Raw genomic sequence first — 57,671 nt, 5'->3', positions numbered from 1 at the left:
GCCTGGTCGATGGCAACGCCACCGACGATGGCGCGCGTGGTGACACTCTCGACCCGACCGCACCGCGTGGGCTGGAATATGCCGATGTGCTGAAGGTCGACCCGATCACCGAGAAGCAGAAGGCCTACGCCACCGTGATCGGCACCGATGCGGTGCGCGAGACCTCCACCACCCAGACCCCGCATGAAGTCTGCCAGGACGTGACGGTGCAGGAGCGACTGCCGGAACGTGACGGCAACGTCGGCGGTACCGTGGTCGGTGCTGTGGTGGGTGGCCTGCTGGGCAACCAGGTCGGCGGCGGCAATGGCAAGAAGGCCGCCACTGCGGCCGGCGCGGTGGCCGGTGGCTTCATCGGCAACCAGATCGACAAGCGCCATGTGGGGGGCCGCGTGGTCAACCGCACCGAGCGCCAGTGCCACACCGAGACCGCGACCTCCGAGTCGAGCCGCGTCACCGGCTACAACGTGACCTACCGCAACGAGGACGGCACCACCGGCACCATGCGCATGGCCAGCAAGCCGGGCAACCGCATTGCCATGGGTACCAACGACGTGGTGAAGGGGTACAACGTGACCTACCGCTATGACGGCGCCGAGAAGACGGTGCGCATGGACAACAAGCCGGCCAGCGATCGCCTGCCGGTGGTCGATGGCCAGCTGGTCACGCAGACCGCTGCTGCCGGTGCCACGGCGGCCAGCACGCGCCAGTAATCCAGACGCAGCATGCAGTACCTGACGGGCCGGCTTATGCCGGCCCGTTTCGTTGCAGCCGGCGAAATTCATCCGCGCGGGGCGTGAATCCACCATCATGGACGCTTCCTTCGACATGGAGCCGGCATGAGCATCTTCGACCTGCGCATCGAAACCGAGCGCCTGATCCTGCGGCCGCTGCTGCGCGAGGACTACGAACCGTATCTGGCGTTCTGCGCCGATGAGGCAACGATGCGCACCCTCGGTGGCGTGCAGCCGCCTTCGGTGGCCTGGCGTGGCTTCTGCAGCCTGGCTGGCGCTTGGCAGCTGTTTGGCTTCTCGATGTTCAGCGTGATCGAGAAATCCAGCGGTGACTGGATCGGGCGGATGGGGCCCTGGCAACCGCAGGACTGGCCCGGTACCGAGGTCGGCTGGGGCATCCGTCATGCCAGCTGGGGCCGGGGCTATGCGCCGGAAGCGGCGGTCGCAGCAATCGATTGGGCGTTCGACACGCTGGGTTGGGACGAAGTGATCCACACCATTGCCGAGAACAACGACAACTCGCGGGCGGTCGCGCGCAAGCTCGGCAGCACCCTGCTGCGCATGGGGGAGTTGCCAGCGCCGTACAACGACAAGCCGATGCAGATCTGGGGCCAGTCGCGCGAGCAGTGGCGTCAGCGCGCGCGCTGAGCCTTGCCCGGTAGTGCCGGCCGCTGGCCGGCAACCGCGTTGCGGCAGATTCATGCGATTGCCGGCCAGCGGCCGGCACTACCGGGTTGCCATGCTGCACCCGCGCTTGGCATTCATCGGCGCGCTTGCCAGACTGCACGCAGCTGGCCGCCGGCCGGATCCGATGGAGCAGGCGATGGTGGAAGAGCGCGTCCCGTTGACGGTGCATGGCATGTCGGTCTCGGGTAATTGCCACAAGGTGCGCCTGCTGCTGGAGCAGCTCGGCAGCCGCTACCGCTGGGTGGAAGTGGACAGTGCCCATGGCCAGACCCACACCCCCGAATTCCTGGCGTTGAATCCGAATGCCAAGGTGCCGCTGATCGTCCGCGACGATGGCCGCGTGCTGACCGAATCCAACGCGATCCTGTTCTGGCTGGCCGAGGGCACGCCGTACCTGCCCAGCGATGGCTGGGAGCGCGCGCAGGCGTTGAGCTGGATGTTCTTCGAGCAGTACACGCACGAGCCGTGCGTGGCGGTGGCGCGCTTCATCCGTGGCTGGACCCCCGCTGATTCACCGCGCCGCGCCGAACTGCCGCGCCTGCACGAGCGCGCCGCCACCGCGCTGGCGGTGATGGAGCAGCATCTGCGCCAGGCGCAATGGTTCACCGGCAACGGATATGGCATCGCCGATATCGCGCTGTTTGCCTATACCGACGTGGCGGGAGAGGGCGGTATCAGCCTGGAGCCATTCCCGGAAGTGCGTGGCTGGCTGCAGCGCGTGCGTGAAAAACCGCGCTTCCTGCCGATGCCGGCCGTGACCGCCGAGGTGCGCGCTCGCTTCGAAGCTGCGTGACTCTCACCAGGGTGACCCCCACAGGGTAGCGTCTGGCCAGCGCCGGGCGGAATGCAACAACGACACGGAGGGTGTTCGATGTTCGCTGTGGTTCCAGATCCGATTCCCGCACGCATGCGCGTGCTCAACCGCGCCGAAGTGTGCGACGTCAACTTTCTCGATGCGGTGCGTGGCTGGCGTGGAACCCCGCGTCCGCGCCCGGCGCCGGATGCGCCGATCCTGCCGGGCAGCACGCTCACTGCCGCAGCGTTTGGCGAACTGTTCGATTCGCAGCTGGCCAGCCGCCAGCTGGACCTGATGGCACGCGTGCTGCGCGTGCAGAACAAGGTCTTCTACACCATCGGTTCCTCCGGCCACGAGGGCAACGCGCTGCTGGCGCGGGCCTGCCGGCATACCGATCCAGCCTTTCTGCACTATCGCTCCGGTGCCTTCATGGCCGAGCGTTCGCGCCAGGTGCCGGGCATCGATCCGCTACGCGATGCCGCGCTGTCTTTCGCCGCCAGCGCCGATGACCCGGCCAGCGGGGGCCGCCACAAGGTGTGGGGCAGCAAACCGTTGTGGGTGCTGCCGCAGACCTCGACCATCGCGTCGCACCTGCCGAAAGCGCTGGGCACCGCGCTGGCCATCGAGAGCGGCAAGCGCCTGGGGCAGCCGTTGCCGATCCCGGCCGACAGCATCGTGCTGTGCTCGTTCGGCGACGCCTCGGCCAACCATGCCACCGCGCAGACCGCGTTCAACACCGCGATGTGGTCGGCCTACCAGAAGCTGCCGGCGCCGATCCTGTTCGTCTGCGAGGACAACGGGCTGGGCATTTCAGTGAAGACGCCGGAAGGCTGGATTGCCGAGCGCTTCAGCCGCCAGCCGGGGCTCGACTATTTCTTCGCTGATGGTCTCGACCTGGCCACCGGGCACGCCCAGGTGCAGGCGGCGGTGGAGCACTGCCGGCGCACGCGGCGGCCCACCTTCCTGCATCTGCGCACCACCCGCCTGATGGGCCACGCCGGCACCGATTTCGAGGTGGAATGGCGCGCGCTGCCGGAGCTGTGCGCGGCCGAGGCGCAGGATCCGCTGCTGCGCTCGGCGCAGATCGCGATGGAGTCGGGCTGGATGGATGCGGCCACCATCGAGGTCGCCTACGAAACGATGCGCGCGCGCTGCATGGCCGCGGCGGCGGATGCCGAAGGCCGCCCGACGCTGCAGTCGCTACAGGAGGTGATGGCGCCGCTGGCACCGTACACGCCGGCGGCGGTGCAGGCCGAGGCGCGGCGCGAGGTGCCCGCCGATGCGCGCGAAGCGCTGTATGGCGGTGTGGAGGCCCTGCCCGAGCGGCAGGCACCTCGGCACCTCGCCATCCAGATCAACCATGGGCTGCAGGAACTGCTGGCGAAGTATCCGCAGAGCCTGCTGTTCGGCGAGGACGTCGCGCAGAAGGGCGGTGTCTATACCGTCACCAAGGATCTGCTGCGCCGCTTCGGCCCACGCCGGGTGTTCAACACCCTGCTGGACGAGACCATGATCCTGGGCATGGCGCAGGGCCTGGCCAACATGGGCATGCTGCCGATCCCGGAGATCCAGTACCTGGCCTACCTGCACAACGCCATCGACCAGGTGCGCGGCGAAGCGTGCTCGCTGCAGTTCTTCTCCAATGACCAGTACCGCAACCCGATGCTGGTTCGGGTGGCCGGGCTGGGCTACCAGAAAGGCTTCGGTGGCCACTTCCACAACGACAATTCGATCACCGCGCTGCGCGACATTCCCGGCCTGGTGGTCGGTTGCCCGTCGCGCGGCGACGATGCGGTGATGATGCTGCGCTCGTTGGCCGCGCTGGCGCGGGTGGACGGGCGGGTGGCGGTGTTCCTGGAGCCGATCGCGCTGTACATGAGCAAGGACCTGCATGCGCCGGGCGATGGCCAGTGGCTGTTCGACTACCCCGCCCAGGGCCAGGCGCTGGTGCCGGGCGAAGGGCGGGTCTATGCGCCGGAGGCAGGCGACCTGGTGGTCTACACCTATGGCAACGGCGTGCCGATGGCGCTGCGCGCGGCGCGGGCAATCGAGCAGCAGCTGGGCTGGCAGGTGCGGGTGGTCGACCTGCGCTGGCTGGTGCCGCTGGATGCCGGCTTCATCGCCAGTCAGGCGGCCAGTGCGCGGCGGGTGCTGGTGCTGGACGAGGGCCGCCATAGTGGCGGGGTGGGCGAGGGCGTGGTCACCGCCCTGGTCGAGGCCGGTTTCGGCCACCTGCCATTGCGCCGGGTCTGCGGTGCCGATACCTATACGCCGCTGGCGGGGGCAGCAATGTTCGGGCTTCCAAGCGACAATGCGGTGATTGGCGCCGCCCTTGAACTGGCGCAGGAACCCTGATGTATGTGTGGATTGGCGGGAATGTTGTTGCCGGCGCCGGTGGCGTCGGCCGAGGTGCTGCAGGCGCAGGTCCTGGCCATGGGCGAGGCGCTGCACCACCGCGGGCCGGATGATGGCGGCAGCTGGGTGGATGCCGGGGCCGGCATCGCGCTGGCGCACCGTCGGCTGAGCATTCTCGACCTGTCGCCGCTGGGCCACCAGCCGATGGCCTCGTCCGATGGCCGCTACGTGATGGCCTACAACGGCGAGGTCTACAACTTCGCCGCCCTGCGTGCCGAACTGGAGCCGCTGGGGCATGTTTTCCGTGGCCACTCGGACACCGAGGTGCTGCTGGCAGCGATCCTGCAGTGGGGCATGGAAGACACCCTGCAGCGCTGCAACGGCATGTTCGCCATTGCGCTGTGGGACCGCCAGGAGCAGTGCCTGTGGCTGGCCCGCGACCGTGTCGGCAAGAAGCCGCTGTACTACGGCTGGGCCGGTGACACCCTGGTGTTCGGTTCGGAACTGAAGGCGCTGTGGCAGCACCCGGCCTTCGACAACGACATCGACCGTGACGCCCTGACCCTGCTGCTGCGGCTGGATTACATTCCGGCGCCGCACAGCATCCACCAGCGCTGCTACAAATTGATGCCGGGCCGCGTGCTGCGCCTGGATGCGGAAGCCGTGGCGGCGGGTGCGGCAGCGCACCGGCCGGAACAGGCGCAGCGCCCATACTGGGATGCCCGTGCACGCATGCAGGCGGCGCTGGCTGCGCCGTTCCAGGGCCGCATCGAGGAAGCCGAGGAGCAGCTGGACGGGCTGCTGCGTGACGCGGTCGCGCTGCGCATGGTGGCCGACGTGCCGGTGGGCGTGTTCCTGTCCGGCGGCACCGATTCGTCGCTGGTGGCCGCGCTGATGCAGGCACAAAGTGGCCAGCCGGTGCACAGCTTCAGTATCGGGTTCACCGGTTCGGGCCACGACGAGGCGCCGCTGGCCAAGGAACTGGCCGCGCATCTGGGCTGCGACCACACTGAACTCTACGTCAGCGGTGCCGATGCGTTGGCGGTGGTGCCGCAGTTGCCGGCGATGTTCGACGAACCCTTCGCCGATGCCTCGCAGGTGCCGACCGCGCTGGTCGCCCGCCTGGCGCGGCAGGGCGTGACCGTGGCGCTGTCCGGCGATGGTGGCGACGAGCTGTTCTTCGGCTATACCCGCTATGTACGCGCGCTGCGCAACTGGCAGATGCTGGGCCGTGTGCCGGGGCCGCTGCGGCGCTGGATGGGCGCGCGCTCCCGGCAGCAGGGCGAGGCCTCGCGTACCGGCGGCCTGGCCGCGCTGTTGGCAGAATCCGGCGCGCGTGGCATCGGTGACGTGTACCGCAACCGCATCTCGCGCTGGCGCGACCCGGCGGCGGCAGTGCCCGGGGCGCAGGCCGCGGGCAGCTTCTACGACCTGGCCGACCCGTTGCACGGTGCCGGCACACCGGCCGATGCGATGATGCTGGCCGATTACGTGACCTACCTGCCGGATGACCTGCTGTGCAAGGTCGACCGTACCTCGATGGCGGTCAGCCTGGAAGCCCGCGCACCGCTGTTGGATTCTCGCGTGGCCGAGTTCGCCTGGTCGCTGCCGCTGGGCTTCAAGCGCAGTGAAACCACCAGCAAGGTGCTGCTCAAGCGCGTGCTGGGCCGCTATGTACCGCAGTCGATGGTGCACCGGCCCAAGCGTGGTTTCGGCGCGCCGGTCAGTGACTGGCTGAAGGGCGACCTGCGGCCGTGGGCCGAAGATCTGCTGCAGCCCGCGCGGCTGGAGCAGGAGGGCGTGCTGTCGGCGGCCGCGGTACAGCCGCTCTGGCAGCAGTTCCTCGGCGGCCAGCGCAAGTGGCATACCCATCTGTGGAACGTGCTGATGTTCCAGGCCTGGCAGGCGCATTGGCGGCAGGTGCGCGCGGGCGTGACCGGCGGCTGATCTTCACCGGCATGCAAGGGCCCGGCGACTAGGCTGGGCCTCCCGCACCGTGAGGAGTATGTCCCGATGTCCGTCCACACCATCGCCGTGTTCGTCGGCAGCCTGCGCAAGGATTCCTGCAACCGCAAACTGGCCCATGCGCTGGAGAAGATTGCCGGCGACCGTGCGCGCTTCCAGTACGTGCAGATCGGTGATCTGCCGCTGTACGACCAGGACTTCGATGGCCACTATCCGGCGCAGGGTACCCGGCTGAAGGACCAGGTCCGTGCCGCCGATGCGGTGCTGTTCGTGACCCCGGAATACAACCGGTCGGTGCCGGGCGTGCTGAAGAACGCCATCGATATCGGCTCGCGCCCCTACGGTGACAGCGCGTTTGCCGGCAAACCGGCGGCGGTGATCGGCGCCTCCATCGGCCAGATCGGCACCGCCGTGGCCCAGCAGCACCTGCGCAACAGCCTGGCCTTCCTGGACATGCACGTGCTCGGCCAGCCCGAGGCGTTCATTCATTTCAAGGACGGCCTGATCGATGCCGATGGCACGGTCCACAATGAAGGCACGCAGAAATTCCTGCAGGGCTACGTGGACCGGTTCCTGGCGCTGATCGCGGTTCACGTCAAGGGCGATTGACGCCAGCGGTTGCCAGCCCCATCTGCGATAATGTCCGCTCGGGTGCCGCAATGGCGCCCGTCGCAGGCAGTGCGACGCCCCCACGCCAGTCTGGCCAGGCACCGGCGGATATCCCCCGTTTCTCCACGGCTTATCCACAGGCTTGTCCATGGCCGCCGGGGTCGGCGCATGCCTACACTCGTCCGGCCCACTTTCGCAGGAAACACCGCAGCATGTCCGCTCGCCCCGGCTTCCGTTCCAACCGCAGAGAGCGCGGTGAAGGCTTCGATCGCGATCGCGACGAGTCGCGCATCGACCAGTTGCGGGTACCGCCCCATTCGGTGGAAGCCGAGCAGGCGGTGCTGGGTGGCCTGATGCTGGCCCCGGAGGCCTATGACCGGGTCAATGACCAGCTGACCGAAGGCGATTTCTACCGCCGCGACCACCAGATGATCTATCGCGCGATCCGTGAGCTGTCCGAGCGCGAGCGGCCGTTCGATGCGGTGACCCTGGGCGAGTGGTTCGAATCGCAGGGCAAGATGGAACTGGTGGGCGATGGTGCCTACCTGATCGAACTGGCCAGTACCACGCCGTCGGCGGCCAACATCGTGGCCTACGCCGAGATCGTGCGTGACAAGGCGGTGCTGCGGCAGCTGATCCAGGTGGGTACCGACATCGTCAACGACGGTTTCCAGCCCGAGGGACGAGAGAGCAGCGAGCTGCTGGCCTCGGCGGAAAAGAGCGTGTTCGCCATCGCCGAACAGGGCGCACGCGGCCGTACCGATTTCGTGGCGATGCCCGGTGCATTGAAGGATGCCTTCGAAGAGCTGCGCAGCCGCTTCGAGAACGGCGGCAACATCACCGGCCTGCCGACCGGCTACAACGATTTCGATGCGATGACCTCCGGCCTGCAGCCGACCGACCTGATCATCCTTGCCGCGCGCCCGGCCATGGGCAAGACCACCTTCGCACTGAACATCGCCGAGTACGCGGCGATCAAGTCGAAGAAGGGCGTGGCGGTGTTCTCGATGGAAATGTCGGCATCGCAGCTGGCGATGCGCCTGATTTCCTCCAACGGCCGCATCAACGCACAGCGCCTGCGTACCGGCCAGCTGGAAGACGAGGACTGGAGCCGCGTCACCAGCGCGATCAAGATGCTGAAGGAAACCAAGATCTTCATCGACGACACGCCTGGCGTGTCGCCGGAAGTGCTGCGTTCCAAGTGCCGCCGCCTCAAGCGCGAGCATGATCTGGGCCTGGTGGTGATCGACTACCTGCAGCTGATGAGCGTGCCGGGCAACAGCGAAAACCGCGCGACCGAAATCTCGGAGATCTCGCGTTCGCTGAAGGGCCTGGCCAAGGAACTGCACGTGCCGGTGATCGCGCTGTCGCAGCTCAACCGCTCGCTGGAAACGCGTACCGACAAGCGCCCGGTGATGGCCGATCTTCGCGAATCGGGCGCAATCGAGCAGGATGCGGACATGATCGTCTTCATCTACCGCGATGATTACTACAACAAGGAAAATTCGCCGGACAAGGGCCTGGCCGAGATCATCATCGGCAAGCACCGTGGCGGCCCGACCGGGTCGTGCAAGCTGAAGTTCTTCGGCGAGTACACCCGCTTCGACAACCTGGCCCACGACTCGGTCGGTTCATTCGAATAACCGTAGTGCCGGCCGCTGGCCGGCAACCACCCCACGGCCGGCAAACCATTCGAAACGCCAAACGTCCGTATGTGGCGTGTAAATGACATGTAACGCGACGCTTTTACGATTCCGCCGCTGCTGCCCTTCGACGCCGCCCTTCGGCGTCCAGCGTGCCCAAGGAATCCGCCCCCATGCCGTCCCACGCTCCGCTTCGCCGCAATCTGCTGGCCCTGCTGGTCTGTGCTTCGCTGCCGTCGCTGGCTGCCGCTGAAACCGCCCCCGCCACCGACGCACAGTCGGCCACCACCCTCGATTCGGTCTCGGTGATCGGCCGCGGTGAAGCGCGCCAGGTGCAGCGCGTGACCGCCGAGGACATGAAGGTGCTGCCGCCGGGTGCCAATCCGCTGAAGCTGCTTGCAACCAAGCCGGGCGTGCATTTCGAATCGGCCGATGCCACCGGCGCCTACGAATGGTCCACCACCATCAGCCTGCGTGGCTTCAACCAGAACCGCCTGGGCTACACCCTTGATGGCATCCCGCTGGGCAACATGGCCTATGGCAACAGCAACGGCCTGCACATCAGCCGCGCGGTGATCAGCGAGAACCTGGGCGGTGCGGAGGTCTCCACCGGCATTGGCGCACTGGGTACGCCGTCCACCAGCAACCTTGGTGGCGTGTTCCAGTTCTACTCGATCGATCCGTCCACCGAGTATGGGGTCGTGCTGGCACAGAGCTTTGGTAGTGACAGCGCACGTCGCAGCTATGCACGCCTCGATACCGGCGAGCACCAGGGCTTTGCCGCCTACCTGTCCGGCGTGTATTCGGAAGGTGACAAGTGGAAGGGCAAGGGCTCGCAGGAGCTGAAGCAGTTCAACGGCAAGGCCACCTACAACTTCGGAACGGACAGCAGGATCACCGCGCTGTTCAACGCCTCGCGCCGCGTCGAGGCCGATTACCAGGATCTGTCGCTGGAAATGATCGATCGCCTCGGCTGGGACTGGGACAACTACGCGCCGGACTGGGATCGCGCCGTCGCCGCCGCACGCGGCAAGTTCAGCGGCGGCGTCAACAGCCCGTGGGATGCGTACTACTCCGGCCACGGCCTGCGCAACGATGACCTGTCCAGCATTGCCGGCGATTTCGGCCTGAACGAGTCGATGCGCTTGAAGGTCAATGTCTACAACCACAGCAACCGTGGCCAGGGCCACTGGTTCAGCCCGTCCAATCCGTCGAACCCGGGCACCAGCCGCGAGATTCCGATCTCGATCCGCACCACCGAGTACGCGATCGACCGTACCGGCGTGACCTCGGCGTTCACCTGGAACGTCGGTGGCCACGAACTGGAAGCCGGCCTCTGGTACGAGGACAACGGCCACAGCGTGCAGCGCAACTTCTACTACATCGACGGCCCGATCACCGACGACTTCTTCCTGCGCAACCCGGACCAGCGCGTGTGGCACCAGCGCTACACCACCATCACCCGCCAGTTCTACGTGCAGGATCGCTTCCGCCTGTTCGATGACCGCCTGACCATCGACATCGGCGCGAAGTCGCCGCATACCCGCACCAGCGTGCGCACGCCGCTGGGCAGCTATGCCGACAACAGCAGCCTGACCTCGAAGAAGGGCCTGCTGCCGCAGGCCGGCTTCAACTTCAAGCTCAACGAAGTCAACGAGATCTTCGGTTCGTTCGCCAAAAACGTCGCCGCCTATGCGCTGGGCGTGGGCAGCCCGTTCAATGTGCCGCAGGCCGCCTTCGATGCCAGCGCGAAGAACCTGAAGCCGGAACAGTCGCGCACCATCGAGCTGGGTTGGCGTGGCTACGGCCGCGGCTATGAAGCCTCGGTGGCGGTGTACGACGTCAAGTTCGACAACCGCCTGCTGGCCATCGCGCAGTGCGTGGGCATCCTCGGTTGCCCGGCACTGTTCTCCAACGTCGGTTCGGTGACCAGCCGCGGCGCCGAGGCGACCCTGCAGCTGAAGCCGATGCAGGACCTGACCTGGTCCAATGCGCTGTCCTGGAATGACAGCACCTACGACAACGACTACGTGAACAACGGCGTGGTGCCGACCCGCGGCAAGACGACCGTCGACACCCCGGAATGGATGTTCGCCAGCACCCTGGCGTGGACCCCGGGCCCGTGGGACCTGCGCCTGGCCGCCAACCATGTCGGCAAGCGCTACGTGACCTATACCAACGATGTGTCGGTGCCGAGCTACTGGCTGGTCAACGCCTCGGCGGCCTATGACTTCGGCAAGCTCGGCCCGGCGCAGAACCTGACCGTAGCGCTGAACCTGACCAACCTGACCGACAAGCGCTACCTGTCCTCGATCAACACCAATGGCACCTACGCCGCTGACCCGACCCGCAGCCTGGCGACCATGCAGGTCGGCGCGCCGCGCCAGGTGATGGCCACCGCTACCGTGCGCTTCTGATGCGCGGGCCTGTCGATCCGGAAAGCCGTCGTCGCCTGCTGCGCATGGCGTGGCAGGGCACGGGGGCGGCGATCGCGCTGGCGGCGATGCCGGGGTTGGCCACGGCCGGCCCACGGCCGCGGCTGGGGCGCGATCCGTTCACCCTCGGTGTCGCCGCCGGTGATCCGGATCCACAGGGGGCCGTATTGTGGACGCGGCTGGCACCGGACCCGCTCAATGGCGGCGGCATGCCGTCGCGGGCGGTGCCGGTGCGCTGGTTCGTGGCCGAGGACCCGGGCATGCGCCGGCTGGTGCAGCGGGGGACTGCGGCCGCGGTGCCCGAGCTGGCGCATTCGGTGCACGTGGAGGTCAACGGCCTGCGCCCAGGCCGCGACTACTACTACCGTTTCGCCTGCGACGGCGATGAGGAAAGCGCGGTCGGCCACTTCCGCACCGCGCCGCCGCTGGACACGCAACTGCAGCAGCTTCGGTTGGCCCTGTGCACCTGCCAGGCCTGGAACAGCGGCTACTACCCGGTCCTGCGCGATATCGCGCAGAGCGATGTCGACCTGGTGCTGCATGCCGGGGACTACCTGTACGAATACAGCCCGCTGCAGAACGCGCGTGGTCGTGCGCTGGATGCGCAACGCTTCAGTGGCGAGACCGTCAGCCTGGAGCGCTACCGTGACCAGTACGCGCTGTACAAGCTCGATCCGGATCTGCAGGCCGCGCACGCCGCACATGCGTTCGCGGTGATCTGGGACGACCATGAAGTGCAGAACGATTACTCCGGCATCCACCCGGAAAAACCCGGCGTATCAACGGAGGACTTCATCATCCGCCGCGCCGCCGCCTACCGCGCGTTCTACGAGCATCTGCCGATGCGCAGCACACCTGCGGGCAACGGCGGCCTGCGCGTGCATCGGCGCCTGCGTTACGGCGATCTGGCACAGCTGACCCTGCTCGATTGCCGCCAGTTCCGCCCGGCCAATCCCTGTGGCGTGGGCGAGTCGCCACGCTGTGATGCTGCACTGGACCCGCGCATGAGCATGCTCGGCACGGGCCAGGAGGTGTGGTTCGCGCAGTCGATGGCGGCCGCGCAGGGCACGCGCTGGAACGTGGTGGTGCAGCAGTTGCTGATGGCGCAGCTGCGGCTGGACGGTGGCACGCCACGCGAGCGCTTCTGGAATGACGCCTGGGATGGCTATCCCGCCGCACGTAACCGGCTGCTGCAGGCGATGCAGGCAGGCGGGCAGGGCAATGCCATCGTGCTGGGCGGCGACTGGCATTCCACCTTCGTCAACGACCTGAAGCTGGATTTCGACGCGGCCAGTGCGCCGGTCGTAGCCACCGAATTCATCGCCCCGGCGATCAGCAGTGGCGGCGACGACACGCCGTACGGGCCGTACTACGGGCCGTCGATACCGCAGAACCCGCATATCCGTTACTTCGACGGTGACCGCCGTGGCTGGTGGAAGCTGCAGCTGAACCGGCAGACCGTGGACGCGGAACTGCGCTTCGCCGACAGCGTGCTGCGTGCGGACGCTGCGGTGCGCACCGCGGCGCGTTTCCAGGTGACCCACGGCCGCCCGGGCGCGGTCCCGGTGTAAATCCCTGTGGTAGTGCCGGCCGCTGGCCGGCAATCTCCTGAATCTCCGGTTTCCCCGCAATCGGTTTCATCGCCCCCAGCCCGGGTTTCGTCGCAAACCGTTTGCGGGCGGCCAGAGCGGGGCGCCAAGGTGTCCGCAGGCGGCAAGGTGCCGCCACAAGGAGACCGTGATGAAGACCCTGTTCGCGCTCGGCGTGTGGTGCCTGCTGTTCGTGCTGTGCTGGCCGCTGGCGATCCTCGCCCTGATCGCCTGGCCGTTCGTGTGGCTGCTGAGCCTGCCGTTCCGCCTGGTCGGCATCACCTTCTCGGCGCTGTTTGCGTTCCTGCGCGCGCTGTTCATGCTGCCCGCGCGCCTGCTCGGCGGCTGCCCGGTGGCGGCATGAGGGCTGTGTTGCTGGTCGCGCTGGCATTGCTCGCGGGGCCGGCACTGGCCACACCGGTGCCGCCGTCCGCATGGCTGGAACGCCAGCAGACCGCCGCTGCCGATGAGGCGGATGCTGCAGCGGCCAGGGCGGTCAAACCCAAGGAGCGCTGCCGGGTGGTGAAGGAGTGGAAGGCCGGTGAAACCGTGGTCCAGCACCGGATCTGTGATGATCCGCCGAAGAAGCCGGCTGGAAAGGTGTAGCGCCGAGCCGATGCTCGGCTCTTTTCCCGGGATAGCCGAGCGTGGGCTCGGCTCTACATCATCAGCGCAATCAAAAAACCCCGCCGAGGCGGGGTTTTTTGTTTGCTGGAGTGTGCCGGCCAGCGGCCGGCACTACCGGCGAACGATCAGTTCGCCTTGTGGATAGCGCGCTTGCTGACCGCCATCGCGGCGTCGTGGATCACTTCCGACAGCGACGGGTGAGCGTGGCAGATGCGGGCCAGGTCATCGGCCGAGCCGCTGAACTCCATGGTCAGCACGCCTTCGTGCACCAGCTCGGAGACGTTGGCGCCGACCAGGTGCATGCCGAGGATGCGATCGGTTTCAGCATGGGCCAGGATCTTCACGAATCCTGCCGGCTCGATCATCGCCACGGCACGGCCGTTGGCGGCGAACGGGAAGCTGCCGGCCTTGTACGGAATGCCTTCGGCCTTCAGCTGTGCTTCGGTCTTGCCGACCCATGCCAGCTCCGGCTCGGTGTAGATGACCCACGGGATGGTGTCGAAGTTGACGTGGCCCGGCAGGCCGGCGATCAGCTCAGCCACCGCGATGCCTTCCTCGAAGCCCTTGTGCGCCAGCATCGGGCCGCGCACGCAGTCGCCGACCGCCCACACGCCGTTGACGCCGGTGTGGCAGTGCGCGTCGACTTCGATCTGGCCGCGCTCGTTGATCTTGACGCCGGTGCCTTCGGCCAGCAGGCCCTTGGTGGCGGCGCGACGGCCAACGGCCACCAGCAGCTTGTCCACGGTCAGGGTCTTTTCGCCTTCGCTGTCGGTGTAGGTGACAACGACTTCCTTCTTCTTGCCCTTGCCGGTGATCTCGGTCTTGGAGACCTTGGCGCCGAGGCGGATGTCCAGGCCCTGCTTCTTGAATTCCTTGGCAGCGGTCTTGGCCACTTCGGCGTCGGCCACGGCCAGGAAGTCCGGCAGTGCTTCCAGGATGGTGACTTCAGCGCCCAGGCGCTTCCACACGCTGCCCAGTTCCAGGCCGATCACGCCGGCGCCGATCACGGCCAGGCGGTTCGGCACTTCGGTGAAGTCCAGGCCGCCGACGTTGTCGACGATGGTCTCGCCGTCGAACTTGGCGAACGGCAGTTCGATCGAATCCGAACCGGCCGCGATGATGACGTTGGTGCCCTTCAGCTCGACGATGGAACCGTCATGCTGGGTGACCTTGACCACGTTGCCCGGCTGCAGTTCGCCGAAGCCGTAGTAGGCGGCGACCTTGTTGGCCTTGAACAGCATGCCGATGCCGCCGGTGAACTGCTTGACGATCTTGTCCTTGCGGCCAACCATCGCCTCGACGTCGATCTTGGCATCCTTGAAGCTGATGCCGTGGTCGCCAAAGATGTGGCCCATGTTCCAGAACTGGCGCGAGGAATCCAGCAGCGCCTTGGACGGGATGCAGCCCACGCGCAGGCAGGTGCCGCCCAGCGCCGGCTTGCCGTCCTTGCCCAGCGCTGCGTCGATGCAGGCGGTCTTCAGGCCCAGCTGGGCCGCGCGGATGGCAGCGTGGTAACCGGCCGGGCCGGCACCGATGACGACGACGTCGAATTGTTCAGCCATTGAATTATTCCTTGATGCATTACCAGAACCCCTCCGCGCAGGCGCGGAGGGGCGGGAGGTGTCTTACAGGCCGAACAGCATGCGGCCCGGGTTTTCCAGCTGGTTCTTGATGTCCACCAGGAACTGCACCGAGTCCTTGCCGTCGATGATGCGGTGGTCGTACGACAGCGCCAGGTACATCATCGGCGCGATCACGACCTGGCCGTTCTGGGCGATCGGACGCTCCTTGATGGCATGCATGCCCAGGATGGCGCTCTGCGGCGGGTTGATGATCGGGGTCGACAGCAGCGAACCGAAGGTGCCGCCGTTGGTCACGGTGAAGGTGCCGCCCTGCAGTTCTTCCAGGCTCAGCTTGCCATCACGGGCCTTCTTGGCGTAGTCGGCGATGGTCTTCTCGATGTCGGCGAACGACATGCGCTCGACGTTGCGCAGGACCGGCGTGACCAGGCCCTTCTCGGTCGACACGGCGATCGAGATGTCCGAGTAGCCGTGGTAGATGATGTCGTCGCCGTCGATCGAGGCGTTGACCAGCGGGAAGCGCTGCAGGGCATTGGCAGCGGCCTTCACGAAGAAGCTCATGAAGCCCAGCTTGATGCCGTGTGCCTTGACGAACTCGTCCTGCAGTTCCTTGCGCGCAGCCGAGACCTTGGACAGGTCGACTTCGTTGAAGGTGGTCAGCATGGCGGTGGAGTTCTTCGACTCCATCAGGCGCTCGGCGATGCGCTTGCGGATGCGGGTCATCGGCACGCGCTCTTCCGGACGTGCGCCACCGGCCTTGCCGGCGCCGCCGTTGCGGGCGAAGTTGACGATGTCTTCCTTGGTCACTGCGCCGCGACGGCCGGTGCCGTCGACGTCGGCCGGGTTCACGCCTTCGGTGATGGCGGTGAAGCGGGCGCCCGGCGGCAGGGTGTCGGCGGCCGACTTGGCAGCCGGGGCCGGAGCAGCAGCGGCGGCCGGTGCGGCAGCGGCCGGAGCGGCCTCGGCCTTCTTCTCTTCAGCGGCCGGAGCCGGGGCAGCAGCGACGGCGCCTTCCTCGATGATCGCCACGACCTGGCTGGAGGTCACGGTCGAGCCTTCGGCGAACTTGATTTCCTTGAGCACGCCGTCGACCGGCGACGGCACTTCCAGGACGACCTTGTCGGTTTCCAGGTCAAGCAGGTTTTCGTCGCGCTTGACGGCGTCGCCCACCTTCTTGTGCCAGGTGGCGATGGTGCCGTCGGCGACGGATTCGGGCAGTACCGGGGCTTTGACTTCGGTGGCCATTGCGGGAGCTTCCTGGTTTGTCTTCTAAATAGGGGGAGGATTATTCAGCGAACGTGTCGTTGAACGGGTTGACCAGTGCATCGGCGACCAGCTGCTGCTGTTCGCGGACGTGGTCAGCCATGTGACCGGCAGCCGGCGAAGCCGAACGTGCGCGACCGGCGTAGTGCAGGTTCTGGCCATCGGCCAGGCAGAACTGCAGGTGGTGGCGGATCTGGTACCACGCACCCTGGTTCTGCGGTTCTTCCTGCGTCCACACCACGTCGGTGGCCTTGCCGTACTTCTTCAGTTCGGCAGCCAGCAGCGCACGCGGGAACGGGTACAGCTGCTCCACGCGGATGATCGCCACGTCGTCCTGGCCACGCTTGGTCTGGTCTTCCAGCAGGTCGTAGTAGACCTTGCCCGAGCACAGCACCACGCGCTTGACCTTCTTGGCGTCCGCATTGGCGTCGCCGATCAGGTGCTGGAACTCGCCGTTGGCCAGTTCGTCCAGGGTCGACACGGCCAGCTTGTGGCGCAGCAGCGACTTCGGCGACATCACCACCAGCGGCTTGCGGGTGGTCAGGTGCTGCTGGCGACGCAGCATGTGGAAGGCCTGCGCCGGGGTCGACGGCACCACCACCAGCATGTTCTCCAGTGCGCACAGCTGCAGGAAGCGCTCCAGGCGCGCCGAGCTGTGTTCCGGACCTTGCCCTTCATAACCATGCGGCAGCAGCAGGGTCAGGCCGGAGATGCGGCCCCACTTTGCTTCACCGGCGGCGATGAACTGGTCGATGACGACCTGGGCACCGTTGGCGAAGTCGCCGAACTGGCCTTCCCAGATGCACAGCGTGTTCGGATCGGTGGTGGAGAAGCCGTACTCGTAGGCCATCACCGCTTCTTCGCTCAGCAGCGAATCGATGACGGTGGCCTTCTCCGGCGAATCCACCAGCTGCCGCAGCGGCATGTAGTAGTTGTCGGTCTTCTGGTCGTGCAGGATCGCGTGGCGGTGCGTGAACGTACCGCGACCCACGTCCTGGCCGACCAGGCGCAGGGCACTGCCTTCGTCGAGCAGGGTGGCGTAGGCCAGGTTCTCGGCAAAGCCCCAGTCGCCCGGGATCTCGCCAGCGGCCATCTTGCGGCGGTCGTCGTAGACCTTGGCCACGCGCGAGTGCAGCTGCACTTCGTCCGGAATGGTGTTGATCAGCTTGGCCAGCTCGACCAGCTTGTTCTTCTCGACCTTGGTCGAGATCGGGTCGGACAGCTTGCCTTCCAGCAGCTTCGGCCAATCGACGAACAGCGGGCTGGTCGGCGGGGTCTTCTCGACCTTGGCCAGCTCGGTGGTCACTTCACCGGCATCCAGCTTCTCGCGGTAAGCATCGACCATCGCCTTGCCGGCACCGGCGGCGATCACGCCCGCCTTTTCCAGCTGCTCGGCGTACATCTCGCGGGTGGTGGCGTGCTTGCGGATCACCTGGTACATCAGCGGCTGGGTGATCGCCGGTTCGTCGGCCTCGTTGTGGCCCCAGCGGCGGTAGCACATCAGGTCGATGACCACGTCCTTGGCGAACTTCTGGCGGAACTCGAAGGCCAGCTGCGCGGCGAACACAACGGCTTCCGGATCATCGCCGTTCACGTGCAGCACCGGGGCGGCGATCATCTTCGCCACGTCGGTGGCATAGCGCGTGGAACGCGTGTCCAGCGGGTTGGAGGTGGTGAAGCCGACCTGGTTGTTGACCACGATGTGCACGGTGCCGCCGACGGCGAAGCCGCGGGCCTGCGACATCTGGAACAGTTCCATGACCACGCCCTGGCCGGAGAAGGCCGCGTCGCCGTGGATCAGGATGGGCATGACCTGCTTGCGCGCGGTGTCCTTGCGGCGCTCCTGGCGCGAACGCACGGAACCGGCCACGACCGGGTCGGCGATTTCCAGGTGCGACGGGTTGAACGCCAGCGCCAGGTGCACCGGGCCGCCATCGGTGGCGACGTCGGCGGAGAAGCCCATGTGGTACTTCACGTCACCGGCCGAGGCGTGCTCGTCGTGCTCGAACTTGCCTTCGAATTCGTCGAACAGCTTGCGCGGGTTCTTGCCCAGGGTGTTGACCAGCACGTTCAGGCGGCCGCGGTGGGCCATGCCGATCACCACGTCCTTGACGCCATCCTTGCCGGCGCTGCGGATGATGGTGTCCATCATCGGGATCAGCGAGTCGCCGCCTTCCAGCGAGAAGCGCTTCTGGCCGACGTACTTGGTGTGCAGGTAGCGCTCCAGGCCTTCAGCCGCGGTCAGGCGCTCCAGTGTGCGGCGCTGGGTATCAGCGTCCAGCTGGTAGTTGCCACCGGCCAGTTCCAGCTTCTTGTAGATCCACTGGCGCTGCTCGACCTCGGAGATGTGCATGAACTCCGCACCGATCGAGCCGGTGTAGGTCGCCTTCAGGCGTGCCAGCAGGTCGCGCAGCTTCATGCGCGGCTGGCCACCGACGCCGCCGGTGCTGAACTCGCTGTTGAGGTCACCATCGGACAGGCTGTGGAACGGCAGGCCCAGGTCCGGGGTGTTGACCGGTGCGGCCAGGCCCAGCGGATCGAGGCGGGCGTCCAGGTGGCCGCGCGAACGGTAGGCAGTGATCAGACGACCGACATTGCGCTCGCGCTCGTCGCCTGCACCGTTGCCGGTACCGGCCTTCAGCGCATCCTTGGCCGCGTCCGCAATGTGGGAGATGACGGCCGAGTGCGGAATGTCACCTGCTTCACGGCCCTTGAAGCCGTCGAAGTAGGTTTTCCATTTGGGATCGACACTATCCGGGGAGACCAGGTACTGCTCGTACAGGTCCTCGACATAGGAGGCGTTGCCGCCGGCGAGTTGCGAAGATTGCGCAAACTGCTTCAGTTGATTGTCCACGATGGAGGGTGTTGATTCGCTTTGTGGGGTATGGCTTCAGAAGGACCCGGCAGGAAGATGAATAGCCCTGCGCGGGCGCGTTCAAACAGCCAAATTGTACCCCCAACCGGACACGAAGGGGCACCACCAGAGGTATCGCGCGTCCCCCGGTGCCGGTTCCAGACAGGTTGAGTCAGCCCGCTCCGCTCAGATGCCGAGCGCGCGCAGTTCGCTGCAATCACGCGAACGGTCCCAGACGCGCTGCAATTGCTGCTCGAACGGCTGCGAACGTGCCGGCAGCGCGATGCCGGCTTCGCCGTCGAGGCGATGGCCGATCAGACGAAAGTAGAAGTCGCCCGCATCGTTGAGCAGACAGGCCGAGGCCAGAGCACGGTCGACCGGGTCGGTGACCTCGCGGAACTGGATCACGCTGGGCAGGCGCTGGGCCAGCGCCAGCAGCGGTGCCCCGGCAGAGGCGATCGCGGCGGCGTCGTGCACGATCACCCGCAGCTGCTTGTCGTGGCGGGCGGTGACGAAGCGGCGCAGGGCGGCCTGTATCGGGGGCGCATCGAGCAGCCCGGGGTCCAGCTGGCGGCTATGCAGCCACAGCTGGCGACGGGCGCGGTGGATGATGGCCGTGGTGATGGCCACCGCCTCGGCGCGGCTGTCGATGGCGCTGGCCGCGCCCAGCCGGCGGCGCATCTGCTGGTGGCCGATGCCGGCCTCCTCGAACACCTCGCCTTCGGGCAGGAAACCCTGGCGGGCATAGAAGTCACGGGCGGGCAGCTGGGCGTGCAGATGCAGCTCGGGCAGGCCGAGCCGGCGCCCGGCCTCCACCAGTGCTTCCAGCAGGGCCCCGCCGACCCCGCGGCTGCGATGGCTGGCCAGCACCGCCATGCGGCCGATGCGGCCATCCGGGGCCAGCCGGCCCGTGCCGACCGGCTGGTTGTCACTGTCCAGCGCCAGCACATGGGCACTGACCGGGTCCAGCGCATCGCGTTCCAGCTCGGCGGCGATGCCCTGTTCCTGCACGAACACGCGTTGGCGCACCTCGTGGATGGCAACGTGGGCATCGGCGTGGCTGACCTGCTGGACCCGGATCATGGCGATGGCTCAGGCCCGACCGGCGCTGTCGTCTTCTTCGTCGTCCTCGAAGTTGACGATGACCTCGATGCCGTCGTCGTGCACGGTCACGGAGTGGACATCGTCGGACACCGCGTCGGCGTCGATCGCATCCACGCGGTCGCGGCCTTCGACGACCTCGCCGAGCGCCACGGCATCCTCGCCGTCTTCCTCGTCTTCGGCCTCGTATACCTCATTCGGGTCGATCAGCTGGAACACCCCGCCGACCAGCAGCTGCTGGACCACGGCACGGCCCTTGTCGGACAGGCCGCGATAAGCGGCGGCGTCCAGCTGTTCGGTGCCCGCCAGGCGCTGCGCGTCCTTCACCGGCAGCGCGAAGTCCTGGCCGCTGACATACAGGCTGGCGCCACGCTTGGCCCGGCGCCAGGCCAGGCGGGCCCACGGGTGGCGCTGCAGCAGCAGGCCCGAGGCCAGGGCCTGGACCACTTCTTCCTGTGCCGGTGCGGCCTGGTGGGCCATCACTTCGCCGGCCGCGCGGTAGGTGGTGATGAAGCGGCCGAACCAGTCGCCCAGCTTGTCCGGGTCGTTCATGCGGATGGCGTTGAGCGCGGTGATCACCCGCGCCATCGCCACCGTGTCGATTTCGTTCGGGTCGGCCGGCACCTTCAGGTCGGCATCCTGGTAGCGGATGTTCTCGTCGGCATCGGCGATCAGGGTGTCCAGGTAGTCGCTGATCAGCTCGGCCGAAGACGGCGCGCGCATGCCGAACGAGAATGTCAGGCAGGGATCTTCGGCGACGCCGTGGTGCGGCACGTTCGGCGGCAGGTACAGCATGTCGCCCGGCGCCAGCACCCAGTCGTGGGTCGGCTTGAACACCTTCAGCAGTTTCAGTTCCACGTCCGGGCGGAAGCCCAGCGGCGGCTGCTTGCCCTTGATCGATTCGCTGGCGTCGATCTGCCACCGGCGATGGCCATGGGCCTGCAGCAGGAACACGTCGTACTGGTCGACATGGGCGCCGACCGAGCCGCCGGTGGCGGCGAAGCTGATCATCACGTCATCCATGCGCCAACGCGGCAGGAAGCTGAAGTGCTCGATCAGGGCGCGCACGTCCGGGTCCCACTTGTCCACGTCCTGCACCAGCAGGGTCCAGTCGTGGTCGGGGAGGGCGGGGAACACGTCTTCCTGGAATGGACCGGTGCGCACGCGCCAGCCGTCCTGGGTCTTGTCGTGCTCGATCAGGCGTGCCAGCACGCCTTCCTCGCAGGCCAGCCCGGCCAGGTCTTCCGGCTGCACCGGGGTCTGGAAGTTGGGGAAGGCGTTGCGGATCAGCAGCGGGCGTTTCTGCCAGAAGTCGCGCAGGAAGGTGGCCGGCGCCATGCCCAGCGGCTGGCCGGGGCGGGCGGTGACTTCGATGAGGGGGGCGGAGGACTTGCGGGCGGCCATGGGGGAATCCTTGCAGCGGAAAGCGGGAGGGGCGGCGCGGCGGGCCGCCTGAGATCTCCATTGTCCGCCGTTCGTGGGGATTGCGCACGTGCGCGGGTTTGTCGCGGGGTGTCCGGCCAACGGCGGAGCCCCTCGTGGCGGGGTGGTTGGTCGCGCAAAGCGCCGGCTTCCTGGGCTGGGCCGGGCGGGGTGGGGTCGCGGGACACGCCGTGAACCCATCCATGGGGGCTCGATGGCGCCATCCATGGCGCCAACGGTCCCGCGAACCCACCCCGCCCGGCCCCTGACAGTTTCCTGCGCGGCCCGCCACGGAATGGAAGAAGAAAAAGCAAGGCAAAAGCGGGTCGCGCGCTGCGCTTGCTCATCCCAAAACAAAAGAGGGACGCGGCGAAGCCGCGTCCCTCTTTCAAATTCCGTCCCGACAACCCCACGCTCTTCGATCCGTCACCGGAAATCTGTCAGAGGCGGGGCGGGAGGGGCCAGCGGGACCGTTGGCGCCATGGATGGCGCCATCGAGCCCCCATGGACGGGTTTACGGCGTGTCCCGCTGGCCCATCCCGACCCGCCCAGCTAGCAGCAATCCAGAGCCGCTCTTGACGTTGCTGTTGCCGTTGCCGTTGCCGTAGAGCCTGCCGCAGGCAGCGCCCGCGGCCGCGGCCGCAAAGGAAACTCCTTAAATCTTCTTCGCCAGCGACTCGGCCAGGCCGGTGTAGCTGCCCGGGGTCATCTCCAGCAGGCGCTGCTTCGCATCCGCCGGCAGCTCCAGCCCCTGCACGAACGCACGCATCGACTCGGCGGTGATGCCCTGGCCGCGGGTCAGCGCCTTCAGCTGCTCGTACGGGTTCGGCAGGCCGTGGCGGCGCATCACCGTCTGCACGGCCTCGGCCAGCACTTCCCAGGCCGCGTCCAGATCGGCATCCAGGCGCTGCGGGTTCACTTCCAGCTTGCCCAGGCCCTTGGCCAGCGAATCCAGCGCCACCTGGCTGTGGCCGAACGCGGTGCCCAGCGCACGCAGCACGGTGGAGTCAGTCAGGTCACGCTGCCAGCGGCTGATCGGCAGCTTCGCGCTGAAGTGCTCGAACAGCGCGTTGGCAATGCCGAAGTTGCCTTCCGCATTCTCGAAGTCGATCGGGTTGACCTTGTGCGGCATCGTCGACGAGCCGACTTCGCCTTCCTTCAGGCGCTGCTTGAAGTAGCCCAGCGAAACGTAGCCCCAGATGTCACGGGCCAGGTCGATCAGGATGATGTTGGCGCGGCGTGCGGCATCACCGATCTCGGCGATGTTGTCGTGCGGTTCGATCTGCGTGGTGTACGGGTTGAACACCAGGCCCAGGCCGGTCACGAAGCGCTCGGCGAAGGCCGGCCAGTCCACGTCCGGGTAGCTGGCGATGTGGGCGTTGTAGTTGCCCACCGCGCCATTGATCTTGCCGGTCAGTTCGACCGCGGCAATCTGCCTGCGCTGGCGTTCCAGGCGGGCGACCACGTTGGCCAGTTCCTTGCCCAGGGTGGTCGGCGAGGCGGTCTGGCCGTGGGTGCGCGACAGCATCGACTGACCGGCCTGGGCGTGCGCCAGGCTGCGCAGGCTGTTGGCGATGCCGTCCAGGGTCGGCAGCAGCACCTCGCGGCGGGCCTGTTCCAGCATCAGGCCGTAGCTGAGGTTGTTGATGTCTTCGCTGGTGCAGGCGAAATGCACGAATTCCAGCGCCGGGGCCAGCTCGGCGTCGTCCTTCAGCTGTTCCTTGATGAAGTACTCCACCGCCTTGACGTCATGGTTGGTGGTGCGTTCGATCTCCTTCACGCGCGCGGCCTGGACCGGGCTGAAGCTGGCGGCCAGGGCGCGCAGGCGGGCGACGGCGGCGTCGGAGAACGGGGCCAGTTCGACGATGCCCGGCTCGGCGGCCAGGGCCAGCAGCCACTCCACTTCGACCGTGATGCGGGCCTTGATCAGGCCGTACTCGGAGAAGATCGGGCGCAGGGCGTCGACCTTGCCGGCATAGCGGCCATCGAGCGGGGACAGGGCGAGCAGGGCGGAATCGGACATGTCGGCAGGGCTGGGGCGAGCGGCGGGGGCCATATTCTACGACGTGCCGGTGAGGTAGTGCCGGCCGCTGGCCGGCAACCACGCCCGGCCCACGCTTCCATGGATTGCCGGCCAGCGGCCGGCACTACCCCTTGCGCGTGCAGATCGGCCCTGCGGATGAAACGATCTGGCCCGCCCTCGTCATCCCACGCTGCGGGCAAGGGAGTATCGTTGGCGCAGCCGCCAGCCCGGGAAGCGACACCCTGCCAGCCGCCGCTTCCCTTTCCCCAACTGAAGTAGTGCGGAGTTGATGCAATGAGCAAAGCTGCAAGCAAGGGTTTCAGAATCGAACACGACAGCATGGGCGAGCTGCAGGTGCCTGCGGACGCCCTGTGGGGCGCCCAGACCCAGCGTGCCGTGCAGAACTTCCCGGTGTCGGGCCAGCGCATGCCGCGCGGTTTCATCCGTGCCCTGGGCCTGGTCAAGGGCGCCGCCGCGGGCGTCAACGCAGAACTGGGCCACCTGCCGAAGAACGTGGCCAAGGCCATCCAGACCGCTGCCGCCGAAGTGGCCGCCGGCAACTGGGACGCGCAGTTCCCGATCGATGTCTATCAGACGGGTTCTGGCACGTCCTCGAACATGAATGCCAACGAGGTCATCGCCACCCTGGCCAACCGTGCCGGCAAGGCGGGCAAGACCAGTGTGCACCCCAATGACCACGTCAACCAGGGGCAGAGCTCCAACGACGTGATTCCGACCGCGTTGCGGGTGTCGGCGGTGTTGGCGACGCATGAGCAGCTGCTGCCGGCGCTGGTGCACCTGCGCAAGACCCTGGACAAGAAGGGCCGCAGCCTGCGCAAGGTGGTCAAGACCGGCCGCACCCACCTGATGGATGCGATGCCGCTGACCTTCGAGCAGGAATTCGGCGCGTGGTCGGCGCAGCTGGCGTCGGCGCAGGAGCGTATCGAAGACAGCCTCAAGCGCGTGCGCCGGCTGCCGCTGGGTGGCACCGCCATCGGCACCGGCATCAATGCCGATCCGCGCTTCGGTGCACAGGTGGCCAAGGCACTGAAGCAGCAGACCGGTTTCAAGTTCGACAGTGCCGAGAACAAGTTCGAAGGCCTGGCCGCACAGGACGACGCGGTGGAGCTTTCCGGTCAGCTCAATGCGCTGGCGGTGGCGCTGATCAAGATCGCCAACGACCTGCGTTGGATGAACGCCGGTCCGCTGGCCGGGCTGGGCGAGATCGAACTGCCGGCGCTGCAGCCGGGCAGCTCGATCATGCCGGGCAAGGTCAACCCTGTGATTCCGGAAGCGACGGTGATGGCCTGTGCACAGGTGATCGGTCACCACACTGCGATCACCGTGGCCGGGCAGACCGGCAACTTCCAGCTCAACGTCACCCTGCCGCTGATCGCAGTGAACCTGCTCGATGGCATCGGCCTGCTGGCCAACGTGTCCACCCTGCTGGCCGACAGTGCGATTGCCGGGCTGAAGGTGCGCGAGGACCGCGTTGCCGAGGCGCTGGCGCGCAACCCGATCCTGGTTACCGCCCTCAACCCGATCATCGGCTACGAGAAGGCTGCGGCGATTGCCAAGCGCGCGTACAAGGAACAGCGCCCGGTGCTGGATGTGGCGCTGGAGGACAGTGGGCTGGAGGAGGCCGAGCTGCGTCGCCTGCTGGACCCGACCGCGCTGACCGCCGGTGGCATCCAGGCCGGTGGGGGCGGCGCCGGCGGTTGATCGGCCGGTTGTAGAGTCGAGCCACGCTCGACGGTTGTTCCGGAGTCGAGCATGGCTCGACTCTACAGAAAGCAGAAACGCCGCCCTTTGGGCGGCGTTTTTTTTCAGCGACGGTCGGCGACGATGTTGCCGAAGGTGTCGGTGTAATCCTTGAACTCCGGGATGCGCTGGATCAGGTCCGCCGGAATCACGACCATGCCCTCCGGCGGTTGGATCTTCACCGGCTGCATGTTCGGATCGGCCGGTGCGGCCACCAGGGTGTTCTGGCGCAGCACCTGCAGCTTGCCGAACATGGTCTGCAGCATCTGTTTCTGCCCGTCGTCCAGCGGAATCTGGATCTCGTCCATCTTCATCGTGCCGTCGGCGAGGATGATGATGTTCGGCGCGGGCGGGCGACGCACGGTGACCATGCCTTCGCTGACGGAAATCTTGGGCTTGCCACGCTCGGCGCGGTGGTTGCGGTACTCCTGGTCACAGCCGGCCAGGCCAAGGCAGAGCAGGGCGGTCAACAGCAGAAACAGCTTCTTCATGACATTCGGTTCGGGGGCGTCCGGGGCCGCCATTGTAAGCCGGGCGGCGCACTACGGCCGGCAGCCGGACGCCGCTGCCGGCCGGGTGCGCTGATCTGTCACAGGCCTAGCGCTGGACCACGGTGTCCTTGCCGCAGTCGTCCACGTCGCTCTGGTCCATGGTCGCGTAGGGCTTGAATGCCGGCAGTTCACGTGCGAGCGCCTGCTGGCTGGCCAGCATCGCCGGAAGGCGGTCGCAGATGCGCTTGGCCTGGGCTTCGATCTTCTCGGCTTCGGCATTGATGCGCTTTTCGACACCTTCGCTGTCGCCACTGAAAATGCCCTTCAGCGCTTCGCCGGCAGCACTGGCACCCAGTTTGGCGCCGGCCAGGCCGACATCCATGCCGTCCATCGCGATGGCGACCACGTGGCCGCGGTAGTCCTGCAGATGACGGCGCTGGATATCGTTGGCGGCGATCTCCTTGCCCGCGATCAGCAGGCGGCCATCCGGCGTGATCTCCGCACGCGGCTGCTTGTCCGCCGAGATCTTGATGTTGCCCTGGGCGATATCCTTGCGGGCATCGTCCATGGCGTTCCTGACGGTCTCGCCGACGCCGCCTGTGGCTTCGGCCACACTCTTGCCAACGGTCTTGTCGGGTGCTGACGACGTGCCGCCGCAGGCGATCAGCGGCAGGGACAGCAGCACAGTGGGCAACAGGCGCAACAGGTTCATGGTGTTCCCCTGGTAGTGTCTGGAAGAGGGTTTACTTGCTGCGCGGCAGAGTGACCCGGCCGCTGACGTTGCGATGATCGACGTCACCGCTGCCGCTGTGGTCGACGGTCAGGGTGCCGCGCACGCCGTCGACGTTGATGTCGCCCGAGCCGTGGCTGCGGACATGCACATTGCCGCCGATGTCGGCCAGATCGACCCCGCCGGAGCCGACCACGCCCACTTCAACGCTGCCCTGCACGCGCTTGAACTCGATATCACCCGAGCCCACGGTATCCAGCCGCGCGTTGCCACGCACATCGCTGATCTTCAGGTCACCGGAGCCGACGGTACCGGTGCTGGCATCGCCGCTGATGTTGCGTACGGTGACGTCGCCGGAACCCAGCGACAGCAGATTCAGGGAGCTGCCGCCATCGATGTTGAGGTCGCCCGAACCCACTGCAGCGTGGATGCTGCCGCGGGTACCGCGGACCACGGCATCACCGGAACCCACGTCCACGCTCAGCGACTGTGCGTTCTCCACGCTGGCCTCGCCCGAGCCGATCTTGAACTGCAGCGGCATGTTGTCCGGCACGCTGCCACGGATATCCAGCCAGGCGTAGCTGTTGCCCAGGCTGATGCCGCTTTGGCGGCCGTCGCGGCGCAGGCTCACCACCAGCTTGTCGCCGACCTTGCGCTGCTCCAGCACCAGCTGGTCCAGCCATTCCTGGCTGGACGCGCAGGCGCGGCCGTCCAGCTGGCCGCCGCCAGCGCTGGCGACCACCTTCAGGTCATGCTGATTGACCTCGAACACCACCGTCCTGGCACCAGCCACGTCCAGCTTCAGTGCGCGGGCGGCAGTGAACTTGCAGTTCGGAGCATCGGCGGCCAGCGCCGACAACGGCAACAGCAACAACGCAGAACAGGCGAGCAAAGAACGCATGGGTGGTGCCTCCGGATGGATGGGATCAGATCTCGCCGGCGCGCTTGCGCAGGCGGATGGCAAGGAAGATGAACACTGCACCGACGACGGCGCCGATCCACAGCTCCGGCATCGCCAGCGACTTCAGCTGCGAGGCGGGGGACATCAGGCTGACGACCGAGTCCAGATCGCGGCGCGATGCTTCGTCGGCGCCGAGGCGATACAGCAGGTCCATGCCGGGCACGCCGCCCAGCAGCAGGCGGCCGACGATGTTCTGCCAGAACCAGCCGGTGGTCAGGCCGAACAGCGGCATCATCTTGGTGGAGCTGACAATGATGCCGGCAAACAGCGGCAACATTACCGCCCACAGGAACGGCTTGCTCCTGGCCCATGCCGAGCACAGCAGCAGCCAGCCGGCGGTGGGCAGGGTCCACAGGGCATAGACCGGAATCCAGGCCAGGTGTCCAGCGGCCAGGGTCAGCGGGCTGGCCGGGCCCCAGATCAGGGTCATCGGGCTGCCACCGTGCAGCAGCGCGACGGCACTGATGATCAGCATGAAGCCGAACATGGTGAGGATGCCGGCGATGACCGCGATCAATGGTGCCACGATCAGTGCGCTGATCACCTTGGACAGCACGGTCTGCGTGTCCGACAGCGGCAACGACTTCCAGAACAGGATGCTGCGGTCACGACGATCGTCGTAGAGGGCGCCCAGGCAGTAGAAGAACACGACGAAGGCCAGCACCACGAACGGCCAGCTTGAACTGAGTACCAGAGTCAGATCCAGGCCGTTGCCAAGATCAGCAAGGTCCTTGGCACTGATGTCACGGGTGAGCAGGGCCAGGTTCAGGCCGTTGATGTTCACGTTCTCGCCATCGATGTGCAGGCCGCCGTCGCGTGCTGCACGGTTCAGCGCGAACAGGCCGAAGGCAATGCCGGCGATGCTCATCACCAGTGAGATCAGGCCCGCGATCAACGGGGCATACAGGAAGCCGCCGCGGTTCTCCCAGTACTCGCGCTTGAGCAGCCAGCGCAGGGTGCCGATCGGGCTGATGGGGTGGTTGACGGCATTCATGCGTAGGTCCCCTTCATGATGGCGACGAACAGGTCGGCCAGGCCCGGGATGCGGGTCTCGCCGAGAGAGGAAAGCTGGGTGCGCGGCACGCCATCGAACAGCATCACCGTCTTGCCGAACGCCAGGCTGCGCTCGTCGATCGGCTTCAGGGCGCGCGCGGTGTCCAGCTGGTCGGCATTGACCAGCAGCTCGGTATAGCGCTGGCCGACGTCGTCCATTTCCGCGTCGAGCACGATGCGGCCATCGCGGATGAACATCACGTCGCTGAGGATGTGCTCGATCTCCTCCACCTGGTGGGTGGTGACGATGATGGTTTTCTGTTCGTCGAAGTAGTCTTCCAGCAGGCGCTGGTAGAACTCCTTGCGGTACAGGATGTCCAGGCCCAGGGTCGGCTCGTCCAGCACCAGGATGCGGGCATCGATGGCCATCACCAGCGCCAGGTGCAGCTGCACGATCATGCCCTTGGACAGCTCGCGCACGCGCTGCTTCGGCTGCAGCTTGGTGTTGGCCAGGAAGCGCTCGCAGCGGGCGCGGTCGAAGCGCGGGTGGACGCCGGCCACGAAATCGATCGCCTCGCGCACCTTCAGCCAGCGCGGCAGCACGGCGACGTCGGCGATGAAGCAGATGTCGTTCATCAGTTCGTCGCGGTGCAGTCGCGGGTCGCGGCCGAGCACGCTCAGTTCACCCTCCACCGAGGTCAGCCCAAGAATGGCCTTCAGCGCGGTGGTCTTGCCGGCGCCATTGGGCCCGATCAGGCCGACGATGCGCCCGCTTGGAATGCTGAAACTGGCGTTGTCGAGGGCGACCGTGGTCTTGTAGGCCTTGCGCAGGCCTCGGGCGGTGATGACCGACTCACTTGCAGTGCTATTCATCAGACTTTCCCCTGGGGCAGCAATTCGTCGAGGCTCAGGCCCAGGCGCTGGATGCGCTCCAGAACCGCCGGCCATTCTTCGTTGAGGAAACGGTCGCGTTCGCTGCTGCGCAGCTGCGTGGCCGCCTGCTCGGTCATGAACATGCCCAGGCCGCGGCGCTTCTCGACCAGGCCTTCGTCGGCCAGCTCCTGGTAAGCGCGCGAAACGGTGATGGGGTTGAGTTGATAGTCGGCGGCCACCTGGCGCACCGAAGGCAGGGCATCGCCCGGCTTGAGGATTCCGTCGAGCATCATGGCGATCACGCGCTCCTTCAACTGACGGTAGATGGGAGCGCCGTCGCTCCACTGGATGTCGCTCATATTCAGCTCCGTGGGGTCAGCGGCTGGGCGAACGAGAAATACGGCATGGACAGCGCGCTGTGCAGCCGACGCGGGGGAGGGGGGGAGGAGGAGGGGGCGTTCCCTGCGGGGGAGAGAGTCGCGTCCTGCGCACTTTCAGCAGCGGCGGAAACAGGGGCGGTGGGCGTGGCCCACCAGGCCAGCACGAGCAGGGTCGAAACAGCGACGGCCGCGGGTGCGGTGAGGTTGCGACGGATCCGGACGTTCATGGCTTCCCCCTGTCTCAGATGACTGGTGTTGTATGCAACTATAACACCGGCACGCCTACGTGCAACCCCTTGCCGTCCCCAACTGATGGCAGGGGTGGTCAGATTGCTGAAACATCCCTCTAGTCGATTGATTTAAAAGGGAAATGAATCTTCTGCAGGGGGCTTTTCGGGGCGGCCTTCCATTCAGTGATGTCCATGCTATGTCATCACTGCGCCTTCGATGGCGCCCGGGCAGCACATTCGCCACGCCGCGCAAAGCCCGGGATGGACCTGTGCCATCAGGGGCTCCAGAGCCCGGTGCTATAGTTCGGCCGATTCCCGGCCAGCACTGGCCGGGCCTTGTGAATGGCTACCGCGGACCGCCTCTGATGCCCCTGCCGACCGTTTCCCCGTGCCGCCTGCGCGGCCTGTCCCTGCTGGCCCTGATGGTGGCCGGCGCCGCCGGTTCCGCCAGTGCGCTGGCGGCCGACCTGCTCGATCTGGAATACCGGCCGTTGGCCAGCAAGCAGCAGGTGAATCTGCAGCAGCGCTATCACGGGCAGGTGCTGCTGGTGGTCAACACCGCCAGCAAGTGTGGCTACACGCCGCAGTACGAAGGGCTGGAGGCGCTGCAGAAGCGCTATGCAGGCCGCGGTTTTGCGGTGCTGGGCTTTCCTTCCAATGACTTCAAGGGCCAGGAACCGGGTGACGAGAAGCAGATCCAGGACTTCTGCACCCTGACCTACGGCGTCAAGTTCCCGATGTTCGAGAAGGTGCATGTGGTCGGCACGCAGGCCACGCCGCTGTACCAGCGGTTGACCGTAGCGACCGGCGTTGCGCCGGCCTGGAACTTCCACAAGTACCTCGTGGGCCGCGATGGCAAGGTCATTGCCCAGTTCGCCAGCAAGGTGACGCCGGACGATCCGCAGCTGACCGCGGCCATCGACAAGGCGCTGGCGGCAGCCGCCACGCATTGATATCCAGCACGCATGCCTCGACATCGACGGCATGCGTGCGACAATGTTTCTTTTCGCGCCGACGTCGGCGCCCAGACACTTCCAGGAATGCAGCGAATGAAGATGGGAATGCGCGGCGCCGCGGCGTCGGTTCTGATTCTGGCGATGGGCACTTCGGGTGTCGCTCTGTCGCAACAACCGGCTGCCCCCGCAGCCGCCAAGGAGACCGCAACCTTGAATTCCCCCAAGCAGAAGCTCGGCTACGCCATCGGCCTTGATGTCGCCAAGTCGTTCACCCCGATCGCCGATGAGATCGATGTGGCCGCCCTGCGCACCGCCGTTGAGCGTTCGTTCGAGGGCCTGCAGCCGCAGATCACCCAGGAACAGGCCAAGGCCACCGATGCCGCCCTGCGCCAGGTCGTGATGGCCCGCAGCGGCCAGCAGGTGCCGGGCGTGGCACCGGGCTCGCAGCCGCCGAAGGTCGACCGCGTCAAGGTGTCGCAGATGATCGGCTCCTACTCGGTGGGTCCGTCGCTGGCGCAGCTGAAGGACGATATCGATGTCGCCTCGTTGTTTGACGCAATCAGCACCGGCCTGACCAAGGGCCAGCCGAAGATGACGGAAGCTGACGCGACCGCCACCATCCAGGCCTTCATGGGTGCCAAGCAGGCTGAAATGCAGGCCAAGGCCGCCCAGGCTGCGCAGACCAACCGCACGGAAGGCAACGCATTCCTGGCCAAGAACAAGACCCAGCCGGGCGTGGTGACCACCTCGTCGGGCCTGCAGTACCAGGTGATCCGCCCGGGTAGCGGCGAGCGCCCGCTGCCGAGCAGCAAGGTGCGCGTGAACTACGAAGGCAAGCTGCTCAACGGCACCGTGTTCGACAGTTCCTACGGCCGCCAGCCGGCCGAGTTCGGTCTGGACCAGGTGATCAAGGGCTGGACCGAAGGCGTCGCGCTGATGCCGGTCGGTTCGAAGTACCGCTTCTGGATCCCGGGCGAACTCGCCTACGGTGAGAACGGCACCCCGGGCGGCCCGATCGGCCCGAACGCGACTCTGACGTTCGACGTCGAGCTGCTGGGCGTTCTGCCGTAAGTCATTCAGGAGCGAATACGGATATGCGCGTTGCGATTTTTGGTACCGGCTACGTTGGACTGGTGACCGGTACCTGCCTGGCCGATGTTGGTCATCAGGTGGTCTGTGTCGATATCGACCAGGCCAAGGTGGATGGCCTCAACCAGGGCATCATCCCGATCTATGAACCCGGCCTGGAGCCGATGGTGAAGGCCAACCATGCCGCAGCGCGGCTGGCGTTCACCACGGATGCCGCGGCCGCCATCGATCACGGCCAGGTGGTGTTCATCGCCGTTGGTACGCCGCCGGACGAGGATGGCAGTGCCGATCTTCAATACGTGCTTGCCGTAGCCCGAACCATTGGTCGGCACATGAGTGTGCCGACCGTGGTGGTGAACAAGTCGACGGTGCCGGTCGGCACCGCCGACAAGGTGCGTGCCGCCATTGCCGAAGAGCTGGCCGCGCGTGGCGCGGACATCGCCTTCGACGTGGTGTCCAACCCGGAATTCCTGAAGGAAGGCGATGCGGTTGCGGACTGCATGCGCCCGGACCGCATCATCATCGGTGCGGCGAACGAAGAGTCGGTGGCGGTGATGCGTCGCCTGTACGCGCCGTTCAACCGCAACCACGACCGCGTGGTGGAAATGGACGTGCGTTCGGCCGAACTGACCAAGTACGCCGCCAATGCGATGCTGGCGACCAAGATTTCGTTCATGAATGAAATCGCCAACATCGCTGAACGCGTCGGTGCCGATGTCGAGCAGGTCCGCCAGGGCATTGGTTCGGATCCACGCATCGGCTGGCACTTCATCTATCCGGGTGCCGGTTACGGCGGCTCGTGCTTCCCCAAGGACGTGCAGGCATTGGCCCGTACCGCCCAGCAGTATGGCCTTGAGCCGAAGCTGCTCAATGCGGTTGAAGCGGTCAACGATGCGCAGAAGGGCCATCTGTTTGCCCTCATCCAGCGTCATTACGACAAGGGCGAGGACGAGGGCGTGCGTGGAAAGACCTTCGCCGTATGGGGTCTGGCCTTCAAGCCGAACACCGACGACATGCGTGAGGCCTCCAGCCGTCGACTGCTGGCGCAGCTGTGGGAAGGCGGTGCGACGGTGCGTGCCTACGATCCGGAGGCGATGCACGAGTCGCAGCGCATCTTCGGCGAACGCGATGACCTGGTGTTCTGCAACAGTGCCGATGAAGCGCTGCAGGGTGCCGACGCGCTGGTGGTGGTGACCGAGTGGAAGCAGTTCCGCAGCCCCGACTTCCAGAAGCTGCGCGAGCAGCTGAAGGATGCGGCGGTGTTCGACGGCCGCAACCTGTATGAGCCGGGCGAAGTGGAAGCCGCAGGTCTTGCGTACTACGGCATTGGCCGGGGGCGCTCGTTGCATGTCTGATCTGCCCACTGAACGCGAGCAGGCGCTGGAAGCGCGCCTGGTCGAGCTGGAAATGCGCGTGTCCTTCCAGGAACAGGCGCTGGCCGAGCTGAGCGACGCGCTGGCTGATGCCCGCATGCAGGGCATGCGCAACGCCGATGTGCTGCGCGTGCTGCTGGAAGACCTGGGCAAGGTCCGCAACGCACTGAATTCTTCCGATCCGGCGAGCGAACCGCCGCCGCCGCACTACTGATCCGAATCCTATGAGCGATACCCTCCGCGACCAGCTGATGGGCCTGGGCTTCAAGCCCGCGCCCAAGCCCGAGCGCAAGAATGATGGCCCCCGCCGTGATGGCCGCCCGCAGGGCAAGGGTGGCAACGGCAACGGCAATGGAAAGCCGCAGGGCGCAGGCAAGGGCGAGCACAAGCCCGGTGAGCGTCGTGGGCAGGGCCATGGCGCGGGCAAGCCCGGCGGGCATGCGCGCGGTGGCCAGGGCCAGCAGGGCCCGCGCAAGCCGCGCAGCACCGAAGAGATGGACCTGGCCAAGGCCTATGCCATCCGGGCGCAGCGGGAGAAGGAAGAGCGCATCGAGACCGAGCGCCTGAAGCAGGAAGAAGCACGCGTGCGCCGCGAGGCGAAGGCCAAGCTGGAAGAACTGCTGAAGGACAAGAGCCTCAACGCCGAGGCAGCGGACATCGCCCGCCACTTCCCGTATGGCGGCAAGATCAAGCGCATCTATGTGACCGCCGAACAGCTGACCGCGCTCAATGCCGGTGAGCTGGGTGTGGTCCAGCTCAATGGCCGCTACCTGCTGGTAACGGCCGACGTGCTGGCACAGTCCGAGGCGGTGTTCGCCGCATCGGTGGCGCTGAAGGTCGATCCGAATGCGCCGGCCGAGGAAGATCCCTACGCGGACCCGCAATACCAGGTGCCGGACGACCTGGTCTGGTAAAGGCGCAACCACCGCGGACGGCACTGCCCCGCGGTTGGGGGGAAGGGATGACCGCTGATCCAAGCCGTGGCTACGTGCCGCACATTGACGGCCTGCGCGCGATTGCCGTGCTGGCCGTCATCGTGTTCCACCTGGACCCGGCCTGGTTGCCGGGCGGGTTCACCGGCGTAGACGTGTTCTTCGTCATTTCCGGGTTCGTGGTCAGCGCATCGGTGCACCGGCTGCCGTCGTTGTCGCTGTGGCAGTCGATGCTGCGCTTCTATTCGCGCCGCATCCGCCGCATCGCACCTGCGCTGATCAGCTGCCTGCTGTTGACCGCTGTCGGCAGCGTGCTGTTCATTCCCGAGTCCTGGCTCAGCGAGGCCAGTGACAAGACCGGGCTGATGGCATTCTTCGGCTTCAGCAACTGGGTGCTGGCGCTGATCGGCAACGATTATTTCGCGCCCAAGGCCGAATTCAATCCCTATACCCATACCTGGTCGCTGGGCGTGGAGGAACAGTTCTACCTGCTGTTCCCGCTGCTGTTCCTGGCCTGGGCGCGCGGCGCGCGCGGGCGTTGGATCAGCCTTGGCCTGTTTGCCGTGGTCAGTGCGGCGTCACTGCTGCATTCGGCGGTGCTGGGCCTGCGCGAGGCACCGCCATCGTGGGCGTTCTACGCCACCACTACGCGGCTGTGGCAACTGGGCGTTGGCGTACTGCTGTTCCAGTTGCTGCATGTTCGCCAGCCAGTGGATGCGGTGACGACGACTGCACTGAAGCGCGCTGCGCCCGTGTTCTCGCTGCTCGCGATGGTGGCGCTGGCCTTGCTGTGCTGGGCATTGTGGACCGCACGGGCCGGACGTTCGCCGTGGCCTGATGGCCTGCTGCCGACCTTTGCTGCGGCAGGCCTGCTGTGGGCGCTGCATCATCATCCCCGGTCCTGGGTGGCACGCCTGTTGGCCAGCAGGCCGATGCGCTCCATCGGCCTGCTGTCGTACTCGCTGTATCTGTGGCACTGGCCGGTATTCGTGCTGATGCGCTGGACCGTGGGCCTGCAGACACCCCTGCAGATGAGCGCTGCGATGGCGCTGGTGCTGCTGCTGTCGTGGTTGTCGTGGCGCTGGGTGGAGCAACCGTTCCGGGGCCCCTTGGCGCAGCATCTGCGCCCGGGTCGCTGGGTGCTGGCAGGTTCGGTTGTGCTGCTGGTCGCGGCCGGCACCCAGACGCTGCTGTACCTGCAGGCACCGCGGATATCACTGAGCACGGTCAGTCGGCATCCCGGCGACTGGTATCCCAACGGCAAGAGCGTGGCAGGCGACTATCCCGACTGCAGCCTGGTGACCACCAAGCGACGCTTCGAAGGTGGCAGCATGCGGACCTATGCGCGTGGTGACTGCGATCGGCCGGTGCCTGCCGGTGCGCCGAAGCAGGTGTTCGTTGCTGGCGATTCGCATGCAATGGCCTACATCGAGCTGCTGCAGCGGCTGGCGCTTGAGAGTGGCTCGGAGGTGATTCTCTACGGTCGTGGTGGATGCCCGCAGGTGAGCCTGCAGAAGTGGCGCGGCGCGGGTGCCGGTTGCAGTGATTTCGACGCAGCGATGCTCGCCGATGTCACGCAGCGTGCGCAGCCAGGTGATGCCGTGGTGCTGGTGTCGCTGCGGATACCGCGCTTGTCCGATCAGTTCGTATTGTTCGATGCGCAGGCGCAGCTGGCGGGCGAGCTGACCCCGGAAGCCACTGCAGGACGCGAGGCCGAAGTGGCCGAGGCGATCACCCAGTGGAAACCGTTGGCCGAGCGCGGTGTGCGAATTGTGCTGGAGGCGCCCAAACCGGTGCTGCCGGCGCCGCCGTATCGCTGTTCGGACCGCTTCAACGCGCGCAACGAGATCTGCCGCAATGGCCTGGACAGCACGCGTGAGGCGATGGAAACGCTCCGTGCGCCGATGCTGGGCAGCCTGCAGCAGGTGGTCGATGGCCTGCCAGGGGGTGTGCTGTGGGATCCGATGCCGGTGCTGTGTGATGACGTGCTGTGCCCGGCGCAGCGCGATGGCCGGCCGTTGTTCTTCGATGGCGATCACCTCAGCGCGCATGGCAACCGTGTGCTGCTGCCGTCGCTGCAGCAGGTACTGCTGCAGCAGTAGGACCGGCGCCGGCGTCAGGCCTTGAAGCGGCTCCGGCGTGCGCGGATCAGTGGCAGGCTCGGTGCGAAGAAGCACAGCAGTGCGCCGACCAGGGCAAACGACACCGGACGAGAAACCGTCAAAGCCCAGCGCAATGATGAAGCGAAAAGGGGACGGAGGGGATTAAGTCGTTTTGGGCACAAACGACTTAATCCCCTCCGTCCCCTTTTTGTGTCATTCGGGGTCGTAGTCGAGGTTGGAGGCCAGCCAGCGCTCGGCCTGGGCGCGGTCCACGCCCTTGCGGCGGGCGTAGTCGCTGACCTGCTCGCGGCTGAGGCGGCCGACCACGAAGTACTGGCTCTGCGGATGGCTGAAGTAGTAGCCCGAAACGGCCGCCGTAGGCAGCATCGCAAAGCTCTCGGTCAGTTCCATGCCGGCGTTGGCTTCGGCCTGCAGCAGGTCGAACAGGCGCCGTTTCTCGCTGTGCTCCGGGCATGCCGGGTACCCTGGCGCCGGGCGGATGCCACGGTACTGCTCGTCGATCAGCGCCTCGTTGTCCAGCGTCTCGGCGTGCTCATGGCCCCAGAATTCGGTACGCACGCGCTGGTGCATGCGCTCGGCCAGCGCTTCGGCGAAGCGATCGGCGAGGGCCTTCAGCAGAATCGCGTTGTAGTCATCGTGGTCGGCTTCGAAGCGCGCTACGTGCGCGTCGATGCCGATGCCGGCAGTGACGGCGAAGGCGCCGATCCAATCCTGCTTGCCGCTGTCGGCCGGGGCGATGAAATCGGCCAGGCAGAAATCCGGGCGCTCGGCCGGCTTGTCCACCTGCTGGCGCAGGAAGTGCAGGGTGGTCTCGCCCTGCGGGTGCTGCACGCGCACGTCGTCGCCGATGCTGTTGGCCGGCCACAGGCCGAACACGGCCTTGGCGGTCAGCCATTTCTCATTGACGATGCGCTCGAGCATCGCGCGGGCGTCCCTGTACAGATCGCTGGCCTGGGTGCCGACGATCTCGTCGGTGAGGATGGCCGGAAACTTGCCGGCCAGCTCCCAGGCCTGGAAGAACGGCGTCCAGTCGATGTAGTCGACCAGTTCGGCCAGCGGGTAGTCGTCAAATACGTGCAGGCCGGGCTGGTTCGGTGCCGGCGGCGTGTAGGTGTCCCAGCCGCCCTGGAATTTCTGCCCACGCGCGTGTTCCAGCGAAACCAGGCGCTTGGCATCGCCACGGTTGCGATGGCGCGCGCGGATCTCGGCATAGTCGGCCTCGTTGGCGGCTACGAAGGCCTCGCGCAGGTCACGCGAGATCAGCGACTGGGCCACGCCGACCGCGCGCGAGGCGTCCTTCACCCACACCGTGGGCGCCTTGTAATGTGGGTCGATCTTCAGCGCGGTGTGCGCGCGCGAGGTGGTCGCTCCACCGATCAGCAGCGGCAGGTCGAAGCCCTGGCGCTGCATCTCCCGGGCCACGTGGCTCATCTCTTCCAGTGATGGAGTGATCAGGCCGGACAGGCCGATCAGGTCGGCGTTGTGCTCGCGCGCGGCATCGAGGATCTTCTGCGCCGGCACCATCACGCCAAGGTCGACCACCTCGAAGTTGTTGCAGGCCAGGACTACGCCGACGATGTTCTTGCCGATGTCATGCACATCACCCTTCACCGTGGCCATGATGATCTTGCCGTTGCTCTTGGCGGTGTCGCCACTGCGCGCCTTCTCGGCCTCGATGTAGGGCAGCAGGTAGGCCACGGCCTTCTTCATCACGCGCGCGGATTTCACCACCTGCGGCAGGAACATCTTGCCGGCGCCGAACAGGTCGCCGACCACGTTCATGCCATCCATCAACGGACCTTCGATCACGTCCAGCGGGCGGCTGGACGCCTGCCGGGCCAGTTCGGTGTCTTCTTCCACGAAGGCATCCAGGCCGTGCACCAGCGCGTGCGCCAGGCGCTGCGCCACCGGCTTCTCGCGCCAGGCGAGGTCTTCGGTCTTCGCCGCGCCCTTCTTGCCCTTGTAGCGCTCGGCGATTTCCAGCAGGCGCTCGGTGGCATCGCTGCGGCGGTTGAGGATCACATCCTCCACGCGCTCGCGCAGTTCCGGTTCCAGTTCGTCGTAGATCGGCATGGCGCCGGCGTTGACGATGCCCATGTCCATGCCGGCGGCAATGGCGTGGTACAGGAACACCGAGTGGATGGCCTGGCGCACCGTTTCGTTGCCGCGGAACGAGAACGAGACGTTGGAAACACCGCCGGACACATGGCAGTGCGGCAGCGTCTGCTTGATGATGCGGGTGGCTTCGATGAAGTCCACCGCATAGTTGTCGTGCTCTTCGATGCCGGTGGCGACGGCGAAGATGTTCGGGTCGAAGATGATGTCCTGCGGTGGGAATCCGATCTCGTCGACCAGGATGCGGTAGGCGCGGGTGCAGATCTCGACCTTGCGTGCGCAGGTGTCAGCCTGGCCGCTTTCGTCGAATGCCATCACCACCGCGGCCGCGCCATAGCGCAGGACCTTGCGTGCGTGCTCGCGGAACAGCGCCTCGCCTTCCTTCAGCGAGATCGAATTGACCACGCTCTTGCCCTGCAGGCACTTCAGGCCGGCCTCGATCACGCTCCACTTGGAGGAGTCGACCATCACCGGAATACGGGCGATGTCCGGCTCGGACATGATCAGGTTGAGGTAGCGGGTCATCGCCGCTTCCGAATCGATCAGGCCCTCGTCCATGTTGACGTCGAGGATCTGCGCGCCGCTGGCCACCTGCTGGCGGGCCACGTCCACCGCTTCTTCGTAGCGGCCTTCCTTGATGAGCTTGCGGAACTGCGCACTGCCGGTGACGTTGGTGCGCTCGCCGACGTTGATGAACAGAAGGTCCGGAGTGATGACCAGAGGTTCCAGGCCGGACAGGCGGGTAGGGCGGACAGGCGTCATGGCAGGCGTCAGCTCAACAGCAATAGGGCGGGAAGTGCGGAACGGTGGCGGCGACATTCATGCGGCCTGCTCCTGGATACCGGGCAGGGCGCGCGGCGGCAGCCCGGCCACGGCCTCGGCGATTGCGCGGATATGGTCAGGGGTGGAGCCACAGCAGCCACCGACCAGGTTCAACAGGCCATCCTCGGCGAAACCGCGCAGGGTGCTGGCCATGTCCTCGGGCGTCTCGTCGTACTCGCCGAAGGCATTGGGCAGGCCTGCGTTGGGGTGCGCGCTGACGTAGCAGTCGGCGACCTGCGAAAGGGTTTCCACGTGCGGGCGCATCGCATCGGCACCCAGTGCGCAGTTCAGGCCGATCGACAATGGGCGCGCATGCGCGAGCGACGCGTGGAAGGCCTCGGCGGTCTGCCCGGACAGCGTGCGTCCCGAGGCATCAGTGATGGTGCCGGAGATCATCACGGGCAACCTTGCGCCGCGTGCATCGAAGGCCTCCTCCAGTGCATACAGCGCGGCCTTGGCATTGAGCGTGTCGAAGATGGTCTCGACCATGATGGTGTCGGCGCCGCCGTCGATCAGGCCGTCAATGGCTTCGCGGTACGTGTCGCGAAGCTCGTCGAAGCTGGTGTTGCGGAAGCCCGGATCGTTGACATCGGGACTGATCGAGGCGGTGCGGCTGGTCGGGCCGATCACCCCGATCACGAAGCGTGGCTTGCCTGGTGTGGTTGCGGCTACCGTATCGCAGCAGGCGCGTGCCACCGCTGCGCCAGCCTTGTTCAATTCGTACACCAGGTGTTCGAGGTGGTAGTCGGCCTGGCTGACCGACGTGGCGTTGAACGTGTTGGTCTCGACCAGATCCGCGCCCGCTTCGAGGTAGGCGGTATGGATGTCGGCGACGATCTGCGGCCGGGTCAGCAGCAGCAGATCGTTGTTGCCCTTCAGGTCATGCCCTTCCTGCACGGCGTGGTCGCAAGCGGGGCCATGCACATGATCGTAGCCACCGGCGAAGCGCTCGCCGCGGTAGTCGTCTTCCTGCAGGCCATGGCGCTGGATCATGGTGCCCATCGCGCCGTCGATGATCAGGATCCGCTCGCGCAGGGCGTCGAGCAGGGCGTTGGCACGATCAGGATGCAACCAGGGCAGGGCAGGCATGGCGATCTCGGGCTCAGGGCTTGTTGGCGATCAGTGAAATCACTTCGAAGTGCGGCGGACGCTTTTCGCGGGTGACCGTCTCCAGGCTGGATACCTGCAGGCCGGCCTTGTCGACGAACCTGCGCAGCTCCTTGTCGCTGAAGCCGAGGTTGACGTGGCCGTAGGCCTCCACCGCCGCCTTGTGCTCGTGGCGGGCCAGGCTGCACAGCAGCAGGCGGCCGCCGGAGCGCAGCACGCGCGCGGCTTCGGTCACCGCCTGCGCCGGTTTGCTGGCGTAGGTCAGCGCATGCATCAGCACCACCAGGTCGAAGCTGCCGTCCTTGAACGGCAGCGCATGCATGTCGCCCTCGCGCACTTCCACATTGGGCAGGCGGCGCAGGCGCTCGCTGGCGGCGGCAACCACGCGCGCGCTGGTATCGATGCAGATGTAGCGCTTGGCATGCGGGGCGACGAGTTCGGCCAGCACGCCGTCACCGGAGGCGATGTCCAGCACGTCGCCGGTCTCCAGCAGCGGCAACGCGGTACGCGCGAGGGCTTCCCAGGTGCGGCCGGGAGAATAGTGGCGCTCCATGTCGCCGGCCACGCTGTCGGCCCAGTTCTGGTCGGAGGCACGGTGGGCCAGCACGGCGGCGACACGTTCAGCGTCCTGCCGCAGCAAGGGGTCGTCGCTTCCATTGCTCAAGGCATGCCACAATGCACGCTGCGCCGGGTCCAGCTGGGCCTCGTCGAAGCGGTAATAGGCCGACACGCCCGCACGGCGGTCGCGGACCAGGCCGGCTTCCTTCAGGCGCGCCAGGTGGGTGGATACCCGTGGCTGTGCCAGCCGGGTGATCGCCGACAGTTCGGCCACGGTCAGTTCCTCCTGCTCCAGCAGCGCCAGCAGGCGCACGCGGGTGGCATCGGCGAACACCTTGAGGCGGGTCGACCAGTCTTCCAGATCCATAAATATCTACCTATCGCGATATAGAGATATATTCGCTGAGAACGCCTGCCGCGGTCAAGTCGCTGGCGTACGGAAACTGGCGGGCCCCGGTACAATCGAGGCACCTGGGCGCGCGGTGCGCGGCCCATAACTTCATGTACCCGGGAGGGTGTTGTGGATTTCAGCTTTACTGAAGAGCAGTTGATGCTGCAGGACGTGGCGCGGCGCATCGCGCAGGAAAAGATCGCCCCCAGCGCGGAGCACCATGACCGCACCGGCGAGTTCCCGCTGGACAACATCCGCCTGCTGGGCGAAAACGGCCTGATGGGCATCGAAGTGCCGACCGAATACGGTGGCGCGGGCATGGACCCGGTGGCGTACGTGTTGGCGATGGTGGAGGTCGCCGCCGCCGACGCAGCCCATTCGACCATCATGTCGGTCAACAACTCGCTGTTCTGCAACGGCATCCTCACCCACGGTACCGAGGAACAGAAGCAGACCTACGTGCGTGCCATCGCCGAAGGCGAGGCCATCGGCGCGTTCGCGCTGACCGAGCCGCAGTCCGGTTCGGACGCCACCGCCATGCGCTGCCGTGCAGTGAAGCAGGCCGATGGCACCTTCGTCATCAACGGCAAGAAGAGCTGGATCACCTCCGGCCCGGTGGCCAAGTACATCGTGCTGTTCGCAATGAGCGAGCCGGAAAAGGGCGCGCGCGGCATCACCGCCTTCATCATCGATACCGACAAGGCGGGCTTCGGTCGCGGCAAGACGGAGCCGAAGCTCGGCATCCGCGCTTCGGCCACCTGCGAGATCGAGTTCAACGACTACGTGGCGCAGGCTGAAGACGTGCTGGGCCAGGAAGGCGAGGGCTTCAAGATCGCCATGAGCGTGCTCGATGCTGGCCGCATCGGTATCGCCTCGCAGGCCATCGGCATCGCCCGTGCCGCCTATGAAGCGACCCTGGAGTACGTGAAGGAGCGCAAGGCGTTCGGCGCGGCCATTGGTACCTTCCAGATGACCCAGGCCAAGATCGCCGACATGAAGTGCAAGCTGGACGCAGCGCTGCTGCTGACCCTGCGCGCGGCGTGGGTGAAGGGCCAAGGCAAGCGCTTCAGCACCGAAGCGGCGGTGGCCAAGCTGACGGCCTCGGAAGCGGCGATGTGGATCACCCATCAGGCCGTGCAGATTCATGGCGGCATGGGATACTCGAAGGAAATGCCGCTGGAGCGCTACTTCCGTGATGCCAAGATCACCGAGATCTACGAGGGCACCTCGGAAATCCAGCGCCTGGTGATCGCCCGCAACGAGACCGGGCTGCGCTGAGTTCGACCGGCCGCGCCGCTGCAACGGCGGCGCGGCCAGTAGATCCACGCCATGCGTGGATACACGGTCTTCTTGGCCGAGCGATACCCGATCTGGTCCAATGCAAGCCGGTTTTTACGCGGTCTGCAAAGATGATCTATCGAGGTTGGGGATTCATGACGCTGGTGACGCCGATTGCAGCCATCCTGCTGCTGGCGTACTTCTTTCCGCATGAAGGCTCCAGGGGCAACACGCCGCTGCCCCAGGTTCTGTTGGGTGCAGGCATCGGCGCAGCGGTGAACGTATTGCTGGGTTTGTGGCTCAACCGTGCGCCCCGGCAGAAGGGTATGGCTGCACCCCATCATTTCTTCTTTGTGCCGATGCAATGGGCTGCATTGGCTCTCGTGGTGGTATGCGTGGTGGTTGCGCTGCTGCGCTGAGACGCCGGCTTGGCATGCGCCAACCTTGGTTGGCATGGATCCAGCGGCGCCAACCAAGGTTGGCGACTACCGGCTTCATGGCACGAATGAAAAGGCCCCGGATCGCTCCGGGGCCTTTTCGTTTCAACTCACTACCGGATCAACGATCCGGACGATGCGCGGCTTCCGCGTCACGCTGGCGCTCCATGAATTCCTTGGAGGACTCATCCAGCTTGTCACCCAGCATGCGGCGCACGACCACGAAGAACACCGGGATCATCAGCAGGCCGAGCAGGGTGGCGAACAGCATGCCGCCGATCACGCCGGTACCGATGGCGTGGCGGGAATTGGCGCCGGCGCCGGTGGAGATCGCCATCGGGATCACGCCCATGATGAACGCGAACGAGGTCATCAGGATCGGTCGGAAACGCAGGCGTGCCGCCTCGATGGTGGCATCGCGCAGGGTCTTGCCTGCTGCGCGCTGCTCCACCGCGAACTCCACGATCAGGATCGCGTTCTTGGCGGCCAGGCCGATCACGGTGATCAGGCCGATCTTGAAGAACAGATCGTTCGGCAGGCCACGCAGCATCGACAGGCCGAGGGCGCCAAGCACGCCCAGCGGCACCACCAGTAGCACTGCCACCGGGATCGACCAGCTTTCATACAACGCGGCCAGGCACAGGAACACCACCACGATCGACAGCACCAGCAGCAGCGTCGCCGCGTTGCCGGCCAGGATTTCCTGGTAGGACATGCCCGACCAGTCGTAGCCGAAGCCGGCCGGCAGATCGTCGTTGACGATGCCTTCCATGGTCTGCATCGCCTCACCCGAGCTGGTGCCCGGTGCCTGCGAGCCGACGATGTTGATCGCCGAGTAGCCGTTGTAGCGGCTCAGCGACGGCGGTGCCGACACCCATTCGGACTTGACCACCGTATTGAGCGGGATCATCGCATTGGTGCCGTCGGCATTCGTGGTCAGGCTGGACGGGCTGTAGAAGCTCTTCAGCGACTCCTGGCCGGTGCGGTACGGACCATCGGCCTGCATGGTCACGCGCTTGATGCGGCCTTCGTAGAAGAAGTCGTTCACGTACACCGGGGCCAGCATCAGCTGGATGGTGCTGTACACGTCCGACACCGACATGCCCATCGACTGCGCCTGCACGCGGTCGACATGCAGCTGCAGCTGCGGGGCGTTTTCCAGGCCGTTCGGGCGTACGCCCACCAGATGATCGGGCTTCTGCGCAGCCTGGCCAAGCAGGATGTTGCGCGCCTGGGTCAGCTGCTCGTAGCCGGCACCGCTGCGGTCCTGCAGCCACATGTCGAAGCCGCCGAACTGGCCGAGGCCCTGCACGGTGGGCAGGTTGACCACGAAGATCTGCGCTTCCTTGATGCCGTAGAACGCGCCGTTCATGTTCTGGATGAACTCGGGCGCGGTGAACTTGCGTTCCTCCCATGGCTTCAGGCGGATGAAGCCCATGCCCACGTTCTCGCCGGAACCGACGAAGCTGAAACCGGCCACCTGCAGCATGCCTTCATAGCCATCCTGCTTTTCCAGGATGCCACGCATCTGCGCGAACACTTCGTTGGTCTGGCCCTTGGTCGAGCCCGGCGGCAACTGCACGATCGCCAGCGCATAGCCCTGGTCTTCTTCCGGCAGGAAGCTGCCCGGCATGCGGGTGAACAGGAAGCCGCACAGTGCGGTCAGCACCACGAACAGGATCATCCAGCGCGGTGCATGGCGCACCGCCGAAGTGATGTGCCCCACATAGGTATGGCTGATCTTGTCGTAGTACTTGTTGAAGGTGCGGTAGATGATGTTCGGGTTGTCGTTGTGCGTCGGCTTGAGGAAGGTCGCGCACAGCGCCGGGGTGAAGCCCAGAGCCAGGAACGCCGAGAACGCCATCGAGATGGCGATGGTCAGCGCGAACTGCTTGTAGATTTCACCGGCGGCGCCGCCCTGCAGGGCGGACGGGATGAACACCGCGGCCAGTACGACGGTGATCGCCACCACCGCGCCGGTGATCTGGGTCATCGCCTTCTGCGTGGCCGGCTTCGGCGCCAGGCCTTCCTCGGTCATGATGCGTTCGACGTTCTCGATCACCACGATCGCGTCATCGACCACGATGCCGATCGCCAGCACCATCGCGAACAGGGTCAGCTGGTTGATCGTGAAGCCGATCATCCACATGCCCAGGAAGGTGCCGAGCAGGGCCACCGGGATGACCAGGGTCGGGATCAGGGTGGCGCGGAAGTTCTGCAGGAAGATCAGCATCACCAGGAACACCAGGAACACTGCTTCAAACAGTGTCTTGACCACTTCCTGGATGGAGATCTTGACGAAGGTGGTGCTGTCGTACGGCGAGAACCAGGTCACCCCGGACGGGAAGCTGGGCTGCAGCTCGTCCATCTTGGCGCGCACCGCATCGGCCACGTTCAGGGCGTTGGCGCCCGGCAGCAGCTGGATGGCGAAGGCACCGGTCGGCTTGCCGTTGTACTGGGTGTCGAAACCGTAGTTGTTGGCACCGAAGGCAACGCGGGCGATGTCCTTCATCAGCACCCGCGAACCGTCCGGATTTGCCCGCAGGATGATGTTCTCGAACTCCTGCGGCGAGCTGAAGCGGCCCTCGGCCGAGACCGTGGCGGTGAAGTGCTGGCCTTCCGGCGACGGGTCCGAACCCAGCGCACCGGCGGCGAACTGCACGTTCTGCGCGCGCACCGCCGCCAGCACCTGGCTGGCCGACAGGCCATAACCCTGCATCTTCTCCGGGTTGAGCCAGATGTTCATGGCGTACTCGGAACCGAACTGCTGGGTGCTGCCGACGCCGGGAATACGCGAGACCTGGTCGAGCACGCGCGAGCCGACGATGTCGTTCAGGGCATCACGGTTGATGGCCGGCGTATCGGACTGCAGCGCGATCACCATCAGGAAGCCGGCGTTGGCCTTGGCCACCACCACGCCCTGCTGGGTCACTTCCGAAGGCAGGCGTGGCGTGGCCAGCGAGACCTTGTTCTGCACCTGCACCTGGGCGATGTCCGGATCGGTACCGGTCTCGAAGGTCAGGGTGATCTGCGCGCGGCCGTTGGAAGCGGACGATGAGCTGAAGTACAGCAGGTGATCGATACCGGTCAGCTGCTGCTCGATCACCTGGGTGACCGACTTCTCCGTGGTGTCCGCACTGGCACCCGGGTAGGTCGCCGAGACGGTGACCTGCGGCGGGGCGATGTTGGGATAGGACTCCACACCCAGGTTGAGGATCGCGATCACGCCGCTGAGCGAGATCAGGATCGCAACCACCCAGGCGAAGACTGGATGTTCGATGAAAAATTTAGGCATGACGGAAGGTTCCCGTTACTGCTTGTTCGAATCGGTGGCGGCCGGCTTGGCCGCATCGGCCTGCTCGGGCTTGGCCGCGTCGGCCGGTGCCTTGCCTGCGGCCGGTGCTGCGCCCGCCGGAGCGGCGCCGCCTGCGGCAGGCTTGCCGTTGGCGTCCTGCCCCGGGGTCCACGGCTTGGCCACCGCCGGCGCACCTTCCTTGACCTTCTGCACGCCGGCCACGATCACCTTGTCACCGGCGGCCAGGCCGTCGCTGACCAGCCAGTTGCCGTTCTGCGCGCCATCGGTCTTCACGTTCTTGCGCACCACCTTGCCGTCGGCACCGACCACCATCACGTAGCCGCCGGTGGTGTCGCGCAGCAGCGCCTGCTGCGGCACCAGGTAGGCGTTGTTGCGCTCGCCGAGGTTGGCCTGGAAGCTGACGAAGGCGCCGGGCAGCAGGATCTGCTGCGGGTTCGGCAGCAGCGCGCGCAGCGACACCGCGCCGGTGGCCGGGTCGACCGTGGTCGAGGAGAAGTCCAGCGTGCCCGGCTCGCTGTAGGTGCTGCCGTCGGCCAGCTTGACGTTGACCGTGGCCTTGCCGTCGCCGGACAGCGCCAGCGCGCCCTTGGCCTGCTGCGCGCGCAGCTGGGTCAGCTCGTCCACGCTCAGCGAGAAGTTGACGTACAGCGGGTCGAGCTGGTCAACGGTGGTCAGCAGGGTCACATCGCCCTGGCCGACCAGCGCACCTTCGGTGACCTGCTGCTTGTTGGCCACGCCGCTGATCGGTGCGGTCACTTCGGTGTAGCCCAGGTTGATGCGCGAGGAGGTCACCGATGCTTCGGCCTGCTTGACCGCGGCCAGCGCGGTGCGCTCGGCCGATTCGGCATTGTCCAGGTCGGCCTTGGAGACGAACTGCTGCGGGGCCAGCGAACGTGCGCGGTCGGCGGCGACCTTGGCATTGGCGTAGGTCGCGCGGGCCGAGGCCAGCTGTGCCTCGGAGGCGTTGAGCGAAGCACGCAGCGGCGCCGGGTCGATCAGGAACAGGGGCTGGCCCTGCTTGACCTGCGAGCCTTCCTGGTAGACGCGCTTGAGCAGTACGCCCGGCACGCGCGCGCGGACGTCGGCGCTGCGGAACGGCGACAGGCGGCCGACCAGCTCACGCTGCAGCGGCAGGGTCTGCGGCTTGGCGTCGATCACGCCCACCTCCGGCGGCGGGGGCGTCTGCTGTTCCGGCTTCTTGCAGGCAGCCAGCGCGACAGCAACGGCGCACGTCAAGGCAAGGGTGCGGAGTGGGGCGGTCATCAGGAGGAACTCCGGGGTTGGTTTGAAGACGGGGCCGCCGACGGCTGAGGCGCGAAGGCGCGCAGGAAGCTGTCGACGGAGAACTCTGCCCAGCGCCGACGCAGCTGCGCGTCATCACGATGGGGGGTATGGAAACGCTGTTTGTCGAAATCCTGACCGGCGATCATGCTCAGCAGCAGTTCGGCCATGAAGTGCGGGTCGTCATGCCGGAGCTGGCCACGCATGCAAACGGTTTCAATCCATTCAGCAAGATGAAGCGTCAGCGCGCCGGCGCCATGCCGGTACAGCGTACGCGCCTCTTCGGGAAACTGGGCCGCGTCGGCGGCGATCAGCCGACAGGCCTGCCCTACGTGCGGTTGGTTGAAATGCTCCAGGAAGTCGGTGGCGAACTGGAGCAGGCTGGCACGCAGGTCGTCAGTGCGGAGTGCACGAACCATGGCTCCGGTAGCGTGGCCGACATGGCGCTGCATCACCCGGCGCAGCAGTTCCTGCTTGTTGCCGTAGCGCGAGTACAGGGTCTGCTTGGAGCAGCCGGCATGCTGGGCCACCGCGTCCATGCTCATCTGCATGCCCTGCTGGGCCAGCAGCTCGCGCACGGCATCGAACACGCGCTCATCGCGTGCGTCGAGGGCAACGGGGAGGTAGGCCGGGTTCACGCGGTGGACTATACCGTCCAGTTCAGGATTGTGGAATCGAATCGGCGTCGCCGCGTGTGTCTTCCGGTAACACGCTTTGCCCATCCTGTCGGCAGTGCTGAAGCGCGCGCCAGCACCATACCGGTGCGAACTGAATAGGCGTCTAAACCGCAGCAAACCCGAATCTGGTTATTCCGTCCTGCAGCAAGGCCTTTTCGTGCGGTAGGGCTACAATTTCATTTTCCCAACTGAGCAAGCGCATCGCTCTGCCATGAAACCGCAAAAAACCGCAGCCAAGACCGTGAAAAACAAGACCAAACCAGCAGAGTCGGAGGTCGCAGTGACCGCTGGTTTCTCCCTGGAGCCGGTGTACACGGCATTGCGCAAGCGTTACCCCGCGGCCGCACAGGCCGAAGCGGTGGCCTTCGCCACTGACTTCTACAAGCGCATGGAGTCGGACGAGTTCCCGCACCACAGCGCTGAAGAGTGGGCCGCGCTCGCGGCTGAGACGCTGGAATTCGCCCGTGCCCGCAAGGCCGGCAAGGCCAACGTCCGCGTGTTCAATCCGACCGCGAAGGCCAACGGTTGGGAATCGCCGCACACCGTGCTGCAGATCGTCAACGACGACATGCCGTTCCTGGTCGACACCGTCACCATGTCGCTGGCCGAGCAGGGCGTGGGCGTCCACGTGCTGGGCCACCCGGTGCTGCGCTTCACCCGCGACAAGGCCGGCAAGCTGGTCAAGGTCGGCGAGGGTGATGCCGAGTCGGTGATGCTGCTGGAGATCGACCGCCAGCCGGCCGAAGCCATGGCCGCCATCGAACAGGCCATCAACAAGGCGCTGGACGAAGTGCGCGCGATCGTGCGCGACTGGCAGCCGATGAAGGACAAGGCGCTGGCGCTGGCCGACGACCTGGGCAGCCGCCAGCTGCCGGTCGACGACGCGTCGCGCAAGGAAGCACAGGAATTCCTGCGCTGGGCCGCCGACAACCACTTCACCTTCTTCGGCTACCGCGAGTACCGCGTCGAGAAGCAGGGCAAGGAAGAGGTGCTGGCGCCGCTGAACGACACCGGCCTGGGCCTGATGCGCGGCAAGGACAAGTCCGCCGCACGTCCGGTCAAGACCCTGGCCGCGCAGGGCCTGAACACCACGTCCGGGCTGAAGGACGCGCTGATCCTGACCAAGACCAATGCCCGTTCGCGCGTGCACCGCGCCGGCTACATGGACTACATCGGCGTGCTGGAATTCGACGCCAAGGGCAAGATCATCGGCGAGCAGCGCTTCCTCGGCCTGTTCACTTCCAGTGCCTACAACCGTCGCCCGTGGGAAATCCCGCTGGTGCGCCAGCGCCACGAGCACGTGATGAAGCAGTCGGGCCTGGCCTCGGCCAGCCACAGCGGCAAGGCCCTGCGCCACATCCTGGAAACCCTGCCGCGCGAAGAACTGTTCCAGTCCAGCGAGGACGAACTGTTCCGCACTGCGATGGGCGTGCTGGGCCTGCAGGAGCGCGTGCGCAGCCGCCTGTTCCTGCGCCGCGACAAGTACAGTCGTTTCATCTCCGCGCTGGTCTACCTGCCGCGTGAGCGCTTCAACACCGACGTGCGCCTGCGCATCGAAGCGATGCTGAAGGACGCGCTGCACGGCGAGTACGTGGACAGCTCGGTGGTGCTGGGCGAATCGCCGCTGGCCCAGGTGCACCTGATCGTGCGCCCGAAGCCGGGCGAAATGCTGGACGTCGATACCGCCGAACTGGAGCAGAAGCTGGCCCAGGTGCTGCGCAACTGGCAGGACGACCTGCGCGAAGCGCTGGTGACCCGCCACGGCGAAACCGAAGGCCTGCGCATCGCTGCCCGCATCGGCAAGGCACTGCCGGCTGGCTACATCGAAGACAACAGCACCGCCGTTGCCGCCAACGATGTCAGCCAGCTCGATGCCCTGACCGGCCCGGACGACCTGCGCCTGAGCCTGCAGGCCGTGCCGCGCGAAAGCGGCGATGGCCTGCGCCTGAAGCTGTATCGCCAGCTGGACGACATTCCGCTGTCGGACGCGCTGCCGATGATGGAAAACATGGGCCTGCGCGTGATCGCCGAGCGCCCGTACCGCCTGTCGGTCGACAACGCGCCGGTGTACGTGCAGGACTTCGAGGTCGAGTCGACCGCCGGCGCGATCGATGCCGCCAGCGTCGATGAAGCCTTCGGCGAGACCTTCGCCCGCGTCTGGCACGGCGATGCCGAGAACGACGGCTTCAACCGCCTGGTGCTGGCTGCCGGCCTGCACTGGCGCCAGGTCGCCATGCTGCGTGGCTACTGCAAGTACCTGCTGCAGACCGGCGTGCCGTTCTCGCAGGCCTACGTGGAAGGCACCTTCGCGCGCTACCCGCTGCTGGCCCGCCTGCTGGTCGAGCTGTTCGAAGCCCGCTTCGATCCGGCTACCGGCCATGAGAGCAAGGACGATATCGCCGCCGGCCAGGCCCAGCTGAAGGCCCACTTCGATGTGCTGGCTGCTGGCGACGACGCCACCCTGAAGGTGCTCAAGACCGTGGTCGACGCCCGCAAGGGTGACCGCGATGCGCAGATGCAGGCCGCGCGCGATGCGCTGCTGAAGCTGATGGACCGCGTGTCCAGCCTGGACGAGGACCGCATCCTGCGCTCGTTCATGGGCGTGATCGACGCGACCCTGCGTACCAGCTACTACCAGACCGATGCCAACGGCCAGCACGGCCATGTCATCAGCTTCAAGTTCGATTCGGCGCTGGTGCCGGACCTGCCGAAGCCGCGCCCGTACCGCGAAATCTTCGTCTACGGCCCGCGCGTGGAAGGTACCCACCTGCGCTTCGGCGCGGTCGCCCGTGGTGGCCTGCGCTGGTCGGACCGTCGCGAAGACTTCCGTACCGAAGTGCTGGGCCTGGTCAAGGCGCAGATGGTCAAGAACACCGTCATCGTGCCGGTTGGCGCGAAGGGCGGCTTCTTCGCCAAGACCCCGCCGGTGAACGGCGACCGCGACGCGATCTTCGCCAACGGCGTGGCCTGCTACAAGCTGTTCATCCAGGGCCTGCTGGACATCACCGACAACATCGTCAACAACAAGATCGTGCCGCCGGTGGATGTCGTGCGCCACGACATGGACGATCCGTACCTGGTGGTGGCTGCCGACAAGGGCACCGCGACCTTCTCCGACATTGCCAACGGCCTGGCCATCGCGCACGGCTTCTGGATGGGCGATGCGTTCGCCTCCGGTGGTTCGGTCGGTTACGACCACAAGGGCATGGGCATCACCGCACGCGGTGCGTGGGAGTCGGTCAAGCGTCACTTCCGTGCGCTGGGCCGTGACAGCCAGAGCCAGGACTTCACCGCGGTCGGCGTCGGCGACATGTCCGGCGACGTGTTCGGCAACGGCATGCTGCTGTCGCGCCACATCCGCCTGGTCGCTGCGTTCGATCACCGCCACATCTTCCTGGACCCGAACCCGGATGCAGCCACCACGTTCGTCGAACGTGAGCGCCTGTTCACCGTGCCGCGTTCGAGCTGGGCGGACTACGATGCCAAGCTGATCAGCAAGGGCGGCGGCGTGTACCCGCGCAGCCTGAAGTCGATCGAGATCACCCCTCAGGTGCGTGAAGTGCTGGGCCTGGACGAGAACGTCAAGGCGCTGTCGCCGAACGACCTGATGAGCGCGATCCTGAAGGCACCGGTCGACCTGCTGTGGAACGGCGGCATCGGTACCTACGTCAAGGCCGCCAGCGAGCAGCACAGCGATGTCGGCGACCGCGCCAACAACGCGCTGCGCGTGAACGGTGGCGAGCTGCGCTGCAAGGTGGTGGGCGAGGGCGGCAACCTGGGCATGACCCAGCTGGGCCGCATCGAAGCTGCCCAGGCCGGCGTGCTGCTCAACACCGACTTCATCGACAACTCGGCCGGTGTCGACACCTCCGACCATGAAGTCAACATCAAGATCCTGCTCAACGATGTGGTGCGGGCCAAGAAGTTGACCGTCGAGCAGCGCAACAAGCTGTTGGCCTCGATGACCGATGAAGTCGCCGAGCTGGTGCTCAACGACAACTACCGCCAGAACCAGGCGCTGAGCCTGATGGAGCGGATGGCAGTCAAGCGCCTGGGTTCCAAGCAGCACTTCATCCGTACCCTGGAGCAGCAGGGCCTGCTTGATCGCCAGATCGAGTTCCTGCCGTCCGATGCCGAGCTGTCGCAGCGCAAGGCACGCGGCCAGGGCCTGACCCGTCCGGAGCTGTCGGTGCTGCTGTCCTACTCCAAGCTGGTGGCGTTCGCCCAGCTGCTGGATTCGGACATTCCGGAAGATCCGTACCTGTCCAAGGAGCTGCAGCGCTACTTCCCGACCCCGCTGCAGAAGAAGTACGCCGACGCGATGGAGCGTCACCGCCTGAAGCGCGAAATCATCGCCACGGCCGTGACCAACCAGACCATCAACCGCATGGGCGCCACCTTCCTGATGCGCATGCAGGAAGACACCGGCCGTTCCATCGCCGAGGTCGCCAAGGCCTACACCATCAGCCGTGAAACGCTGGATGCACGCGCGCTGTGGGCGCAGATCGATGCCCTCGACGGCAAGGTGCCGGAGTCGGTGCAGATCGACGCACTGGAAGTGATCTGGAAGCTGCAGCGCTCGTTCGTGCGCTGGCTGCTGTCGCGCCCGGGCGCGATGCCGGGCATCACCGAAGCGGTCAACCGCTACCAGGGTCCGTTCAACGACATCCGCGTTGCCTCGGGTGTGCTGCCGGATTCGCAGCGTCCGACCTATGAAGCCCTGGTGGCCGAGTGGAAGGAAAAGGGCCTGCCGTCCGCGCTGGCCCAGCAGCTGGCCGAACTGCACTTCCTGGAGCCGGCGTTCGACATCATCGAACTGGCCCGTACCCGCAAGCTGAAGCCGGTGGACGTGTCCAAGGTCCACTTCCGCCTGGGCGATGCCCTGCAGCTGCCGTGGCTGTTCGAGCAGGTCGATGCGCTGGAGGTCAACGGCCGTTGGCACGCCGTGGCACGTGGCGTGCTGCGCGACGAGCTGGCCGCCAACCACCGCAACCTGGCGGGCCAGGTGCTGGGCACCAAGGGTGGTAGTGCCGAAGCCAAGGTGGCCGCATGGATGGGCCGCGATGACAACAGCCTGCGCTTCACCCTGGCGATGCTGGCCGAACTGGCCGAGCAGAAGACCCTGGACTACCCGACCGTCTCGGTCGCGGTGCAGCGCCTGGGCCAGCTCGCTGCCCACGGCGCATAAGTGGAGTGGTGCCAGGCGATGCCTGGCTTGAGTGAAACGGAACGGCCCCGCGAAAGCGGGGCCGTTATGTTTTGCGGCGCATGCCTGGGTAGGGTAGTGCCGGCCGCTGGCCGGCAACCCCATCGACCTCCCCGCAGATGGGCGGTTGCCGGCCAGCGGCCGGCACTACCGGGTATGCTCTTGCTGGCACACCCACCCGGATCCACCGATGAGCGACACCCCCCGCATCGCTTTCCTGGCCAGCGCCACCGAACCTGCACAGATGGCCCGCGCGGCGATGATCTCGCGTTATGGCGATCACGCGCCGGAGCAGGCCGACGTGCTGTGTCCGCTGGGCGGCGACGGCTTCATGCTGCAGACCCTGCATCGGCACGGACACCTGGGAAAGCCGGTGTTCGGCATGAAGCTGGGCACCGTCGGCTTCCTGATGAACCAATACCGTGGCGACGATGACGTGCAGGCGCGCATCGCCCGTGCCGAACCGGCCAACCTGCGCCCGCTGGAGATGGTGGCACTGACCGAATCAGGCACCAGTACCGGCTCGCTGGCCTACAACGACGTCTCGCTGTTGCGCCAGACCCGGCAGGCGGCGCATATCGGCATCGATCTCAACGGCCAGGAACGCGTGGCCGAACTGATCGGTGACGGCGTGCTGGTGGCCACCCCGGCCGGCAGCACCGCCTACAACTATTCCGCACACGGTCCTGTGCTGCCGCTGGGCTCGCATACCATCGCGCTGACGCCGTTGGCCCCGTACCGGCCGCGACGCTGGCGCGGGGCGATTCTCAAGGCCGACACCGAAGTGCGTTTCCGCGTGCTCGATCCGTACAAGCGCCCGGTCAGCGTCACAGCGGATTCGCACGAGACCCGCGACGTGGTCGAGGTGACCATCCGCGAGTCGAAGGACCGCCGCGTGACCCTGCTGTTCGACCCGGAGCACAACCTGGAAGACCGGATCCTGAGCGAACAGTTCGTTTTTTGACGACAATAGGCGGCCGGCCGCGCCGACCGCTTGAAGGACCCCCACCGATGGGCGACAACTCCCCCCGTTTGCTGACCGTCGCGGTGACCTCGCGCGCCTTGTTCGACCTCGAGGAAAGCCATGCGCTGTTCGAGAGCGATGGCGTGGCGGCCTATGCCGAATTCCAGCGCCAGCACGAGGACGATATCCTCGGGCCCGGCGTGGCCTTCCCGGTGGTGCGCAAGTTGCTGGCGCTGAACCAGGGCGCCAGCCCGGAGAATCCGCGGGTCGAGGTGATCCTGCTGTCGCGCAATTCGGCCGATACCGGCCTGCGCATCTTCAATTCGATCCAGCACTACGGCCTGGGCATCATCCGTGCGACGTTCACCGCCGGCGAGCCGACCTGGCCGTACGTGAAGCCGTTCGGCACCGACCTGTTCCTGTCGGCCAACCCGGAATCGGTGCGCAGCGCGCTGCGCCATGGCATCGCGGCGGCGACCATCCTGCCCAAGCCGCCTGGAGAAACCGCCGCCGCGGCGGCCGACCAGATCGATACCGGTCGCCCGGCCGGTCAGCTGCGCATCGCCTTTGACGGTGACGCCGTGATCTTCGGCGACGAGAGTGAGCGCATTTCGCGCGAGCAGGGCGTGGAAGCCTTTGGCCGCCACGAACGCGAGCGCGCCCGAGAGCCGCTCAGCGGCGGGCCGTTCCGTGGCTTCCTGTCGGCGCTGCACACGCTGCAGGAAGTGTTCCCGGCCGGAGACAGTGCACCGATCCGCACCGCACTGGTGACCGCGCGTTCGGCACCTGCGCACGAACGGGTGATCCGCACCCTGCGTGAGTGGGGTGTGCGCCTGGACGAAGCGCTGTTCCTCGGTGGCCGCCACAAGGGCCCGTTCCTGCAGGCGTTCGGCGCCGACATCTTCTTCGATGATTCGCAGCACAACATCGACAGCGCCCGAGAGCATGTAGCCGCCGGCCACGTACCGCATGGCGTTGCCAACGAAGGATAGGGTCTGGTAGTTGCCAACCTTGGTTGGCGCTGTTCTGGATGCATGCCCACCAAGGTGGGCATCTACCAGAGCGCTGTACCCCGGTAGTCGCCAACCTTGGTTGGCATTGCCGTCAGGCCACGGGTCCCGTCAAGGGCTGCCCGACATCCCCAGCTGCAGGTCCACCACCTTCCAGCGCAGGCCCTGCGGTTCCAGCACCACCTTCATTGGCGGCTGGCCGGGGCCGCGATCGACATCGATCACGAAGCGGTCCAGCGCTTCGAAATGATGTTCGGCATGCTTCAGCGGCCGCGCGGGTTCGGTCGCGCCGAAGGCATCGCCGCCCTGCAGTTCATTGCGGCCGCGCTTCCACAGCACGTGACCCTGCAGCATCGCGCCGATCCCGGTCGGGGTCACCATGGTGTCCACCGCGGCACCACCAAGCTGGTCGCCCAGCCCGTACAGCAGGGCACCGAACGGGCTGGCCGCCACATCCGGGCCGGCTTGGCGCACCAGATAGTCATTGAGCTGCGCGCGCAGGCTGCTGCGCACGCGCGGGAAATCGACGTAACGCTCCAGGCGCGCGGTGTCGCGTTGCTCGATGGCCTTGGACAGGCCATTGACGGTCATGTACGGGCCGCCGAACCACCATGCGGCCAAGGCCAGGACCAACAGCCCAACGAGTGCGGTGAGTTTCTTCATGCCGCCCAGACTGCCGCAACCGCAGCAGCATGGGGTGAAGACTCAATGACTGGGAGATCCGCGGCCATCACCGAAGGCGTCCACCAGCTGCTGGCGTTCGGCTGCGGTCAGTGCCTCAAGCCGCGTTGCCAGTACTTCTTCCAGGCTGGCGGTGCGGGTGGTACCCAGGATGCCACTGGCCACGCCGGGATGGCCCAGGGCGTAGGCAAAGGCGGTCTGGGCGGGGCGCTGGCTGCGGATGGCGGCCAGGGTCTTCCGCATGTTGCGTGCGCTGTGCATCAGTGTGCGGCTGCTCGGTTTTAGCCAAGCCCTGGCCAGGTACCAGGCATCCGCCGGTCGTGGCAGGCGCGGGCGTGGTGGCAGCAGATGGCCCTGCGCCAGCACTGTGCCGGCCAGTACGCCGATGCCCACTGCGTGCAACTGGTCGATGAGGGGTTCACGGTCCTGCTGCAGGGCGTTGTAGTCCAGAAGCACCACGTCGAACAGCGTGGGATGGTCGATCATCCAGCGCAGGGTCGATGCCGTGTGCGTATTGATGCCGGTGTGCCGGATCAGCCCGCGTTCGCGCAGGCGTTGCAGCGCGGCCAGCAGGTCATCGTTGATGTCGTGCTGGCTGGCACCGTGCAGCTGGTAGATATCCAGGTAATCCAGGCCGAGGTTGCGCAGCGAGGCCTCGCAGCTGGCAGTGATGGCTGCCGGCGAGAAATTGCGTTGCTCGGCGCCGCTGACGCCGGCCTGGCCGGTCAGTGTGCCGCCCTTGCTGGAAATCACCAGCGACTCGCGCGGGTATCGCTTCAGCAACGGGCGCAGGATGCGGCCCAGCCGCGGCTCGGCGTGGAAACCGGAATAGTTGTGGCCGGTGTCCAACAGGTTCACGCCCTGTGCCAGTGCATGCTCGACCACGTGCGCGGCCGACTGTTCCGGGAAGCGGCGATGCCCCCAGAAGCCGGAGCAGCCCAGGCCCACCGGCGAAACCGCCAGGCCGGTGCGGCCCAGCGTGCGGCGTTGCTGTGCCAACGGCATCAGAATTCCAGGTCCAGCGCCGCGCACAGGTAGTCGACGAACGGGCCGAGCGCGGCCAGGTCCTTGCCCAGCGTGGACAGCAGGCGCGGGCCGGTCATGGTGGCGTCGTCCAGCGAGCGCCACATCACCCAGTTGCGGTGCTTGAGGTCGTCGATGAATTCGAAGTCGGCCGGGAAGCCGCGCGGCGGACGCACCAGCTTCTCGCTCTCCTCGAAGTCGAAGCGTTTGCGCAGGGCCGGTGCATGCGCTGC

45 protein-coding genes (2 of these 45 running past the window's edge) are annotated in these 57,671 nt (G+C 66.3%); 23 read left to right on the top strand and 22 right to left on the bottom strand.

From position 1 onward, the window contains the following. The 11 genes from ACSYS9_RS16070 to ACSYS9_RS16020 form a co-directional block, all read left to right on the top strand. A protein-coding gene (locus tag ACSYS9_RS16070) for a glycine zipper 2TM domain-containing protein (RefSeq protein WP_049398785.1) crosses the window boundary here: on the top strand, positions 1–710 show its 3' portion. It extends 136 nt beyond the left edge of the window; only the last 710 of its 846 coding nucleotides appear in the window; the start codon falls outside the window, past its left edge; the stop codon is at positions 708–710. A gap of 126 nt (positions 711–836) precedes the next feature. Continuing rightward, positions 837–1,379 carry a GNAT family N-acetyltransferase gene (locus tag ACSYS9_RS16065; RefSeq protein WP_071229762.1) on the top strand — a complete coding sequence of 181 codons (543 nt, stop codon included), beginning with the start codon at positions 837–839 and terminating at the stop codon, positions 1,377–1,379. Between the two features lie 175 nt (positions 1,380–1,554). Beyond that, positions 1,555–2,211, top strand: coding sequence for a glutathione S-transferase family protein (locus tag ACSYS9_RS16060; RefSeq protein ID WP_071229775.1), 657 nt, complete (start codon positions 1,555–1,557; stop codon positions 2,209–2,211). A 78-nt stretch (positions 2,212–2,289) separates the two neighbouring features. Beyond that, positions 2,290–4,569, top strand: coding sequence for a thiamine pyrophosphate-dependent enzyme (locus tag ACSYS9_RS16055; RefSeq protein ID WP_071229763.1), 2,280 nt, complete (start codon positions 2,290–2,292; stop codon positions 4,567–4,569). Positions 4,570–4,572: 3 nt separating this feature from the next. After that, positions 4,573–6,516 (top strand): asparagine synthase (glutamine-hydrolyzing), encoded by a 1,944-nt coding sequence (gene asnB / locus ACSYS9_RS16050; protein WP_071229764.1) that lies wholly within the window; start codon positions 4,573–4,575, stop codon positions 6,514–6,516. Between the two features lie 66 nt (positions 6,517–6,582). Continuing rightward, on the top strand, positions 6,583–7,143 hold the full coding sequence (locus ACSYS9_RS16045; protein WP_071229765.1) for an NADPH-dependent FMN reductase: 561 nt from the start codon (positions 6,583–6,585) through the stop codon (positions 7,141–7,143). A gap of 212 nt (positions 7,144–7,355) precedes the next feature. Next, the gene (locus tag ACSYS9_RS16040; RefSeq protein ID WP_049398749.1) at positions 7,356–8,786 is read left to right on the top strand and encodes a replicative DNA helicase; all 1,431 of its coding nucleotides are present in this window, start codon (positions 7,356–7,358) and stop codon (positions 8,784–8,786) included. 173 nt (positions 8,787–8,959) lie between these two features. After that, positions 8,960–11,203, top strand: coding sequence for a TonB-dependent receptor family protein (locus ACSYS9_RS16035; protein ID WP_071229766.1), 2,244 nt, complete (start codon positions 8,960–8,962; stop codon positions 11,201–11,203). Next, positions 11,203–12,792, top strand: a complete 1,590-nt coding sequence (locus ACSYS9_RS16030) for an alkaline phosphatase D family protein (RefSeq protein ID WP_071229767.1) — start codon at positions 11,203–11,205, stop codon at positions 12,790–12,792. The genes ACSYS9_RS16035 and ACSYS9_RS16030 overlap by 1 nt, the downstream gene beginning before the upstream one ends. Positions 12,793–12,961: 169 nt before the next feature. Next, positions 12,962–13,174, top strand: coding sequence for a hypothetical protein (locus ACSYS9_RS16025; protein ID WP_071229768.1), 213 nt, complete (start codon positions 12,962–12,964; stop codon positions 13,172–13,174). After that, positions 13,171–13,416, top strand: coding sequence for a hypothetical protein (locus ACSYS9_RS16020; RefSeq protein WP_071229769.1), 246 nt, complete (start codon positions 13,171–13,173; stop codon positions 13,414–13,416). Before ACSYS9_RS16025 ends, ACSYS9_RS16020 begins: the two co-directional genes overlap by 4 nt. Before the next feature lie 146 nt (positions 13,417–13,562). Here ACSYS9_RS16020 and lpdA read toward each other — a convergent pair whose 3' ends face one another. The 6 genes from lpdA to purB all read right to left on the bottom strand — a co-directional run bounded on the left by lpdA (position 13,563) and on the right by purB (position 23,680). Next, entirely contained in the window at positions 13,563–14,999 is a 1,437-nt protein-coding gene (gene lpdA, locus ACSYS9_RS16015; RefSeq protein WP_049398740.1) for a dihydrolipoyl dehydrogenase, read from the bottom strand. 63 nt (positions 15,000–15,062) lie between these two features. Beyond that, the gene (gene sucB, locus ACSYS9_RS16010) at positions 15,063–16,262 is read right to left on the bottom strand and encodes a dihydrolipoyllysine-residue succinyltransferase (RefSeq protein WP_032129627.1); all 1,200 of its coding nucleotides are present in this window, start codon (positions 16,260–16,262) and stop codon (positions 15,063–15,065) included. A 40-nt stretch (positions 16,263–16,302) separates the two neighbouring features. Continuing rightward, on the bottom strand, positions 16,303–19,134 hold the full coding sequence (locus tag ACSYS9_RS16005; protein ID WP_032129626.1) for a 2-oxoglutarate dehydrogenase E1 component: 2,832 nt from the start codon (positions 19,132–19,134) through the stop codon (positions 16,303–16,305). Positions 19,135–19,320: 186 nt separating this feature from the next. After that, positions 19,321–20,217, bottom strand: a complete 897-nt coding sequence (locus ACSYS9_RS16000) for a GNAT family N-acetyltransferase (protein WP_071229770.1) — start codon at positions 20,215–20,217, stop codon at positions 19,321–19,323. A 9-nt stretch (positions 20,218–20,226) separates the two neighbouring features. Continuing rightward, complete coding sequence (locus tag ACSYS9_RS15995; protein ID WP_071229771.1) at positions 20,227–21,639, bottom strand: ribosomal protein uL16 3-hydroxylase; 1,413 nt, start codon at positions 21,637–21,639, stop codon at positions 20,227–20,229. Positions 21,640–22,312: 673 nt separating this feature from the next. Then, positions 22,313–23,680, bottom strand: coding sequence for an adenylosuccinate lyase (gene purB, locus ACSYS9_RS15990; RefSeq protein WP_071227452.1), 1,368 nt, complete (start codon positions 23,678–23,680; stop codon positions 22,313–22,315). Positions 23,681–23,974: 294 nt separating this feature from the next. Here purB and ACSYS9_RS15985 point away from each other — a divergent pair, with 294 nt between their 5' ends. After that, positions 23,975–25,402: a class II fumarate hydratase gene (locus ACSYS9_RS15985; RefSeq protein WP_049462122.1), complete on the top strand. Its 1,428-nt coding sequence runs from the start codon at positions 23,975–23,977 to the stop codon at positions 25,400–25,402. A gap of 104 nt (positions 25,403–25,506) precedes the next feature. Here ACSYS9_RS15985 and ACSYS9_RS15980 read toward each other — a convergent pair whose 3' ends face one another. The 7 genes from ACSYS9_RS15980 to ACSYS9_RS15950 form a co-directional block, all read right to left on the bottom strand. Continuing rightward, positions 25,507–25,932, bottom strand: coding sequence for a hypothetical protein (locus tag ACSYS9_RS15980; RefSeq protein WP_032130459.1), 426 nt, complete (start codon positions 25,930–25,932; stop codon positions 25,507–25,509). Positions 25,933–26,038: 106 nt separating this feature from the next. Next, complete coding sequence (locus ACSYS9_RS15975) at positions 26,039–26,644, bottom strand: hypothetical protein (RefSeq protein WP_071227453.1); 606 nt, start codon at positions 26,642–26,644, stop codon at positions 26,039–26,041. Positions 26,645–26,675: 31 nt separating this feature from the next. After that, a complete protein-coding gene (locus ACSYS9_RS15970; protein WP_071227454.1) occupies positions 26,676–27,563 on the bottom strand; it encodes a DUF4097 family beta strand repeat-containing protein in 888 nt (295 codons plus the stop codon). 25 nt (positions 27,564–27,588) lie between these two features. Further along, entirely contained in the window at positions 27,589–28,617 is a 1,029-nt protein-coding gene (locus ACSYS9_RS15965) for an ABC-2 transporter permease (protein ID WP_049463148.1), read from the bottom strand. Next, complete coding sequence (locus tag ACSYS9_RS15960; protein WP_032130455.1) at positions 28,614–29,489, bottom strand: ABC transporter ATP-binding protein; 876 nt, start codon at positions 29,487–29,489, stop codon at positions 28,614–28,616. The genes ACSYS9_RS15965 and ACSYS9_RS15960 overlap by 4 nt, the downstream gene beginning before the upstream one ends. After that, positions 29,489–29,848 carry a GntR family transcriptional regulator gene (locus tag ACSYS9_RS15955; RefSeq protein ID WP_006453095.1) on the bottom strand — a complete coding sequence of 120 codons (360 nt, stop codon included), beginning with the start codon at positions 29,846–29,848 and terminating at the stop codon, positions 29,489–29,491. The genes ACSYS9_RS15960 and ACSYS9_RS15955 overlap by 1 nt, the downstream gene beginning before the upstream one ends. 2 nt (positions 29,849–29,850) lie before the next feature. Then, positions 29,851–30,096, bottom strand: coding sequence for a hypothetical protein (locus ACSYS9_RS15950; protein WP_080355172.1), 246 nt, complete (start codon positions 30,094–30,096; stop codon positions 29,851–29,853). Positions 30,097–30,464: 368 nt separating this feature from the next. Between ACSYS9_RS15950 and ACSYS9_RS15945 the strand changes: the two genes are divergently transcribed. The 6 genes from ACSYS9_RS15945 to ACSYS9_RS15920 all read left to right on the top strand — a co-directional run bounded on the left by ACSYS9_RS15945 (position 30,465) and on the right by ACSYS9_RS15920 (position 36,551). After that, positions 30,465–31,052: a glutathione peroxidase gene (locus tag ACSYS9_RS15945; protein WP_049463149.1), complete on the top strand. Its 588-nt coding sequence runs from the start codon at positions 30,465–30,467 to the stop codon at positions 31,050–31,052. 96 nt (positions 31,053–31,148) lie between these two features. Next, positions 31,149–32,126: an FKBP-type peptidyl-prolyl cis-trans isomerase N-terminal domain-containing protein gene (locus ACSYS9_RS15940; RefSeq protein WP_019337358.1), complete on the top strand. Its 978-nt coding sequence runs from the start codon at positions 31,149–31,151 to the stop codon at positions 32,124–32,126. A 23-nt stretch (positions 32,127–32,149) separates the two neighbouring features. After that, positions 32,150–33,499, top strand: coding sequence for a UDP-glucose dehydrogenase family protein (locus ACSYS9_RS15935; protein ID WP_032127659.1), 1,350 nt, complete (start codon positions 32,150–32,152; stop codon positions 33,497–33,499). Beyond that, positions 33,492–33,731 carry a SlyX family protein gene (locus tag ACSYS9_RS15930; RefSeq protein ID WP_019660397.1) on the top strand — a complete coding sequence of 80 codons (240 nt, stop codon included), beginning with the start codon at positions 33,492–33,494 and terminating at the stop codon, positions 33,729–33,731. The genes ACSYS9_RS15935 and ACSYS9_RS15930 overlap by 8 nt, the downstream gene beginning before the upstream one ends. A gap of 10 nt (positions 33,732–33,741) precedes the next feature. Beyond that, positions 33,742–34,431, top strand: a complete 690-nt coding sequence (locus ACSYS9_RS15925) for a DUF2058 domain-containing protein (protein ID WP_032127660.1) — start codon at positions 33,742–33,744, stop codon at positions 34,429–34,431. Positions 34,432–34,478: 47 nt separating this feature from the next. Beyond that, a complete protein-coding gene (locus ACSYS9_RS15920; RefSeq protein ID WP_071227455.1) occupies positions 34,479–36,551 on the top strand; it encodes an acyltransferase family protein in 2,073 nt (690 codons plus the stop codon). Positions 36,552–36,764: 213 nt separating this feature from the next. Here the strand turns inward: ACSYS9_RS15920 and metH are convergent, their stop codons facing one another. Genes metH through ACSYS9_RS15905 form a run of 3 tightly spaced genes read right to left on the bottom strand, consistent with a single transcriptional unit; the run spans position 36,765 to position 41,541 of the window. Beyond that, the gene (metH, locus tag ACSYS9_RS15915) at positions 36,765–39,449 is read right to left on the bottom strand and encodes a methionine synthase (RefSeq protein ID WP_071227456.1); all 2,685 of its coding nucleotides are present in this window, start codon (positions 39,447–39,449) and stop codon (positions 36,765–36,767) included. Between the two features lie 57 nt (positions 39,450–39,506). After that, positions 39,507–40,598, bottom strand: a complete 1,092-nt coding sequence (locus tag ACSYS9_RS15910; RefSeq protein WP_071227457.1) for a homocysteine S-methyltransferase family protein — start codon at positions 40,596–40,598, stop codon at positions 39,507–39,509. Positions 40,599–40,611: 13 nt separating this feature from the next. Next, positions 40,612–41,541: an ArsR/SmtB family transcription factor gene (locus tag ACSYS9_RS15905; protein WP_032127664.1), complete on the bottom strand. Its 930-nt coding sequence runs from the start codon at positions 41,539–41,541 to the stop codon at positions 40,612–40,614. A 153-nt stretch (positions 41,542–41,694) separates the two neighbouring features. On the opposite strand from ACSYS9_RS15905, the gene ACSYS9_RS15900 reads away from it, so the two are divergent. Together ACSYS9_RS15900 and ACSYS9_RS15895 are read left to right on the top strand one after the other, a co-directional pair. Then, positions 41,695–42,843, top strand: coding sequence for an acyl-CoA dehydrogenase family protein (locus ACSYS9_RS15900; protein ID WP_032127665.1), 1,149 nt, complete (start codon positions 41,695–41,697; stop codon positions 42,841–42,843). 155 nt (positions 42,844–42,998) lie between these two features. Further along, entirely contained in the window at positions 42,999–43,262 is a 264-nt protein-coding gene (locus ACSYS9_RS15895) for a hypothetical protein (protein ID WP_080355173.1), read from the top strand. Between the two features lie 139 nt (positions 43,263–43,401). Here ACSYS9_RS15895 and ACSYS9_RS15890 read toward each other — a convergent pair whose 3' ends face one another. From ACSYS9_RS15890 to ACSYS9_RS15880, 3 genes are read right to left on the bottom strand one after another with little or no spacing between them, the layout of a single operon-like run. After that, positions 43,402–46,575, bottom strand: a complete 3,174-nt coding sequence (locus ACSYS9_RS15890) for a multidrug efflux RND transporter permease subunit (protein WP_049400218.1) — start codon at positions 46,573–46,575, stop codon at positions 43,402–43,404. Between the two features lie 15 nt (positions 46,576–46,590). After that, the gene (locus tag ACSYS9_RS15885; RefSeq protein ID WP_049400216.1) at positions 46,591–47,859 is read right to left on the bottom strand and encodes an efflux RND transporter periplasmic adaptor subunit; all 1,269 of its coding nucleotides are present in this window, start codon (positions 47,857–47,859) and stop codon (positions 46,591–46,593) included. After that, complete coding sequence (locus ACSYS9_RS15880; RefSeq protein WP_032127669.1) at positions 47,859–48,515, bottom strand: TetR/AcrR family transcriptional regulator; 657 nt, start codon at positions 48,513–48,515, stop codon at positions 47,859–47,861. Before ACSYS9_RS15880 ends, ACSYS9_RS15885 begins: the two co-directional genes overlap by 1 nt. A 250-nt stretch (positions 48,516–48,765) precedes the next feature. Between ACSYS9_RS15880 and ACSYS9_RS15875 the strand changes: the two genes are divergently transcribed. From ACSYS9_RS15875 to ACSYS9_RS15865, 3 genes are all read left to right on the top strand, one after another. Next, positions 48,766–53,742 carry an NAD-glutamate dehydrogenase gene (locus tag ACSYS9_RS15875; RefSeq protein WP_071227458.1) on the top strand — a complete coding sequence of 1,659 codons (4,977 nt, stop codon included), beginning with the start codon at positions 48,766–48,768 and terminating at the stop codon, positions 53,740–53,742. A 208-nt stretch (positions 53,743–53,950) separates the two neighbouring features. Beyond that, complete coding sequence (locus tag ACSYS9_RS15870) at positions 53,951–54,724, top strand: NAD kinase (protein WP_071227459.1); 774 nt, start codon at positions 53,951–53,953, stop codon at positions 54,722–54,724. Positions 54,725–54,771: 47 nt separating this feature from the next. Then, complete coding sequence (locus ACSYS9_RS15865) at positions 54,772–55,716, top strand: 5'-nucleotidase (RefSeq protein WP_005417414.1); 945 nt, start codon at positions 54,772–54,774, stop codon at positions 55,714–55,716. A gap of 129 nt (positions 55,717–55,845) precedes the next feature. On the opposite strand, the gene ACSYS9_RS15860 is transcribed toward ACSYS9_RS15865, so the two are convergent. The 3 genes in view from ACSYS9_RS15860 to ACSYS9_RS15850 are tightly spaced (at most 42 nt apart) and all read right to left on the bottom strand, a layout consistent with a single transcriptional unit that may run on beyond the window. Beyond that, positions 55,846–56,397 carry a DUF2939 domain-containing protein gene (locus ACSYS9_RS15860; protein ID WP_071227460.1) on the bottom strand — a complete coding sequence of 184 codons (552 nt, stop codon included), beginning with the start codon at positions 56,395–56,397 and terminating at the stop codon, positions 55,846–55,848. A 42-nt stretch (positions 56,398–56,439) separates the two neighbouring features. Beyond that, positions 56,440–57,420, bottom strand: a complete 981-nt coding sequence (locus ACSYS9_RS15855; RefSeq protein ID WP_049422074.1) for an aldo/keto reductase — start codon at positions 57,418–57,420, stop codon at positions 56,440–56,442. Further along, positions 57,420–57,671 carry the end of a DUF2461 domain-containing protein gene (locus ACSYS9_RS15850; protein ID WP_032127674.1) on the bottom strand. 435 nt of this gene lie beyond the right edge of the window, so the window shows 252 of its 687 coding nt (coding positions 436–687); the start codon falls outside the window, past its right edge — the gene reads right to left on this strand; the stop codon is at positions 57,420–57,422. The genes ACSYS9_RS15855 and ACSYS9_RS15850 overlap by 1 nt, the downstream gene beginning before the upstream one ends.

It is taken from the genome of Stenotrophomonas sp. STK17_22 (genome assembly GCF_051983905.1).
In the GTDB taxonomy this organism is placed as follows: domain Bacteria; phylum Pseudomonadota; class Gammaproteobacteria; order Xanthomonadales; family Xanthomonadaceae; genus Stenotrophomonas; species Stenotrophomonas maltophilia_A.
The sequence above is the reverse complement of the archived record's forward strand: the minus strand, read 5'-3'. Positions and strand labels throughout refer to the sequence as shown.

Excerpts from the sequence above, each read along its gene's own strand:
- ACSYS9_RS16065 (WP_071229762.1), top strand. The coding sequence starts at position 837 with ATGAGCATCTTCGACCTGCGCATCGAAACCGAGCGCCTGATCCTGCGG.
- ACSYS9_RS16060 (WP_071229775.1), top strand. The coding sequence starts at position 1,555 with ATGGTGGAAGAGCGCGTCCCGTTGACGGTGCATGGCATGTCGGTCTCG.
- ACSYS9_RS16055 (WP_071229763.1), top strand. The coding sequence starts at position 2,290 with ATGTTCGCTGTGGTTCCAGATCCGATTCCCGCACGCATGCGCGTGCTC.
- asnB (WP_071229764.1), top strand. The coding sequence starts at position 4,573 with ATGTGTGGATTGGCGGGAATGTTGTTGCCGGCGCCGGTGGCGTCGGCC.
- ACSYS9_RS16045 (WP_071229765.1), top strand. The coding sequence starts at position 6,583 with ATGTCCGTCCACACCATCGCCGTGTTCGTCGGCAGCCTGCGCAAGGAT.
- ACSYS9_RS16040 (WP_049398749.1), top strand. The coding sequence starts at position 7,356 with ATGTCCGCTCGCCCCGGCTTCCGTTCCAACCGCAGAGAGCGCGGTGAA.
- ACSYS9_RS16035 (WP_071229766.1), top strand. The coding sequence starts at position 8,960 with ATGCCGTCCCACGCTCCGCTTCGCCGCAATCTGCTGGCCCTGCTGGTC.
- ACSYS9_RS16030 (WP_071229767.1), top strand. The coding sequence starts at position 11,203 with ATGCGCGGGCCTGTCGATCCGGAAAGCCGTCGTCGCCTGCTGCGCATG.
- ACSYS9_RS16025 (WP_071229768.1), top strand. The coding sequence starts at position 12,962 with ATGAAGACCCTGTTCGCGCTCGGCGTGTGGTGCCTGCTGTTCGTGCTG.
- ACSYS9_RS16020 (WP_071229769.1), top strand. The coding sequence starts at position 13,171 with ATGAGGGCTGTGTTGCTGGTCGCGCTGGCATTGCTCGCGGGGCCGGCA.
- lpdA (WP_049398740.1), bottom strand. The coding sequence starts at position 14,999 with ATGGCTGAACAATTCGACGTCGTCGTCATCGGTGCCGGCCCGGCCGGT.
- sucB (WP_032129627.1), bottom strand. The coding sequence starts at position 16,262 with ATGGCCACCGAAGTCAAAGCCCCGGTACTGCCCGAATCCGTCGCCGAC.
- ACSYS9_RS16000 (WP_071229770.1), bottom strand. The coding sequence starts at position 20,217 with ATGATCCGGGTCCAGCAGGTCAGCCACGCCGATGCCCACGTTGCCATC.
- ACSYS9_RS15995 (WP_071229771.1), bottom strand. The coding sequence starts at position 21,639 with ATGGCCGCCCGCAAGTCCTCCGCCCCCCTCATCGAAGTCACCGCCCGC.
- purB (WP_071227452.1), bottom strand. The coding sequence starts at position 23,680 with ATGTCCGATTCCGCCCTGCTCGCCCTGTCCCCGCTCGATGGCCGCTAT.
- ACSYS9_RS15985 (WP_049462122.1), top strand. The coding sequence starts at position 23,975 with ATGAGCAAAGCTGCAAGCAAGGGTTTCAGAATCGAACACGACAGCATG.
- ACSYS9_RS15980 (WP_032130459.1), bottom strand. The coding sequence starts at position 25,932 with ATGAAGAAGCTGTTTCTGCTGTTGACCGCCCTGCTCTGCCTTGGCCTG.
- ACSYS9_RS15975 (WP_071227453.1), bottom strand. The coding sequence starts at position 26,644 with ATGAACCTGTTGCGCCTGTTGCCCACTGTGCTGCTGTCCCTGCCGCTG.
- ACSYS9_RS15970 (WP_071227454.1), bottom strand. The coding sequence starts at position 27,563 with ATGCGTTCTTTGCTCGCCTGTTCTGCGTTGTTGCTGTTGCCGTTGTCG.
- ACSYS9_RS15965 (WP_049463148.1), bottom strand. The coding sequence starts at position 28,617 with ATGAATGCCGTCAACCACCCCATCAGCCCGATCGGCACCCTGCGCTGG.
- ACSYS9_RS15960 (WP_032130455.1), bottom strand. The coding sequence starts at position 29,489 with ATGAATAGCACTGCAAGTGAGTCGGTCATCACCGCCCGAGGCCTGCGC.
- ACSYS9_RS15955 (WP_006453095.1), bottom strand. The coding sequence starts at position 29,848 with ATGAGCGACATCCAGTGGAGCGACGGCGCTCCCATCTACCGTCAGTTG.
- ACSYS9_RS15950 (WP_080355172.1), bottom strand. The coding sequence starts at position 30,096 with ATGAACGTCCGGATCCGTCGCAACCTCACCGCACCCGCGGCCGTCGCT.
- ACSYS9_RS15945 (WP_049463149.1), top strand. The coding sequence starts at position 30,465 with ATGCCCCTGCCGACCGTTTCCCCGTGCCGCCTGCGCGGCCTGTCCCTG.
- ACSYS9_RS15940 (WP_019337358.1), top strand. The coding sequence starts at position 31,149 with ATGAAGATGGGAATGCGCGGCGCCGCGGCGTCGGTTCTGATTCTGGCG.
- ACSYS9_RS15935 (WP_032127659.1), top strand. The coding sequence starts at position 32,150 with ATGCGCGTTGCGATTTTTGGTACCGGCTACGTTGGACTGGTGACCGGT.
- ACSYS9_RS15930 (WP_019660397.1), top strand. The coding sequence starts at position 33,492 with ATGTCTGATCTGCCCACTGAACGCGAGCAGGCGCTGGAAGCGCGCCTG.
- ACSYS9_RS15925 (WP_032127660.1), top strand. The coding sequence starts at position 33,742 with ATGAGCGATACCCTCCGCGACCAGCTGATGGGCCTGGGCTTCAAGCCC.
- ACSYS9_RS15920 (WP_071227455.1), top strand. The coding sequence starts at position 34,479 with ATGACCGCTGATCCAAGCCGTGGCTACGTGCCGCACATTGACGGCCTG.
- metH (WP_071227456.1), bottom strand. The coding sequence starts at position 39,449 with ATGACGCCTGTCCGCCCTACCCGCCTGTCCGGCCTGGAACCTCTGGTC.
- ACSYS9_RS15910 (WP_071227457.1), bottom strand. The coding sequence starts at position 40,598 with ATGCCTGCCCTGCCCTGGTTGCATCCTGATCGTGCCAACGCCCTGCTC.
- ACSYS9_RS15905 (WP_032127664.1), bottom strand. The coding sequence starts at position 41,541 with ATGGATCTGGAAGACTGGTCGACCCGCCTCAAGGTGTTCGCCGATGCC.
- ACSYS9_RS15895 (WP_080355173.1), top strand. The coding sequence starts at position 42,999 with ATGACGCTGGTGACGCCGATTGCAGCCATCCTGCTGCTGGCGTACTTC.
- ACSYS9_RS15890 (WP_049400218.1), bottom strand. The coding sequence starts at position 46,575 with ATGCCTAAATTTTTCATCGAACATCCAGTCTTCGCCTGGGTGGTTGCG.
- ACSYS9_RS15885 (WP_049400216.1), bottom strand. The coding sequence starts at position 47,859 with ATGACCGCCCCACTCCGCACCCTTGCCTTGACGTGCGCCGTTGCTGTC.
- ACSYS9_RS15875 (WP_071227458.1), top strand. The coding sequence starts at position 48,766 with ATGAAACCGCAAAAAACCGCAGCCAAGACCGTGAAAAACAAGACCAAA.
- ACSYS9_RS15870 (WP_071227459.1), top strand. The coding sequence starts at position 53,951 with ATGAGCGACACCCCCCGCATCGCTTTCCTGGCCAGCGCCACCGAACCT.
- ACSYS9_RS15865 (WP_005417414.1), top strand. The coding sequence starts at position 54,772 with ATGGGCGACAACTCCCCCCGTTTGCTGACCGTCGCGGTGACCTCGCGC.
- ACSYS9_RS15860 (WP_071227460.1), bottom strand. The coding sequence starts at position 56,397 with ATGAAGAAACTCACCGCACTCGTTGGGCTGTTGGTCCTGGCCTTGGCC.
- ACSYS9_RS15855 (WP_049422074.1), bottom strand. The coding sequence starts at position 57,420 with ATGCCGTTGGCACAGCAACGCCGCACGCTGGGCCGCACCGGCCTGGCG.